This window comes from Stenotrophomonas sp. YJH_SMC_29 (genome assembly GCF_059371235.1).
In genome coordinates, this window is record NZ_JCAFUK010000004.1 from 1 (window position 1) to 57,671 (window position 57,671).

General features: G+C 68.6%; 45 protein-coding genes (1 of these 45 running past the window's edge). 23 read left to right on the forward strand and 22 right to left on the reverse strand.

Translation table 11 applies throughout. The features are described from left to right. On the forward strand, positions 1-307 hold a 307-nt coding region (locus tag AC5P9I_RS05990; RefSeq protein ID WP_429624606.1), incomplete at its 5' end, for an SIS domain-containing protein. A gap of 115 nt (positions 308-422) precedes the next feature. Here the strand turns inward: AC5P9I_RS05990 and AC5P9I_RS05995 are convergent. From AC5P9I_RS05995 to AC5P9I_RS06030, 8 genes are all read right to left on the reverse strand, one after another. Next, the gene (locus AC5P9I_RS05995; protein ID WP_049465337.1) at positions 423-1,826 is read right to left on the reverse strand and encodes a mannose-1-phosphate guanylyltransferase/mannose-6-phosphate isomerase; all 1,404 of its coding nucleotides are present in this window, start codon (positions 1,824-1,826) and stop codon (positions 423-425) included. 11 nt (positions 1,827-1,837) lie between these two features. Further along, positions 1,838-3,184 (reverse strand): phosphohexomutase domain-containing protein, encoded by a 1,347-nt coding sequence (locus AC5P9I_RS06000; RefSeq protein ID WP_049465335.1) that lies wholly within the window; start codon positions 3,182-3,184, stop codon positions 1,838-1,840. An 88-nt stretch (positions 3,185-3,272) separates the two neighbouring features. Next, positions 3,273-3,665, reverse strand: coding sequence for a GtrA family protein (locus AC5P9I_RS06005; RefSeq protein WP_049465333.1), 393 nt, complete (start codon positions 3,663-3,665; stop codon positions 3,273-3,275). Next, a complete protein-coding gene (locus tag AC5P9I_RS06010; protein WP_049465331.1) occupies positions 3,662-4,948 on the reverse strand; it encodes an NAD(P)/FAD-dependent oxidoreductase in 1,287 nt (428 codons plus the stop codon). Before AC5P9I_RS06010 ends, AC5P9I_RS06005 begins: the two co-directional genes overlap by 4 nt. A 2-nt stretch (positions 4,949-4,950) precedes the next feature. Next, entirely contained in the window at positions 4,951-5,898 is a 948-nt protein-coding gene (locus AC5P9I_RS06015; RefSeq protein WP_176422015.1) for an NAD-dependent epimerase/dehydratase family protein, read from the reverse strand. An 8-nt stretch (positions 5,899-5,906) separates the two neighbouring features. Then, positions 5,907-6,644 (reverse strand): SDR family oxidoreductase, encoded by a 738-nt coding sequence (locus AC5P9I_RS06020; protein WP_049465329.1) that lies wholly within the window; start codon positions 6,642-6,644, stop codon positions 5,907-5,909. Positions 6,645-6,646: 2 nt separating this feature from the next. After that, positions 6,647-7,951, reverse strand: coding sequence for an FAD-binding oxidoreductase (locus AC5P9I_RS06025; RefSeq protein ID WP_049465327.1), 1,305 nt, complete (start codon positions 7,949-7,951; stop codon positions 6,647-6,649). Beyond that, on the reverse strand, positions 7,951-9,339 hold the full coding sequence (locus AC5P9I_RS06030; RefSeq protein WP_049465324.1) for a UbiA family prenyltransferase: 1,389 nt from the start codon (positions 9,337-9,339) through the stop codon (positions 7,951-7,953). The genes AC5P9I_RS06025 and AC5P9I_RS06030 overlap by 1 nt, the downstream gene beginning before the upstream one ends. Before the next feature lie 226 nt (positions 9,340-9,565). On the opposite strand from AC5P9I_RS06030, the gene AC5P9I_RS06035 reads away from it, so the two are divergent. Further along, positions 9,566-10,297, forward strand: coding sequence for a CoA transferase subunit A (locus AC5P9I_RS06035; RefSeq protein WP_130768511.1), 732 nt, complete (start codon positions 9,566-9,568; stop codon positions 10,295-10,297). A 1-nt stretch (position 10,298) separates the two neighbouring features. Next, complete coding sequence (locus AC5P9I_RS06040) at positions 10,299-10,931, forward strand: CoA transferase subunit B (protein ID WP_049465320.1); 633 nt, start codon at positions 10,299-10,301, stop codon at positions 10,929-10,931. Between the two features lie 40 nt (positions 10,932-10,971). Here AC5P9I_RS06040 and AC5P9I_RS06045 read toward each other — a convergent pair whose 3' ends face one another. Further along, on the reverse strand, positions 10,972-13,020 hold the full coding sequence (locus AC5P9I_RS06045; protein WP_049465318.1) for a glycoside hydrolase family 99-like domain-containing protein: 2,049 nt from the start codon (positions 13,018-13,020) through the stop codon (positions 10,972-10,974). Between the two features lie 128 nt (positions 13,021-13,148). On the opposite strand from AC5P9I_RS06045, the gene AC5P9I_RS06050 reads away from it, so the two are divergent. Then, positions 13,149-13,736 (forward strand): alpha-ketoglutarate-dependent dioxygenase AlkB family protein, encoded by a 588-nt coding sequence (locus tag AC5P9I_RS06050; RefSeq protein WP_049465316.1) that lies wholly within the window; start codon positions 13,149-13,151, stop codon positions 13,734-13,736. Between the two features lie 57 nt (positions 13,737-13,793). On the opposite strand, the gene AC5P9I_RS06055 is transcribed toward AC5P9I_RS06050, so the two are convergent. From AC5P9I_RS06055 to AC5P9I_RS06070, 4 genes are read right to left on the reverse strand one after another with little or no spacing between them, the layout of a single operon-like run. Then, a complete protein-coding gene (locus tag AC5P9I_RS06055) occupies positions 13,794-14,435 on the reverse strand; it encodes an ABC-type transport auxiliary lipoprotein family protein (RefSeq protein WP_049465314.1) in 642 nt (213 codons plus the stop codon). Continuing rightward, a complete protein-coding gene (locus AC5P9I_RS06060; protein ID WP_049465312.1) occupies positions 14,432-15,358 on the reverse strand; it encodes an MlaD family protein in 927 nt (308 codons plus the stop codon). The genes AC5P9I_RS06055 and AC5P9I_RS06060 overlap by 4 nt, the downstream gene beginning before the upstream one ends. Positions 15,359-15,361: 3 nt before the next feature. Continuing rightward, a complete protein-coding gene (locus AC5P9I_RS06065; protein ID WP_049465310.1) occupies positions 15,362-16,189 on the reverse strand; it encodes an ABC transporter ATP-binding protein in 828 nt (275 codons plus the stop codon). Position 16,190: 1 nt separating this feature from the next. Beyond that, positions 16,191-17,312, reverse strand: a complete 1,122-nt coding sequence (locus tag AC5P9I_RS06070; RefSeq protein WP_049465308.1) for an MlaE family ABC transporter permease — start codon at positions 17,310-17,312, stop codon at positions 16,191-16,193. 92 nt (positions 17,313-17,404) lie between these two features. On the opposite strand from AC5P9I_RS06070, the gene AC5P9I_RS06075 reads away from it, so the two are divergent. Further along, positions 17,405-18,664, forward strand: coding sequence for a threonine/serine exporter family protein (locus tag AC5P9I_RS06075; protein ID WP_046428410.1), 1,260 nt, complete (start codon positions 17,405-17,407; stop codon positions 18,662-18,664). Positions 18,665-18,755: 91 nt separating this feature from the next. On the opposite strand, the gene AC5P9I_RS06080 is transcribed toward AC5P9I_RS06075, so the two are convergent. The 3 genes from AC5P9I_RS06080 to AC5P9I_RS06090 form a co-directional block, all read right to left on the reverse strand. Continuing rightward, positions 18,756-19,139: an H-NS histone family protein gene (locus AC5P9I_RS06080; protein ID WP_049465304.1), complete on the reverse strand. Its 384-nt coding sequence runs from the start codon at positions 19,137-19,139 to the stop codon at positions 18,756-18,758. 223 nt (positions 19,140-19,362) lie between these two features. Beyond that, on the reverse strand, positions 19,363-21,066 hold the full coding sequence (locus AC5P9I_RS06085; protein WP_049465303.1) for a proline--tRNA ligase: 1,704 nt from the start codon (positions 21,064-21,066) through the stop codon (positions 19,363-19,365). A 262-nt stretch (positions 21,067-21,328) separates the two neighbouring features. After that, positions 21,329-21,703, reverse strand: coding sequence for a DUF4124 domain-containing protein (locus AC5P9I_RS06090; RefSeq protein ID WP_049465130.1), 375 nt, complete (start codon positions 21,701-21,703; stop codon positions 21,329-21,331). An 80-nt stretch (positions 21,704-21,783) separates the two neighbouring features. Between AC5P9I_RS06090 and pssA the strand changes: the two genes are divergently transcribed. Genes pssA through rimI form a run of 3 tightly spaced genes read left to right on the forward strand, consistent with a single transcriptional unit; the run spans position 21,784 to position 23,554 of the window. Next, a complete protein-coding gene (pssA, locus tag AC5P9I_RS06095) occupies positions 21,784-22,560 on the forward strand; it encodes a CDP-diacylglycerol--serine O-phosphatidyltransferase (RefSeq protein ID WP_049465105.1) in 777 nt (258 codons plus the stop codon). After that, positions 22,557-23,060, forward strand: a complete 504-nt coding sequence (locus tag AC5P9I_RS06100) for a flagellar biosynthesis protein FlhF (RefSeq protein WP_049465107.1) — start codon at positions 22,557-22,559, stop codon at positions 23,058-23,060. The genes pssA and AC5P9I_RS06100 overlap by 4 nt, the downstream gene beginning before the upstream one ends. After that, positions 23,057-23,554: a ribosomal protein S18-alanine N-acetyltransferase gene (gene rimI, locus AC5P9I_RS06105; RefSeq protein WP_049465109.1), complete on the forward strand. Its 498-nt coding sequence runs from the start codon at positions 23,057-23,059 to the stop codon at positions 23,552-23,554. The genes AC5P9I_RS06100 and rimI overlap by 4 nt, the downstream gene beginning before the upstream one ends. A gap of 45 nt (positions 23,555-23,599) precedes the next feature. Here the strand turns inward: rimI and AC5P9I_RS06110 are convergent, their stop codons facing one another. The 4 genes from AC5P9I_RS06110 to AC5P9I_RS06125 all read right to left on the reverse strand — a co-directional run bounded on the left by AC5P9I_RS06110 (position 23,600) and on the right by AC5P9I_RS06125 (position 29,433). Continuing rightward, positions 23,600-24,421, reverse strand: a complete 822-nt coding sequence (locus AC5P9I_RS06110; protein ID WP_049465111.1) for an EamA family transporter — start codon at positions 24,419-24,421, stop codon at positions 23,600-23,602. A 124-nt stretch (positions 24,422-24,545) separates the two neighbouring features. Then, positions 24,546-27,374, reverse strand: a complete 2,829-nt coding sequence (locus tag AC5P9I_RS06115) for a valine--tRNA ligase (protein WP_049465114.1) — start codon at positions 27,372-27,374, stop codon at positions 24,546-24,548. Between the two features lie 72 nt (positions 27,375-27,446). Continuing rightward, positions 27,447-27,872, reverse strand: coding sequence for a DNA polymerase III subunit chi (locus AC5P9I_RS06120; protein ID WP_049418512.1), 426 nt, complete (start codon positions 27,870-27,872; stop codon positions 27,447-27,449). A gap of 82 nt (positions 27,873-27,954) precedes the next feature. Then, positions 27,955-29,433 carry a leucyl aminopeptidase gene (locus AC5P9I_RS06125; RefSeq protein ID WP_049465117.1) on the reverse strand — a complete coding sequence of 493 codons (1,479 nt, stop codon included), beginning with the start codon at positions 29,431-29,433 and terminating at the stop codon, positions 27,955-27,957. A gap of 104 nt (positions 29,434-29,537) precedes the next feature. On the opposite strand from AC5P9I_RS06125, the gene lptF reads away from it, so the two are divergent. Both lptF and lptG read left to right on the forward strand, forming a co-directional pair. Then, the gene (gene lptF / locus AC5P9I_RS06130; protein WP_049465119.1) at positions 29,538-30,620 is read left to right on the forward strand and encodes an LPS export ABC transporter permease LptF; all 1,083 of its coding nucleotides are present in this window, start codon (positions 29,538-29,540) and stop codon (positions 30,618-30,620) included. Further along, complete coding sequence (gene lptG, locus AC5P9I_RS06135) at positions 30,617-31,723, forward strand: LPS export ABC transporter permease LptG (RefSeq protein WP_049465121.1); 1,107 nt, start codon at positions 30,617-30,619, stop codon at positions 31,721-31,723. The genes lptF and lptG overlap by 4 nt, the downstream gene beginning before the upstream one ends. A 54-nt stretch (positions 31,724-31,777) precedes the next feature. Here the strand turns inward: lptG and AC5P9I_RS06140 are convergent, their stop codons facing one another. Beyond that, positions 31,778-32,269, reverse strand: a complete 492-nt coding sequence (locus AC5P9I_RS06140) for an RDD family protein (RefSeq protein WP_049465123.1) — start codon at positions 32,267-32,269, stop codon at positions 31,778-31,780. A 56-nt stretch (positions 32,270-32,325) separates the two neighbouring features. Between AC5P9I_RS06140 and xerD the strand changes: the two genes are divergently transcribed. Both xerD and AC5P9I_RS06150 read left to right on the forward strand, forming a co-directional pair. Then, positions 32,326-33,303, forward strand: coding sequence for a site-specific tyrosine recombinase XerD (gene xerD, locus AC5P9I_RS06145; protein WP_049465125.1), 978 nt, complete (start codon positions 32,326-32,328; stop codon positions 33,301-33,303). A gap of 100 nt (positions 33,304-33,403) precedes the next feature. After that, positions 33,404-34,186, forward strand: coding sequence for a thioredoxin fold domain-containing protein (locus tag AC5P9I_RS06150; RefSeq protein ID WP_049465127.1), 783 nt, complete (start codon positions 33,404-33,406; stop codon positions 34,184-34,186). A 56-nt stretch (positions 34,187-34,242) separates the two neighbouring features. Here AC5P9I_RS06150 and AC5P9I_RS06155 read toward each other — a convergent pair whose 3' ends face one another. After that, positions 34,243-36,342, reverse strand: a complete 2,100-nt coding sequence (locus AC5P9I_RS06155) for a glycosyl hydrolase family 18 protein (protein WP_049465129.1) — start codon at positions 36,340-36,342, stop codon at positions 34,243-34,245. A gap of 825 nt (positions 36,343-37,167) precedes the next feature. Between AC5P9I_RS06155 and purL the strand changes: the two genes are divergently transcribed. The 11 genes from purL to AC5P9I_RS06210 form a co-directional block, all read left to right on the forward strand. Next, positions 37,168-41,052: a phosphoribosylformylglycinamidine synthase gene (gene purL, locus AC5P9I_RS06160; protein ID WP_088475822.1), complete on the forward strand. Its 3,885-nt coding sequence runs from the start codon at positions 37,168-37,170 to the stop codon at positions 41,050-41,052. A gap of 440 nt (positions 41,053-41,492) precedes the next feature. Continuing rightward, a complete protein-coding gene (locus tag AC5P9I_RS06165; protein WP_049464277.1) occupies positions 41,493-49,025 on the forward strand; it encodes an ESPR-type extended signal peptide-containing protein in 7,533 nt (2,510 codons plus the stop codon). Between the two features lie 157 nt (positions 49,026-49,182). After that, complete coding sequence (locus tag AC5P9I_RS06170) at positions 49,183-51,036, forward strand: S8 family peptidase (protein WP_049464278.1); 1,854 nt, start codon at positions 49,183-49,185, stop codon at positions 51,034-51,036. Between the two features lie 136 nt (positions 51,037-51,172). Then, complete coding sequence (gene gspE, locus AC5P9I_RS06175; protein ID WP_049464280.1) at positions 51,173-52,894, forward strand: type II secretion system ATPase GspE; 1,722 nt, start codon at positions 51,173-51,175, stop codon at positions 52,892-52,894. Between the two features lie 24 nt (positions 52,895-52,918). Then, positions 52,919-54,139 carry a type II secretion system protein XpsF gene (gene xpsF / locus AC5P9I_RS06180; RefSeq protein WP_032956504.1) on the forward strand — a complete coding sequence of 407 codons (1,221 nt, stop codon included), beginning with the start codon at positions 52,919-52,921 and terminating at the stop codon, positions 54,137-54,139. A gap of 49 nt (positions 54,140-54,188) precedes the next feature. After that, a complete protein-coding gene (gene gspG / locus AC5P9I_RS06185; protein WP_049464282.1) occupies positions 54,189-54,632 on the forward strand; it encodes a type II secretion system major pseudopilin GspG in 444 nt (147 codons plus the stop codon). 6 nt (positions 54,633-54,638) lie between these two features. Continuing rightward, positions 54,639-55,133 (forward strand): type II secretion system protein XpsH, encoded by a 495-nt coding sequence (gene xpsH / locus AC5P9I_RS06190; protein WP_049464284.1) that lies wholly within the window; start codon positions 54,639-54,641, stop codon positions 55,131-55,133. Continuing rightward, the gene (gene xpsI / locus AC5P9I_RS06195; RefSeq protein WP_049464286.1) at positions 55,130-55,549 is read left to right on the forward strand and encodes a type II secretion system protein XpsI; all 420 of its coding nucleotides are present in this window, start codon (positions 55,130-55,132) and stop codon (positions 55,547-55,549) included. Before xpsH ends, xpsI begins: the two co-directional genes overlap by 4 nt. Continuing rightward, positions 55,546-56,178: a type II secretion system protein J gene (locus tag AC5P9I_RS06200; protein ID WP_049464288.1), complete on the forward strand. Its 633-nt coding sequence runs from the start codon at positions 55,546-55,548 to the stop codon at positions 56,176-56,178. The genes xpsI and AC5P9I_RS06200 overlap by 4 nt, the downstream gene beginning before the upstream one ends. Continuing rightward, positions 56,175-57,038: a type II secretion system minor pseudopilin gene (locus AC5P9I_RS06205; protein WP_049464290.1), complete on the forward strand. Its 864-nt coding sequence runs from the start codon at positions 56,175-56,177 to the stop codon at positions 57,036-57,038. Before AC5P9I_RS06200 ends, AC5P9I_RS06205 begins: the two co-directional genes overlap by 4 nt. After that, on the forward strand, positions 57,035-57,671 hold the 5' portion of the coding sequence (locus AC5P9I_RS06210; RefSeq protein WP_049464292.1) for a PilN domain-containing protein. Its footprint extends 509 nt past the window's final position; the window shows 637 of its 1,146 coding nt (coding positions 1-637); it begins with the start codon at positions 57,035-57,037; its stop codon lies off the right edge, out of view. The genes AC5P9I_RS06205 and AC5P9I_RS06210 overlap by 4 nt, the downstream gene beginning before the upstream one ends.

Sequence of the window (57,671 nt, forward strand, 5' to 3'; positions counted from 1 at the left end):
GGCGCTGGTGGACGAGGACATGCCGGTGGTGGTGATCGCCCCCAACGACAGCCTGCTGGAGAAGGTGAAGTCGAACATGCAGGAAGTGCGCGCCCGTGGTGGCGAGCTGTTCGTGTTCGCCGACCAGGACAGCAACTTCAACGAATCCGAGGGCGTGCACGTGATCCGCACGCCGCGCCATGCCGGCGTGCTCAGCCCGATCGTGCACACCATCCCGGTGCAGCTGCTGGCGTACCACACCGCACTGGCACGCGGCACCGACGTGGACAAGCCGCGCAACCTGGCCAAGAGCGTGACGGTGGAGTGAGATGAGATGGAAACCAGAGCCGCGCGGGCTCTGGTTTCCGCTCAATTTCGGCGGATGCGGATGCAGATGCAGATGCAGATGCGGATGCCGGGCCGCTGGCCGGGCAACAGGGACATCAGCTGCGCCCGTAGGTATCCTCGAACCGCACGATGTCATCCTCGCCCAGGTAGCTGCCGGACTGCACTTCGATCAGTTCCAGCGGCAGCTTGCCCGGGTTGCGCAGGCGGTGGGTCACGCCCAGCGGAATGTAGGTGCTCTGGTTCTCGCTGAGCAGGATCACTTCATCGCCACGGGTCACCTCGGCGGTGCCGCTGACCACGATCCAGTGCTCGGCGCGATGGTGGTGCATCTGCAGGCTCAGCGTGCCGCCGGGCTTGACCGTGATCCGCTTGACCTGGAAGCGCTCGCCGTTGTCGATCGAATCGTAGGCGCCCCACGGGCGATAGACCTTGCGGTGCCAGGTGGCCTCGCTGCGGCCTTCGGCCTTGAGCTGTGCCACCACGGTCTTGACCTCCTGCATGCGGTCGGCCTTGCCCACCAGCACCGCATCGTCGGTCTCGACCACGATCACGTCATCGAGGCCGACCATGGCCACCAGGCGCTGGCCGTAGGCATAGGTATTGCGGCAGTCGATGGCGATCACGTCGCCCTGGTGGGCATTGCCATCGCCGTCCTGCTGCGAGACATCGCGCAGCGCAGTCCACGAACCGACATCGTTCCAGCCCGCATCCAGTGGAATCACCACCGCATCGGCGGTCTTCTCCATCACCGCGTAGTCGATCGAATCGGACGGAACGGCAGTGAAGGCGTCCTTGTCCAGGCGGGTGAAGTCGGCATCTCGGCGCGCCTGCTGCCAAGCCTGGCGGCTGCCAGCCAGCATCGCGGGCTGGAAGCGTTCAAGTTCCTGCAGGTAGCGCGAGGCCTTGAACAGGAACATGCCACTGTTCCAGTAATACTGGCCGCTGCTGACGTAGCCGGTGGCGGTATCCAGGTCCGGCTTCTCGACGAAGCGCTCGACCGCACGCAGGCCCTGGCCATCGGCGGCCTTGATGTAGCCGTAGCCGGTTTCCGGGCCGGTCGGCACGATGCCGAAGGTCACCAGCTTGCCGGCCTCGGCAGCGCCGGCCGCCGCCTGCACGGCGCTGCGGAACGCGGCCTCGTCGGTGATCACGTGATCGGACGGCAGCACCAGCAGCAGGGCGTCGGCACCGTCGCGGGTGGCCTCCAGCGCGGCCACCGCGATCGCCGGGGCCGTGTTGCGGCCGACCGGCTCCAGGATGATCGCGGCCGGCTCGGCGCCAACCTGCTGCAGCTGCTCGGCGGCGACGAAGCGATGCTCTTCGTTGGCGATCACCAGCGGTCCGCGCGCGGCGATCGGCGCCACGCGCTTCCAGGTCGCCTGCAGCATCGTCAGTTCACCCGCCAGCGGCAGGAACTGCTTCGGGTACGCCTCGCGCGACAGCGGCCACAGGCGGGTACCGGATCCACCGGACAGGATGACGGGCTGGATGCTGCTCATGCGTTCCTCGGTTACTGCTGGATGAGGCGGGAGATGTCGTCGGTGCGCGCCTGCATCAGCGCGGCATCACCACGGGCTTCAACATTCAGGCGCAGCAGTGGCTCGGTGTTGGAGCTGCGCAGGTTGAAGCGCCAGTCGCCGAAGTCGGCACTGATGCCGTCGGTGTGGTCCAGCGTGGGCGACTGCGCCGCGAAGTGCTCCATCACGCGTGCGACGGCCGCCTTGGCATCGCTGACCTTGAAATTGATTTCGCCGCTGCACGGGTAGGCCGCCATGCGGTCTTCGACCCAGTCGGCCAGCGAGCGCCCGCTTTCAGAGACCAGCTGGGCGATCAGCAGCCACGGGATCATGCCCGAGTCGGCATAGGCGAACTCGCGGAAATAGTGGTGGGCGCTCATCTCGCCGCCGTACACCGCGTCTTCGGCGCGCATCTTTTCCTTGATGAAGGCGTGGCCGCTCTTGCACTGCACCGGTACGCCGCCGGCCTGTTCGACCATGTCCACGGTGTTCCAGACCAGGCGCGGGTCGTGCACGACCTTGCCGCCGGGGTTGCGCGCCAGGATTGCCTTGGCCAGCAGGCCGACCAGGTAGTAGCCCTCGATGAAGCGGCCGGTGTGGTCGAAGAAGAAGCAACGGTCGAAGTCACCGTCCCAGGCAATGCCGAAATCGGCACCGTGATCGCGCACGGCGTCGGCGGTGGCGGCGCGGTTCTCCGGCAGCAGCGGGTTGGGAATGCCGTTGGGGAAACGGCCGTCCGGCTCGTGGCAGATGCGGATGAACTCGAACGGCAGGTGTGGTGCCAGCAGATCGACGATGGCACCGGCACCGCCGTTGCCGGCGTTGACCACCAGCTTCAGCGGTCGCAGCTTGCCGGCGTCGACATAGCTCATCAGGTGCTGGATGTACGCGCTCTTGTCGTGCTGGGCGCTCTGCGCGGCACGCGGCGGTTGCGCCGCGGACGTATCGGCGGCAACCGCATCGGAAATCGCGAACAGGCCAGTATCGGAGCTGATCGGCCGTGCGTTCTCCTTGACCAGCTTCATGCCGTTGTAGTCCATCGGGTTGTGGCTGGCGGTGACCATCACGCCGCCGGCCGCGCCCAGGTGGTCGGTCTGGAAATAGACTTCTTCCGTGCCACACAGGCCGATGTCGATCACCTCGCGCCCGGTACCGCGCAGGCCTGCGGCCAGTGCATCCTGCAGCGCGGGGCTGGTCAGGCGCACGTCGTGGCCCAGTACCACCGGGCCCGGTGCAAGCTGCGCCGCCAGCGCCACGCCGATGCGGCGGGCCAGATCTTCGTTCAGTTCTTCCGGCACGCGGCCGCGGATGTCATAGGCCTTGAAGGCGGGCAGGGGCATCGATCGGGATCCTGGGTGAGGTCAGCGCCGTAGTTTACGGCCATGGATGTGTGGGAAGCGTTTTCCGCAAACGGCACCCCGGGAGCAGTCATCGGAACGACAGGTACTTGTGGCCGAAGTAGCTGGACACCACTGGCACCGCCACGCCCACCACGTGGGCGATCTCCAGGCGCAGCACGTCCACGCCCAGCCATGGCAGCAGGTGGTAGGCCAGCACGGTGGAAACCAGCCAGGTCTGGGCCACCGCGAACAGGTTGACCAGCACGAAGTAGAACGCCGAGTGGTGCAGGGGCCGGGTGCTGCCGGAAAACACCAACCAGCGGGTCAGCACGAAGGCGGTGACCATGCCGGTGAGGTAGGCGGCGATGATCGCCGGGGTGAACGGCATCCAGTGGCTGTACAGCATCCGCGACAGGATGTTGGCCAGCGCAGCGATGCCGCCGGCCAGCAGGAACAGCAGGAACGGGCGGGACAGGGTCACGCCACCGCCTCGCGGGCCATGGCACGCCCGAAGCCGATGCTCTCGGAGATGCCGCGGTCTTCGGGGTAGTAGTGCGAGGTATCGGCCACCCACAGTCCTTCCACCGGCAGCCGGCGCGGCGGCAGCCGGTCCAAGAAGCCCGGCTCGCAGATCGGCTGCGCGTGGCGGTAGCGGCTGACCCGCACGTCGATGAAGTCATCCGCGCCCAACTGCGGATTGATCATGCACAGGTATCGACGGACCTTGCCGGCGAACACGTCGTCGCTGTCGCCATAACGCTCGTGCTCGCCGGGCATGTAGAACGGCACGTAGACGATATGGGCATCCATCGGGCGCAGGTTGGTGTACTCGACGATGCCGGGGATGTCCATGTCCGGGTCGTTGGTATTGACCCAGAAGTTGGCCGAGACCGGCCTGCGCAGCTTGGCGATCACGCAGACCACCGCAATGTTGTTCAAGGCGCGGAACTTCGCCAGGATGGACGCCGGCAGGTCCGGCGCCAGGCGTGGCACGAACGGCAGCGGTACCGTGGAAATGACCTTGTCGAAGGTCAGATGCTCGCCGCCGACCTGGACACCGCGTACGCGGCCGTCCTCGATCACGATGCGTTGCACCGGGCTGGACAGCCGCACCTCGCCACCATGGCGCTGGATGTCCGCATGCAGGGCATCGAGCAGGGTGGATGAACCGCCTTCCAGATACCCGAGCTTTTCGCGCATCAGGCTGTAACGGGAGCGCCCGATGCGCCGGATCCGGCTCCAGATCCAGGCCGCGGACAGGTTGCCGGCATAGTCGTAGAACTTGTAGTCGAACAACCGGCGCCACAGCGTTTCGTAGGCTTCGGCGCCAACCCAGCGGCGGATCCAGGAGGAGGCTTCAACGTGGTCCAGCGGGCGCCAGTCGTTGCGACGCGTGCACAGGAAAGCATGCAGGCCGTAACGGATCTTCGCCATCATCCCCAGGCCCCTGAAGCGCAGCAGGGCAATCGGATTGCCCCATGGCTGCAGGCGCTTGCCGAACCAGTAGCCCATGCGGGTCTCGGTCCAGCGTATGCGTTCGCCCAGCCCCAGCTCGTCGAGCATGGTCAGGAAATCGTGATCGGAGGTGCAATGGAAATGGTAGTAGCGTTCGATCGGCATGCCGCCGAAGTCGAAGCTCGCGGTCATTCCGCCAACGCGGTCATCGGCTTCGAATACCACGGGCTGATGGCCGTCGCGGGCCAGCTGGTAGGCCACGGCAAGGCCCATCGGGCCGGCGCCGAGAACGGCGATGCGCTCGCTCATGATCAGAACTCCAGGGCGATGTCGCCGTACTCGGGGTCGTTGAAGGTGGCGTCGATGGCCTGCGCGAAGGGCGTCGGCCGTACGTTGAAGATCGAAGGCCAGTCGATGACTTCGAACTCATCATGGGCCACCAGTGCCTGCAGCTGCGCCGCGGTGAACGGTGGGTCGCGGTCGAACAGCGCCCAGGTCCTCAGCAGCAGGTGGAACAGGCGGTAGGGAATGTGCAGCAGCAGGGTGCGGGCACGCGTGCTGCGCTTGATCTGGCGGATGATGTCGATGTAATCGACCTTCTCCAAGCCGGTGATGTTGTAGCGCTGGCCAGCAATGCGCGAGCGCAGGCAGCTGGCGATGATGGTGGCGAAATCGCCGGCATACAGTGGCTGGCGCATGTAGCGACCATCGCCGGGAATCGGGAATACCGGAACCCTGCGCATGAAGCGCGACAGCCATCCCAGGTGCTTGCGATCGAACCAGCCGAACATCAGGGTCGGGCGCAGGATGACCGATGGAATGCCGCGCGCGGCGACGCGTTGCTCCTGCTCACGCTTGGTGCGGGTGTAGTCGTCATCGGCCACCGAACAGACCACCGAGGAGCTGACGTGCACCGTGTAGGGCACGGCGTGGCGCTCGATGGCATCCAGGATGAGGTCGGTGGCAGTGATGTTGTTGCGCACGAATGGCAGAGGATCGGTGCCGCCGATCTGCGCCTGCAGCATCACCACGGCGTCGGCACCAGCGAAATGGCGCTCCCAGGTGCCCGGCTCTGCCAGGTCGGCGTGTTCGGTCACCACGTCCGGATGCATGCGTGCCAGCACCGCGAGATTGGCAGCGTGCTTGTCGATCACCACCAGCCGGCGGTAGCCCTGACGCCTGAGGATGGCGACCAGGTTCTGGCCGACCAGGCCGGCACCACCGGGAATGATGATCTTCTGCTCCAGCTCGGAGTCCATTGCAGCGCTCACAGCGAGATCCTGTTGAAGAGGGCCTGCGGCAGCAGGCGGATCACCGTCATGATCAACCGCCAGAAGCCCGGGGCATACAGCACCGGGGTGCCGCGCCCGATGCCGGCGACGATGCGGCGCGCGACCTGGTCCGGCGTTGCCCACAATGGGCCCTTGCGCAGGTGGGCCGTCATCGGCGTGTCGACGAAGCCCGGACGGATGTCGACCACCGCCACGCGCTGCTTGGCCAGGCGTTGGCGCAGGCCACTCAGGTAGGTACTGACCGCAGCCTTGGCGGCGCCGTAGACGTAGTTGCTCTGGCGGCCGCGGTCGCCGGCCACCGAAGTGATCACCGCCAGCGTGCCGCTGCCGGCGTCGGCCAGCCGATTGGCCACAGGCCCCAGCAAGGCCAGGGTCGAGCTGCCGTTGGTGGCGAACTCGGCCATGCAGGTTTCCACCGAGGCCTCACACGCTGCCTGATCGGGCAGCGTGCCATGTGCAACCAGCACCACGTCCACCCGCCCCAGCGCCTGCCAGGCCTGCGCCAGCAGCTCGGCGTGGGCGGCCAGATCGTTGATGTCCATCGAAGAAGTGTGCGTGGCGCGTGCACCGCGCACGCGCAGGTCGTCGGCGATGGCGGCGAGCCGTTCGGAACGGCGAGCAACCAGGAACAGCGCCGCGCCGCGTGCGGCATAGCGCCGTCCGACGGCTTCGGCGATCGCCGACGTGGCGCCGATGATGAGGACGTTCTGCATGCTTACTCCGTCACCCGGCGCCAGAAGCCGGACGAGAAACGAGGATCGATGAATCGGCTGAAGTCCTGCCAGCGCGGGTACGCCTGCTGGAATGAGGCGGCGGTCATCCGCGCATCCTTGGCCGGGTACTGGGCACCGTCGGCGGCATCGACGATCTGGTCCAGGCGCCGCAGCAGGGCCCAGAGCGCCTCGCCGGTGTTGGGGAAGTCCAGGGCCAGGGTGGTACCCGGGCGCGGGAAGGACAACATGCCAAGGGACGGCTGCGTGCCGAACTGCTTGAGCACCGCCAGGAACGACCCCTGGCCACTGCGGGCGATTTCCTGCAGCAGGGCGGGAATTCCATCCGCGGCCGCGTGCGGTGGCAGCACGCACTGGTACTGCACGAAGCCAGCCGGACCGTACATCCGGTTCCACTGGCTGATGCCATCAAGCGGATAGAAAAAGGGCAACAGGTGTGAGACGTGGCGCCGGCGTTGCGCGGGCTGGCGCCAGTAATAGAGCGTATTGAACGGGCGCAGGGTGAGCCGGTTGACCAGTGATATCGGTGGCGTCAGCGGCATCGACCACTGCCGCCGGGGCGTGGCCGGACGTTCGTCGGCCGGCTGCACGGCATGGCTGGCACGGGTGAAATGCCCACGGCCGAGGGCGCGGCCATGCGCCAGGCAGTCGATCCAGGCCACACTGTACTCGTGGCTCTCGCTGCTGTCCTGTGACAGTGCGAAGAAGTCGGCCAGGCTGGAGAAACGGATGTTCTCCACCTCAAGGCTGCTGCCCGGCACGCGGCGCAGCTGCAGCTCGGCATGGGTGACCAGTCCGGTCAGGCCAAGCCCACCGACGGTGGCTTCGAACCAACCGTCGCCATCGCCAGGCCTGCACACGCGGCGCTCGCCGTTGCTGCGCAGCAGCTCGAAGGACAGCACGTGGCGGCCGAAGCTGCCGGCCAGATGATGATTCTTGCCATGCACATCATTACCGATCGCGCCGCCCACGGTGACGTGACGCGTGCCTGGGGTAACCGGCAGGAACCAGCCCTGCGGCAGAACGAGCGCGATGATCTCGCCCAAGGTGACGCCAGCTTCGCAATGCAACCGTCCGCTGGCCGGGTCAAAGGCGATGAAGCGGTCCAGACCGCGACAGTCGAGCAGGGTGGCCCCCGGATTCTGGCAACTGTCGCCATAGCTGCGTCCATTGCCATGCGGCAGCGCGCTGCCTGCGAAGGCCGGCAGCGCGGCGAGCCGATCATGCACCCTGACCAGCGACTGTGGCGCGCGCGGATACCGCCCCCAGGAGTACGCGCCGTCCCGCATCAGATCGCCACCAGGGCAAACCCGGCGCACAGCACGGCCACCACCTGGCTGGCCCGGTCCGTGGCAGCGAACACGATCGGGTCATCGTGCATGTTGCCGCGATGCGCGATCACCCAGGCGCGGCTGACCCAGTACAGCAGGATCGGGCAGATGAACCACAGCAGCTTCGGGTTGCGGTACAGCTCCACGCTGTCGGGGCTGTTGATGTACAGCGCCATCACCAGCACGGCGCAGTAGCCGGCGGCCGCGCCCAGCGACTGCAGCAGCGGCAGGTCTTCCACGCCGTAGCCACGGCCGTTGGCGCGGGTCTTGCCACGTGCCAGCACCGCGTGGAGTTCGGTATAGCGCTTGAGCAGAGCCAGCGAGAGGAAAATGAACATGCTGAAGGCCAGCAGCCAGAACGACAGTTCTGCCCCGATGGCCACCGTGCCGCCGATGATGCGCAGGGTGTAGAGGCTGGCCAGCAGTACCACGTCGAGCATGACGATGCGCTTCAGGCGCAACGAGTAGGCAACGGTCAGCGCGTAGTAACCCGCCAGCACGGCCGCGAATGCAGGGCTGCAGGCCAGTGCCACGGCCAGCCCGCACAGTGTCAGCAGCGGGCCTGCAACCAGGCCGTGGAGCAGCGGCAGGCGACCGGCGGCAAAGGGGCGATGGCGCTTGCGCGGATGGCGGCGATCCGCATCGAGGTCGAGCAGGTCATTGAGCAGGTAGACGCCGGAGGCGCACAGGCTGAAGGCCGCGAAGGCGAGCAGGGCATCGGCCACCGCCGGTGCTTCCAGGAAGCGGTGGGCGGTCAACACGGGCACGAACACCAACAGGTTCTTCAGCCACTGGTGTGGCCGCAGCGCCTTCAACCATGCCTGCAGCCTGGATGGGGCGGGCCAGTGCCCCAGCAGCTGGGTGCGTTGCACTGCGGCACCGGCCAGGGCGCTGCGGTTGTTGACCACCCAGGCGCCTGCAGCGCGGGCCCAGACCGCCAGATCGACCGTGCCATTGCCGGCGTAGTCGAAACCACGCTCGCCGAAGGCATCCACCAGGGCCTGTGCCTTGTGCGTGCCGGACAGGTTGTGCTGGCCATCGCTGGCGATCACCTGCTCGAACAGGCCCAGGTGTGCGGCGATCGGCGCGACCAGCAGCTGGTCCGAGGCGGTACACAGCACCCGCGGGCGCTGCGCCGTGTCGCGCAGCAGTTCCAGAACTTTCGGGTTGTAAGGCAGGCGGCGTGGATCGATGGTGACGCGTGCAGCGATCTGCCGCTTCAGTGCGGCCTTGCCCTGCAGCAGCCAGAACGGCAGCAGGAACAGGTACAGCGGATTGCGCGCCAACAGCACCAGCAGCGATTCATACAGGAGGTCCGTGTCCAGCAGCGTGCCATCCAGGTCCACGCACAGGGCGCGGTCGTGGGCTGCAGGAGAGGGGGCAGGAGGCGCTGGGGGCATCGTTCGCGGGCTGACGCGGCGGGATCGTCCATTGTATCCGCGTTGGGGCATGGGCCAGAAAGCGGCATCCCGGCCCCGGGCCGCTGCATCCGTGCGGTTTGCTGCGCCGCAAACCCGTCGGATGCAGGCCTGCGGCTAGAATGCGCTTATCCATTCGCAGGGTACTACAGCAATGCAGCAATCGACTTCCGGCGGAAAGCGCGGCAAGCGCTACGCCAGCGCGGCGGAGGCCCTGCAGGGGGTGGTCGCCGATGGCCAGACCCTGGCCGTGGGTGGCTTTGGCCTGTGTGGCATTCCCGAGGCGCTGATCGCTGCGCTGCGCGACAGCGGCGTCAAGGGCCTGACCGTGATCTCCAACAATGCCGGCGTCGATGGCTTCGGCCTGGGCCAGCTGCTGGAAACGCGGCAGATCAAGAAGATGATTTCGTCCTACGTGGGCGAGAACAAGGAGTTCGAACGGCAGTTCCTGGCCGGTGAGCTGGAGCTGGAGTTCAACCCGCAGGGCACCCTGGCCGAGCGCCTGCGTGCCGGTGGCGCAGGTATTCCGGCGTTCTTCACTGCCACCGGCTACGGCACGGTGGTGGCCGAGGGCAAGGAGACCCGCGAGTTCGACGGCAAGCACTACGTGATGGAAACCGCGCTGCGCGCCGACGTGGCACTGGTCAAGGCCTGGAAGGCCGACGAGGCTGGCAACCTGGTGTTCCGCAAGACCGCGCGCAACTTCAACCCGGCCTGCGCGATGGCCGGCAAGGTGTGCATCGTGGAGGTGGAGGAGGTGGTGCCGGTCGGTGCGATTGATCCGGACCAGGTGCACCTGCCGGGCATCTACGTGCATCGCATCGTGCACAACGCGCATCCAGAGAAGCGAATCGAACAGCGCACCATCCGCGCGGAGGGCAACTGACATGGCGTGGACCCGAGATGAAATGGCCGCACGCGCGGCGCGCGAGCTGACCGATGGTGCCTACGTGAACCTGGGCATCGGCCTGCCGACGCTGGTCGCCAACCATATTCCCGACGGCGTGGATGTATGGCTGCAGTCGGAGAACGGCCTGCTCGGCATTGGCCCGTTCCCGACCGACGCCGAGGTCGACGCCGACCTGATCAACGCCGGCAAGCAGACCGTCACCGCACGTGCGGGCGCCAGCTACTTCGGCAGCCACGACAGCTTCGCGATGATCCGCGGTGGTCACGTCAACCTGGCCATCCTCGGCGCCATGCAGGTCACCGACAAGGGCGACCTGGCCAACTGGATGGTGCCCGGCAAGATGGTCAAGGGCATGGGCGGCGCGATGGACCTGGTGGCCGGCGTGCAGCGCGTGGTGGTGCTGATGGAGCACACCGCCAAGAACGGCGAGCACAAGATCCTGGCCGAATGCACGCTGCCGCTGACCGGCGTGGGCGTGGTCGACCGCATCATCACCGACCTGGCGGTGTTCGACGTGACTGACAAGGGCCTGCTGCTGGTGGAGGCCGCGCCGGGTGTCAGTGATGACGAGCTGAAGGAAAAGACCGGCGTCGCATTCCAGCGCGGCTGATCGATACGGGCAAGGGGGGCGCGTTGTGCCCCCCTCAACGTCAGCCGCGTCGGGCGTAGGCGTACTCGTCGCTGCTGGCATCGGCCTCGCCGAGGCAGGCTGCGGCTGTCGCGACGCGCAGTCCAGCGTGTTCGCAGCAGGCACCCAGTACACGTTCAATGGCGTGGGCCAGCGTTCCATCGATCTGGCCCTGCTCGATGTCGAAAGCGCTGCGATACAGATGCGCGTCCAACAATGGACGCAGGGCCTGCAGCCGCCACCAGCCCATGCTGCCGGCGCCAAACCGGCTGGTGTCCACGGGTACTTCCAACCCAAGCCGTGCCTGCAGTCGAGCCAATGCGAGACCATTGCCGCCCACGAAATCAGCGACGGGCAGCAGATGCCCTTCGGCCACCACCATGCCCAGCCCAGGGTCGGCCTCGAAGGCGGCAAGGATGCGTGCGGCACGCCCGCCCTGTACCAGCCGTTGCAGTAGTTCCTGCCGCCATTGGTCGCCATCTGCGCGATGGGTTGAGCGTTTCGTATGCAGCTTAAGCACCACTTCGTGCCCGGCCTGCAGCAGCCGTTCGGCGACCTCCAGGAACGGCAGGATGTCGCGACCGTGGTTGTCCACGGCCACCACCTCGCCCTCAAGCCCATGTGTCGCCAGGGCCTGCCGAACCTGATCGATCTGCGCAGCCGGGGTGGTCACTACGATTGCCCAGTCCAGTGTTGCCTCGCGCAGAGCTCGCAGCACTTCCGGCAGCGTCTCCAGATACCAGGCGTGGAGATGCACTGCCGGTGCGGGACGCGGCGCCGGCGCCGGCAACAACGCATCACGGGTGGCCTGCAGCCAAGCATGGCCGAGGCGGGCATCCGGTTCCAGCACGGCACCTTCAGCCCACTCGTTCCAAGCGTTTATGAACACCAGTCGCTGCGCCTGCGGTGCTGCGGAGAGGCGTTCATGGATCGTGGTGCGCAACCAGTCACGGTAACCACGTGGTGAGGCGTGCAGGTACACGCGGCCGCGACCGGAACGTCGGGCCTCGTTGTCCCAACCGGGGTTGACCCCGGGATAGAGCGGATAATCGGGCAGGGCACGGGCGGCGATTTCGCCGGCCAATTCGCGCCAATCGCGGACATCGCCATTGAAATCGGGATTGAGCAGCCACTGCTGTGCCGACAGCGAAGAGGGATTGCTCATGTTCGGCGGAAACTCGACCGCAGCGTCAAAGCCGATGTCGCGTGGATCGGGGCGCTCGAAGCCCTGGACGTAGGCCAGATGGATTTCGCCCACGCCGTTGTCGCGGCACCAGCGGCGCCAGCGCTCGGCAGTCGCACGGGCGTCGGGCAGCAGGTTCGGGCGATAGACCAGCAGCATCGGCCGCCCCTCGACCTTCAATGCACGGCGGTCGCGCAGGTAGGGCGCGACATGTGCGATGAAGGCCAGATCGTCCTCAGCGCTGTGCTGCTGGCCGATCAGGATATCGTCGTCGCGGCCGTCCCAGCGTCGCGCCCAGTTTTCATTGGCCCAGCACAGGCAGAACGGCAGGTCGATGCTGTCATCGGCCAGCCATTGCCGCAGCGGGTCCTCCATCAACGTGCGGCCGCTGAACCAGTAGTAATAGAAGCAGAACGCGCCGATGCCGTACTCGGCGGCAAGCTGCGCCTGGTCGCGCATCACCTGCGGGTTGCGCAGGTCATAGAAACCCAGATCGGCCGGAAGCCGCGGTTGGATGTGGCCTTCGAACTGCGGTAGCGCACGGGTGACGTTGCGCCATTCGGTGAAGCCCTTGCCCCACCAGGCGTCATTTTCGGGGAAGGTGTGGAATTGCGGCAGGTAGAACGCGACCAGCGTGGCGGGCATCGGGTCCGGCAGCGTGCCCTTCTGGTGCGGGCGGTGGCCGATCGCGGCCTCGTCCGCGCGCCAGCGGAGCTGCGCGCTGGCCCGCGGCCTACCCGCGTCCTGCTGTCCCTTTGGCGGCGGTGGCACCCAGTCGCCGTGCCGGGCCAGCCAGCGGGTACGCAGGCGGTCGCGCTGCGCCTGCGACAGCGGCAAGACCCGGAATACCGCGCGCAGCAACGGGAACAACGACTGGCGCAGGCTCATCGGGCGTAGCCCCAACCAGTCAGGCAATCGCAGGGTATCGGCATATGGGCAACGGTCATGGGCTCATTTTCAGTGTTGGCGGCCACGACGGCAAACGCCGGCGAATGCCGGCGTGCTAGCGTGTGGCCATGCTGTTCCCCCACGACCTGCCCGACGCCGACGTCCAGCACCTGCCGGGCTGGCTGGCCGCAGCCGACGCCGATCGGCTCATGGGGGCGCTGCTGGCCGACGTGCCGTGGGAGGTCCACCGCATCCGGATGTTCGGCAACTGGGTGGATTCGCCGCGGCTGAGCTGCTGGATCGGCGATCCGCAGGCCCGCTACCGCTATTCCGGTGCCGAGTTCGTGCCGCACCCCTGGCCGCCCGTGTTGCAGGCCGTGCGCGAGCGCCTGCAGGCCGAAGGCCACGGCCGCTTCAACAGCGTGCTGCTGAACCGCTACCGCAGCGGGGGTGACTCCATGGGTTGGCACAGCGATGACGAGCCGGAGCTGGGACCGGCCCCGGTGATCGCGTCGCTGAGCCTGGGCGCCGCGCGCCGTTTCCTGCTGCGCCGACGCGACGATACGGCGCGCAAGGCCGAATTCGTGCTGGGCCACGGTGACCTGCTGCTGATGGCCGGGCAGACCCAGCGCTTCTACCAGCACGCGCTGCCGAAGATGGCGCGGGTGCAGGGCGAGCGGATCAACCTGACCTTCCGCTGGATTACGCCGCGGTGACGAAGAAGGGGTCAGATCCCTTTCCCGTCGGGGAAGGGCTCTGACCCCTGCGACGCGTCAGCGCTTGGCTGCCGTGGCGTCGGCCTGCCCGCTCACCAGCGTCCAGCCCACCACATCCTGTGCCAGCTGCTGCAGGCCGCGCTCGAACGCCGCGGTCACCGCCGGTACGTCGGTACTGCCGACCGGCTGCGCCTGGCGGAAAGTGCGGTCGGCCACCACGCGCTGGTCGGCGACGTGGATCAGCTTGGCGTTGACTTCGATCACCACGGTCGGCGTAGCCTGGCCCTGGTAATCCGATTCGAAGCGGCGCACGTCGGTGGACAGCTTGTAGTCGGCACGGATGCCGGCGGTGCTGCGCGCCACGCCGCGGATGCGGCCGGAGTCTTCAAAGCCACGCAGCAGCGTGTCCTCGATCATGTCGGTGGCCGGCTGCGCCCAGCTGGCGCCCTTGTAGATCTCCAGCTGCGAGGGCGTCGGCCGCACGTTGATGCGCGGGCTGTCGACCAGGCGCGCGGCGCTGGGCTTGGCCAGCACCAGCTGCCAGCTGGCCTGCGGCCACGACGGGTCCGCCTTGACCTGCACGGACGGCGAGTACAGCGTCACTGCGGTTTTCTCGCTGCTGCCGAGGATGGAGCAGCCGCCCAGCAGGCCGACCATCGAAGCGGCCAGCAGCAGGCGCGGAAGGGGGGGCGTGCTCATTGGGGTTCGAACTCCTTCGGTGCGTCGCGGCCCAGCAGGTAGCGCGCGGGGTTGTTCTCGAGACGGTCGCTGACCCGGCGCAGATCGCGGATCAGGCCGCGCAGTTCGGTCAGCGTTGGGCCCAGCTGGCCGAGGCCATCGTTGGCGAAGCTGTTGATCGCGGCGCGGTTCTCGCCAAGGATCGAATCGGCGTTGCCGGCGGCCGAGTCGAGCTTGGCCAGGGTCGCGTCGAGCTTGTCGATGATGCCGGGCAGCTGCTGCACCAGGTTCTTGTCCAGGCGCTCGATGGTGCCGTTGGTGGTCTTCAGCGTGGTGTCCAGGCTGCGGGCGGCATCGCGCGCGCTGAGCAGCAGCGCCTGCGTGCCCTGGTCGCGGTCGGCCAGGCCGCCGCTGATCGTCTCCAGGTTGGCCAGCGTCGCGTTGATCGAGGCCACGTTGCGGTCGCTGAGGATCTGGTCCATGCGCTCGACGATGCGGTTGGCCACATCGGTGATGTTCTGCAGCGCCGAGGGCGTGGTCGGGATGATCGGTGCCGGATCCTTGTTGACCGTGGTCAGCGCCGGCGACTGCGGCGTGCCGCCGCTGAGCTGGATGATCGACGGGCCGGTCAGGCTGGTGATCGCCAGCTTGGCGCGGGTATCGGTCTTGACCGGCGTGTTGGAGTTCAGGCGGATGCGCGCGACCACCTGGCGCGGGTCGTCGGGCACCAGGTTCAGTTCGGTGATCGAGCCCACCGCGATGCCGTTGTATTGCACCGGGCTGCCCACCGACAGGCCGGTCACCGCCTCGCGGAAGACCACGCGGTACTCCTGCCAGGTGCGGTCGGAGGAGTATTTGGCCGCCCACAGTCCGAAGGCCAGCAGGGCCAGGCCGGTGATCAGGGTGAACGCGCCGATCAGCACGTAGTTGGCTTTGGTTTCCATGGCTCAGGCACTCTCGATCTGTTCGCCCCGCGCGGCGCGCGCGCGGGGTCCGTGGAAGTATTCCTGGATCCACGGATGATCCAGTTTCTCGATGTCCGGCAGCGGCGCATTGGCCACCACCCTGCGGTCGGCCAGCACGGCGACGCGATCGCAGATGGCGTACAGCGTGTCCAGGTCGTGGGTGATCAGGAACACGGTCAGCCCCAGCGCTTCCTGCAGGGTCTTGATCAGGCGGTCGAAGGCGGCCGCGCCGATCGGGTCGAGGCCGGCGGTGGGTTCGTCCAGGAACAGCAGCGGCGGATCCAGCGCCAGCGCCCGCGCCAGGCCGGCGCGCTTGCGCATGCCGCCGGACAGCTGCGAGGGCAGCTTGTTGATCGCATCGGCGGGCAGGCCGGCCAGCTTCACCTTCAGCAGCGCCAGTTCGTAGTGCCAGCGCTCGGGCAGTTCGCGGTGGTGTTCCTTCAGCGGCACCTGCACGTTCTCGCCCACGGTCAGCGAGGAGAACAGGGCGCCGTCCTGGAACAGCACGCCGGTGTTGCGTTCGATGTGCAGGCGGCTCTCGGCGTCGTCGGCACGCGCGTCGCGGCCCAGCACTTCGATCTGGCCCTCGTCGGGCGTGCGCAGGCCCAGGATCGAGCGCATCAGCACCGACTTGCCGGTACCGGAGCCACCGACCACGCCCAGGATCTCGCCGCGGCGCACGTCCAGGTCCAGGTCTTCGTGCACGGTCTGGCTGCCGAAGCGGTTGACCAGGCCGCGCACGCGGATGGCCAGCTCGTGGCCGTCGCCATCGCGCATGTCGAGCGTTTCAGGGGAAGAGGAGGTGCTCATGTCACCAGTCCATGTGCATGAACCACAACGCCGCGAAGGCGTCGATGATGATCACCAGCGAGATCGTCTGCACCACGCTGGAGGTGGTGCGCTCGCCGACCGACTGCGCGGTACCTTCGACCTTCAGGCCCTCCAGGCAGCCGATCAGGCCGATCACCAGCGCGAACACCGGCGCCTTCGACAACCCCACCAGCAGGTGCCGCACTTCCATCGTCTCGTGCATGCGCGCGATGTACATCTGCGGCGGGATGTCGAGGTCGAACGCACCGACGGTGATGCCGCCGGCCAGGCCCGCGATCATCGCGATGAAGGTCAGCAAGGGCAGGGTGACCAGCAGCGCCAGCAGTCGCGGCAGCACCAGCAGGTCGACCGGGTCCAGGCCCAGCGTGCGCATCGCATCGATCTCCTCGCGTGCCTTCATCGCGCCGATCTGCGCGGTGAACGCACTGGCGGTACGGCCGGCCAGCACGATCGCGGTCAGCAGTACGGCGAACTCACGCAGGAAGGCGATGTTGACCAGCTCGACCACGTAGATCTCGGCGCCGAAGTCGCGCAGGATGGTCGAGCCGAGGAACGCGATCACCGCGCCCACCAGGTAGGACAGCAACGCCACCAGCGGCACCGCATCCAGCCCCACCTGTTCCATCTGATGCACGGTGGCGGTCAGCCGGAAACGGCGCGGTTCCTTGACCAGCCGGGCCGCCTTGACCAGGTTCTCGCCGAGGAAACTGCACAGGGCCTTGATGTTGTGGCCAGTGGCGTGGACGCTGACACCCAGCCGCTCCAGTGCCGCCAGCACGCCGAAATCGCGCTTGGCCCTGGGCCGGTCATCGGCCACTTCCTCGATGGTGCATACCAGCGCCTGGTGGTCCGGGCGGAACTGCAGCGCGTCTTCGTGGAGATCGGCGCGATGGGCCACGCGCAGCACCTGCAGCACGCCGGCCGAATCCAGCTGCTCGATGCCGGTGGCATCGATGCCGGTCAGCTTGTCGGGAACGCCGTGCAGGACCTCGGCCGCGGCCAGCGCGGTCTTCAAGGTCCAGGTGCCGGACAGGTGGATCAGGCCCGGGTCATGGGCATCCTGTTCGAGCTGGGGGGCGAGGTTCGGGGTGACGTGGGCCATTCGGGTCGCAGCATAACCGTTCTGTCTTGGGCATCGCGTCGAACTCGGATGAATTTCTCCGGTAAGCCCCTGCCTAGGTAATACTACGGCGCATGTCCGCAGATGCTCACACGATCCCCACGCCCCAGGCCACCTACGCGCAGCGCGTGGCCTTCGTTTCCGAGATCGCCGGGCGCCTGCACAGCTATGGCACCACGGCCCAGCGCCTGGAGACGGCGGTGGTGGCACTGGCCCGCCAGCTCGATCTGGATTGTGAACCGTGGTCGAATCCCACCGGTATCATCCTCAGCTTCAGCGACCCGGCGCAGGCCATCGGCTCCAGTGACATCACCCGCGTGATCCGCCTGGCGCCCGGTGAAAACGACCTGCACAAGCTCAGCGTTGCCGACCATATCGCCGAAGAAGTGTCCAACGGGCGGATGAGCATCGCCCAGGGCCACACCGCGCTGCGGCAGCTGGACAAGGATCCGGGCCGGCGCGGCAAGCTGCGCACGATCCTGTCGTTCACCCTGGGCGCGGCTGGCGTGGCCGGCATGTGGAAGCTGCCGTGGCTGGACATCGCCACCGCCGGTGTCATCGGCCTGATGATCGGCCTGCTCGGCATGGTTACCGACCGTCGCCCGGCCACCCGCGAAGCCGCCGAGGCACTGGCCGCGCTGCTGGCCGGCATGGTTGCCACTCTGGTGGCCTCCTTCATCGGCGCGCTCAACCTCAATACGGTGATCATCGCGTCGCTGGTGGTGCTGCTGCCCGGCATGTCGCTGACCAATGCGGTCAACGAACTGGCCAGCCAGCACTGGGTATCGGGCACCGCGCGCTTTGCCGGCGCGCTGACCACCATCATGAAGCTCAGCGTCGGCGCGATGATCGCGGTGACCCTGGCCGACGTGCTCGGACTGGACCCGGTGATACGGGCGGCGCGACCGCAGGGACCGTGGGTGGAGTGGGGTTCGCTGCTGACCGCGGCCTTTGCGTTCGCGATGCTGTTCAAGGCCAACCGCCGCGATTACCCGTGGGTGATCGCCGCCTCGGTGGCCGGCTATGCGATCTCCAAGTTCGGTGGCCACGCCTGGGGCGCGCCGGCCGGCATCTTCCTGTCGGCGATGCTGCTGACTGCCGGCGGCAATCTGTTCGGTCGCCTGGTCGGGCGTCCGGGCGCGATCATCCGCTTGCCCGGCATCATCATGATGGTGCCCGGCAGCACCAGCCTGCGCGGTGTGCTGACCCTGGTCCAGCAACAGGATGTCGGCGCCGGCCAGAGCGTGTTCCTCACCGTGCTCAACGTGGTGATGGCGCTGGTCGCCGGCCTGCTGTTCGGCAACCTGCTGATGCCCGCCCGCAAAACCCTGTGATGATGTCGGTGGGTGTGGACCTCGGTCCACACACCGGAGAATGAAAAACGCCGGCTTTCGCCGGCGTTTTTCATTCCAACCCGATCCGGCCTCAGGCCTTCTTGATCAGGAAATCTTCCGGCTTCTTGTTGCCCTTGGCGGTCAGTTCAGCCATCCAGCGCGGCTGCTTGCCACGGCCGGTCCAGGTTTCCTTCGGATTGGCCGGGTTGCGGTACTTCGGTGCCACCTTGCCCAGCTTGCGGCCGGCGCTCTTCGACGGCGCCTTGGCGGCCGGGGCGGCCTTGCGGGCACGCGTGGCCGGGGCGCTGCCGAACAGTTCTTCGATGGTGTAACCCTCGGTCTTGGCCAGCTTGGTCAGCTGGGCCCGGACCTTGGTGATCGGCCGGCGCTTGGCGACGATGGTCTGCTGCTTCTTGGCGGTACGGATCAGGGCGCCCAGCTCGCGTGCTGACAGGCCGGTCAGGTCAATGCTCATTTACGGTTACTCCGGAAACTAATGTGTGGACGGGACAAGCCAGTCCATGGCGTCGGCGGACAGAATAGAGATGAATTAATCACAGCACAAATGCAGGCGGGTCATGGCGTGGCGGCATGCAGACGCCGTCGCGGTGATTTTGACCGGATTATGTCCGCTGCAATATCGGGGAAGGCCGCGGCAGAAAAAAAAAGACCGGGGCAGGCCCCGGTCTTTTTGCCGATCAGCCCTGCAGGCGCTGCAGCAGGGAGGCCTTGTCCAGGCTTTCCGCTTCGCTGGCGCGGCGCGAGCGGTATTCGTAGGTGCCGGCGGCCAGGCCACGTTCGCTGACCACCACGCGATGCGGAATGCCGATCAGTTCCATGTCGGCGAACATCGCGCCGGGACGCAGGCCACGGTCGTCAAGCGCGGCGTCCAGGCCGGCGTCGCGCAGTTCCTGCAGCAGGCTGGCCGCGGCATCGGCCACGGCGGCGTCGCCCTTCGGATTGATCACGCACACCACCACCTGCCACGGCGCCATCGCGTCCGGCCAGATGATGCCGGCCTCGTCATGGTTCTGTTCGATCGCGGCAGCCACAACCCGCGAGATACCGATGCCGTAGCAGCCCATCGCCATCACCGCTGCCTTGCCGTTCTCGTCCAGCACGGTGGCGTCCAGCGCCTCGGCGTACTTGCGGCCGAGCTGGAACACATGGCCGACCTCGATGCCGCGGGCGATCTTCAGTTCGCCGCCGTCCACGGCACGATCGCCGGCACGCACGTTGCGGATGTCGGCCACTTCCGGCTCCGCCAGGTCGCGGCCCCAGTTGACGCCGGCCAGGTGGAAACCGGCCTCGTTGGCGCCAACGACGAAGTCGGACATCGCCGCCACTTCGCGATCGGCGACCACGCGGATGGCCTTGGCCGGGGCGACCGGGCCGAGGAAGCCCGGTACGCTGCCCAGGTACTCGGCGATCTCCGCTTCGCTGGCGAACCGCTGCTCGTCCAGGCCGGCGACCTTGGCCAGCTTGATCTCGTTGACTTCGTGGTCGCCACGCACCAGCACCAGCACGAACTGCTGGGCCTCGCCTTCGCCGGCGATCAGCGCCACCGACTTCACCGTGCGCTGCAGGTCGATGCCGAGCAGGGCAGCGACGTCCTCGCAGGTCTTCTGGGTGGGGGTATCCACCTTGCGCATCGCTTCGGTGGCGGCGGCACGCGGTGCCGGATCGGCGGCGATCGCCGCCTCCATGTTGGCCGCGTAGTCCGAGCCGGTGGAGAACACCAGCGCGTCCTCGCCCGAATCGGCGATCACGTGGAACTCCTGCGAGGCATCGCCGCCGATCGCGCCGGAGTCTGCCTGCACCATGCGGAAGTCCAGGCCGAGGCGGGTGAAGATGCGGCTGTAGGCCGACTTCATGTTCTCGTATTCGCGCACCAGGCACTCATCGTGCAGGTGGAACGAATAGGCGTCCTTCATCAGGAATTCGCGCGAACGCATCACGCCGAAGCGCGGGCGGATTTCGTCGCGGAACTTGGTCTGTACCTGGTAGAAATTCACCGGCAGCTGCTTGTAGCTGGACAGCTCGCTGCGCGCGAAGTCGCAGGCGGCTTCTTCGGCGGTCGGGCTGTAGCAGAACACCTGGTCCTTGCGGTCCTTGATCTTCAGCAGCTGCGGGCCGAACTTCTGCCAGCGGCCGGTCTGCTCCCACAGTTCCTTCGGCTGGATGGTCGGGATCTGGAATTCCACCGCACCGGCCCGGTCCATTTCCTCGCGCACGATGCGCTCGACCTTGCGCAGCACGCGCAGGCCCAGCGGCGACCAGGTGTACAGGCCCGATGCCAGCTTGCGGATCATGCCCGCGCGCAGCATCAGCCGATGGCTGGTCAGCTCGGCGTCGCTGGGGGTTTCCTTGGTGGTGTGCAGGTGGAACTGGGAGAGGCGCATCGTCGGCTTCGGATAACGGCAGAGACCTCTATTCTGCCAGCCCGGCCGGGGGGAGGGGTATCGGCAGGGCCGCGCCCTGCACCCGCGGTAGTGCCGGCCGCTGGCCGGCAACCTCAGAAGCAACAGCCGAAGCAACAGCGGGTCATGCGGCTCACGCCCCCGCAACCGGACCCGCCCCGCCCAACCCACAGAAAGCCCAGAGCCGGCTGTTGCCCTTGCTGTTGCCTCTGCGGGTGCAGGGCTGCAAGCCCTGCCGATACCCTCATTGTGCCGGGCAGTAAGCCTTGATGGCCGCCTCCGCCAATCCCCTCTGCGCGGTGTGCTGCTCCGGGGTCAACGGGGTATCGGCCTTGCCATCGCCATCGGTGTCCTGCATCACCTGGCCACCGCCGTCCAGCAGGGCCAGGTTGGCCCGGGCCGTGCTGCACTGCTCGGGGACCGGCGCGGCCGGGGCCTCGCTGCTGGCTGCGGCCTGCGGGGTGCGCGCTTGCTCGCGGGTCTCGTACTTCCGGCCCGCCGGCGGGGTCTCCGAGTACTGGGTCACGCCCCGGGCGTCCTTCCATTTGTAGACGGGACCGGCCACGGCGTTGGCACTGGCCAACAGCAGCAGGCATCCAAGGCAGGACAGGGCACGCATGGCAGACTCCACGAAATGGGCGCAGAACATCGATTGCAGCATTGGCGCCGACCGCTGGCAAGTCGATTAAACTGGATTCCATGGACCCGATCACACCGCCGCCGCGCTCGCGCACGATTTACCTGCTGCCCAACCTGTTCACCACCGCCGGCCTGTTCGCCGGCTTCTACGCGATCATCGCCGCGGCCAATGGGGATTTCGTCAACGCCAGCATCGCCGTGTTCGTGGCGGCGGTGATGGATGGCCTGGACGGGCGCGTGGCGCGCCTGACCGGCACCAGCAGCGAATTCGGCGTGCAGTACGACTCGCTGGCCGACCTGGTCAGCTTCGGCATGGCCCCGGCGCTGGTGATGTACCACTGGTCGCTGTCGTGGCTGAAGTTCGACGATCCGCTGCTCGGCCGCGTCGGCTGGGCCGTGGCCTTCCTGTATGCGGCCTGCGCGGCACTGCGCCTGGCCCGCTTCAATACCCAGGTGGCGGTGGTCGACAAACGCTGGTTCGTCGGCCTGGCCAGCCCGGCCGCAGCGGGCCTGATGATGTCCTTCGTCTGGGCCTTTGCCGATGGCAACCTGGGCTGGGATGGCAACCAGCTGCGCTATGTGGCGCTGGCGGTGACGATTATCGCTGCGCTGCTGATGGTCAGCCGCATCCGCTTCTGGAGCTTCAAGGGCGGCGGTGCCAAGGGCACCCGTTCGGACCGCGTGCCGTTCCTGGTGCTGGCACTGGTGCCGGTGGCCATCGCCATTGCGGTCATCGACCTGCCGCGCGTGCTGTTCGCGGTCGGCATCCTGTACGCCTTGTCCGGCCCGGTGATGTGGGCCGTCCAGCGCCTGCGCAAGAAAACCGAGGCGGCGTGAGCCAGGACCTGCCCGTGCTGTGGTCCCCGGCCCAGCAGGCCTGGCTGCAGGCCATGGGCTACACCGTCTATCACGACGGCCAGCTTGCGGCCGAGCTGGACGCCGCGCTGCAGTTGAGCGTGGCCGAAGCCGAGGCCAGCGTTGCCCCGCCACACCCGGTGCCGCCGCTGGAGACGGCGCGCGCACTGCCGGCCAGGCCGGCGCCCGCCACCGGCCAGCAACGCCCGGCACCGCCGCGCCGCGAAACGCCGGTCAGGGCGCCGGACACCGTGCCGGCCGCTGAGCGACCGTTGCCCAGCGGCACCGCGCGGGAACCGGTGGTGCGCCTGCCGGACCGTCTGCAGATCGCGCTGCTGCGCGCGTCCGGCTGCAACCCGAATGACCCGGCCACGCAGGCGCTGATGGACAGCTGGCCGCTGGACCAGCTGCGCCGCGATCCGGCGGCCAAGCGTGCGCTGTGGCCGCAGCTGCGAGCCCTGCGCAAGCGGGGAACGCCATGAGCGCGGTGACCCGGCCGGGTCCGGTCAGCCTGCGCGCGCTGCGCGAGAGCGACCTCAATGCCGTGATGGCGATCGAGCTGCGGGGCTATCCCTTCCCCTGGACCCGCGGCATCTTCATCGACTGCCTGCGCGCCGGCTATCCCGGCCTGGCGATGGAGCGCGATGGCCTGCTGGTCGGCTATGGCGTGCTCAGCATCGCCGCCGATGAAGCGCACGTGCTGAACATCTGCATCGATCCGCTGGCGCAGTCGCGCGGGCTGGGCCGCCAGCTGCTGCGCGCGCTGGTGCAGCTGGCCGCCGATCGCGGCGCACAGCGCGTGTTCCTGGAAGTGCGCCCATCCAATACGCCGGCACTGGCGCTGTACCACAGCGAAGGCTTCAACGAGATCGGCCGCCGCCCGCGCTACTACCCGGCTGCACAGGGCCGCGAGGATGCGGTGGTGATGGCCATCGAGCTGGTCGACGGCGACCTGCAGGCGATGCCGCCGCTGTAAAGGGGAGGGGTTGCCGGCCAGCGGCCGGCACTACCGATGCGTCGCTCACGCCAGGCGCAACGCCAGCACACCGCCGACGATGAGCACCGCTGCCAGCCAGCGCGCGCGGGGTATCCGTTCGCGCAGCAGGAACACCGAGATCAGCAGCGCGAACAGGATCGAGGATTCGCGCAGCGCCGAGACCATCGCCACCGGCACCTGCGTCATGGCCCACAGCGCCATCGCATAGGAGGCGGTGGTGCCGACGCCGCCGGCCAGCCCCAGCGGCCAATGCTGCCGTGCATAGTGCAGCACCGCGCTGCCGCGCGTGTACACCGCCCACAGCGGCAGCGGGATACCCGATAGCAGGAACAACCACAACGTGTAGCTGAGCGCGTTGCCGGACTGGCGTGCGCCGTGCGCGTCGACCAGCGTGTAGGTAGCGATCATCGCTGCGGTCAGCAGCGGCAGTCGCAGCTGGCCGCCCCGTGCACCCAGCGCCATGCACAGGATGCCGGTGCTTACCAGCACCACCCCGAGCCAGGCTGCTGCCGGCAGCGTCTCACCCAGCAGCGTGCCCGCCAGTGCGACCAGGATCGGCGCGCAGCCACGCATCAGCGGATAGGCCAGGCTCATGTCGACCTGCTGGTAACAGCGCGCGACCAATCCGTAGTAGTTCACCTGCAGCAGCACCGACGCGGCCAGCCAGGGCCAGCTGTGCGCGGCCGGGAACGGCAGCAGGGGCAGCGCAGCGGCGGACAGCAGTGCTGCGCTTCCGGTGACCAGCACCGTGCCGAGGAACTTGTCCGGCCCGCGTTTGACGATCGCGTTCCAGCTGGCATGCAGCGCCGCGGCAGCGAGGACCAGCAGGAAGATGGAAATCGGCATCCGGTGATGATGCCATGCGAGAGAAATGCAGAGTCGAGCCATGCTCGACTGCTGTCATGCGTCGAGCACCGCCCGACTCTACAGAAGGAAACGCCGGGCAGTGCCCGGCGTTTCCCTGCGACGGTTACAGCTTCGCGCGCTGCTCGCGCAGGCCGGCCAGCTGGGTGTTCCAGTCGACCAGGCGCACGCGTTCCTGCTCGACCACCGCCGGCGGCACCTTGTCGGTGAACCTGGCCAGCTTGGTCTCGCTCTTTTCCTGTTCGCCTTCCACGCGCTTGATTTCCTTGTCCAGGCGCGCACGCTCGGCATCAAGATCGACCAGGCCTTCCAGCGGTACCAGCAGCTTCAGCTCGCCCACGATCGCGGCCGCGGCCGGCGGCGCGCTTTCGCTCTCGGCCAGCCACTGGATGCTGTCCAGCTTCAGCAGGAACGACAGCGAGGCGCTGAAGCGTTCGATGCGCACGCGGTCCTGCGCCAGGCCGGCCTGCAGGCGCAGCGGCACCTGCCTGGACGGCGCGACGTTCAGTTCGCTGCGCACGCGACGCACCGCACTGATCACCGCCTTCAGCCATTCCACGTCGGCCTCGGCCTGGGCGAAATCGCCCTCGAACTCAGCGGCAGTGGGGTACGGGCGCAACGACAGCGTGGTTTCGGCCAGGCCCAGGCGCGGCGCCAGCTGCTGCCACAGCTGTTCGGTGATGAACGGCGTCAGCGGGTGCAGCAGGCGCAGCAGCGCTTCCAGCACGTACAGCAGGGTGTGGCGGGTGCTCTCGGCATCGGCGGCGTCGGCGCCGTTCAGCGCCGGCTTGCTCAGTTCCAGGAACCAGTCGCAGAACGCGTTCCAGGCGAATTCGTACAGGCACTGCGCCAGCAGGTCGAAACGATAGGCGGCGAAATGGCCCTGCGCTTCGGCGGTGGTGGCGGCCAGGCGCGCGAGGATCCAGCGCTCGGCATCGGTACGCGGCTTGGGAACGCCGGTGAACGCAGCACCTTCGGTGTTCATCAGCGCGAAGCGGCTGGCGTTCCACAGCTTGTTGCAGAAGTTCTTGTAGCCCTCGGCGCGGTTCATGTCGAACTTGATGTCGCGGCCGTGGGTGGCCAGCGCGGCGATGGTGAAGCGCAGCGCATCGGCACCGTGGGCCGCAATGCCGTCCGGGAATTCCCTGCGGGTGGCCTTCTCGATCTTCTCCACCATCTTCGGCTGCATCAGGCCGCCGGTGCGCTTGGCGACCAGGTCGTCGATGCTGATGCCGTCGATGATGTCCAGCGGGTCGAGCACGTTGCCCTTGCTCTTGGACATCTTCTGGCCCTGGCCGTCGCGGATCAGGCCGGTGAAGTAGACGTCCTTGAACGGGATCTTCCCGACCAGGTTGTCGGTGGCCATGATCATGCGCGCCACCCAGAAGAAGATGATGTCAAAGCCGGTGATCAGCACCGACGATGGCAGGTAGCGGTCGAAGCCGCGCTCGGCCATGGCCTGTTCGTTGGGCCAGCCCAGGGTGGAGAACGGCCACAGCTGCGAGGAGAACCAGGTCTCCAGCACGTCGCTTTCCTGGTTCAGCACCACCTCGCTGCCCAGGTTGTGCTTTGCCCGCACCTCCTCTTCACTGCGGCCGACGTAGCAGGTGCCGGTAGCGGCGTCGAACCACGCCGGAATGCGATGGCCCCACCACAGCTGGCGGCTGATGCACCAGTCCTGGATGTTGTTCATCCAGTGGCGGTAGGTGTTGATCCAGTTCGGCGGCACGAAGGCAATGCTTCCGTCCTCGACCAGTTCCAGGCCACGCCTGGCCAGCTCGTCCATCTTCACGAACCACTGGTCGGTCAGGTACGGCTCGATCACCTGGCCGGTACGGTCGCCGCGCGGCACCTGCAGCTTGTGTGCCTTGGTTTCGACCAGGATGCCCAGGTCTTCCAGTTCGGCCAGCACGGCCTTGCGCGCGTCATAACGGTCCAGGCCCCGGAAGCGTTCCGGCGCGTTCTCGTTCAGCGCCGCCACCGGGGTGAACAGGTTGATCATCGGCAGGCTGTGGCGCACGCCGACTTCATAGTCATTGAAATCATGGGCCGGAGTGACCTTGACCACGCCGGTGCCGAACGCGCGGTCCACGTACTCGTCGGCGATCACCGGCACGCGGCGGCCGGTCAGCGGCAGCACCACGCTCTTGCCGATCAGGTGCGCGTAGCGCGCGTCTTCCGGGTGCACCATCACCGCGGTATCGCCCAGCAGGGTTTCCGGGCGGGTGGTGGCGACCACCAGGTAGTCGCGGGTCTCGCGCAGGGTTTCCACGCCGTCGGCATCGCGCTCGACGTGCTCGTAGCTCAGGCCTTCATCGAGCGTGTAGGCGATCGACCACAGGAAGCCGTCTTCCTCGGCGCTCTCCACCTCCAGGTCGGAAATGGCGGTCTTCAGCACCGGGTCCCAGTTGACCAGGCGCTGGCCACGGTAGATCAGGCCCTGCTCGTACCAGCGCACGAACGCTTCATTGACCGCTGCCGACGGCTGCGGGTCCATGGTGAAAGTGCTGCGCGACCAGTCGGCGGAGGTGCCGAGGCGGCGCATCTGGCGCTCGATGGTGTCGCCGGACTGCTGCTTCCACTCCCAGACCTTGCCGATGAAGCCTTCGCGGCCCAGCGAGTCGCGGGTCTCGCCCTTGCCTTCCAGCGCCAGGTTGCGGCTGACCACCATTTCGGTGGCGATGCCGGCGTGGTCGGTACCGACCTGCCACAGCGTGTCGTAGCCGCGCATGCGGTGGTAGCGCACCAGCGCATCCATCAGGGTCTGCTGGAACGCGTGGCCCATGTGCAGCGTGCCGGTCACGTTCGGCGGCGGCAGCAGGATGGTGTACGGCTCGCCCGTGCCGGACGGCTTGAAGTGGCCGGCCTTCTCCCAGGCCTCGTAGAGGTCGGTCTCGAAGGACGTCGGGTCGTAGCTGGAGGCGAGTTGGGTCATGCGGGGGAACCAGGAGGTAATCGTTGAAGGATCAGGGCGCGGCGGCGGCCCATCAAGGGGGCCGGGGCGCGCTTACATGTCGTGCTTGTTCAGGTCGTAACCGGCCGCCTTGTACTGGCGCCAGCGCTCGCGCAGCGGTTCGCGCGCTTCCGGATCGGCCGGAACCACTTCCAGCACGCGCTCGCACTGGCCCAGCCAGGGCGCGTCGCGCAGGTTGATCACCAGCGGACGCGCCGGTGCCTCGGTGCCGGGCACGGCGATCAGCACCAGGGCTTCTTCCTCGTCCATGTCTTCCCCGGCGATCTGGTGCGGGATGTAGGCATCGTTGTCGAAGGCCCACAGCAGCTCGTCCAGCTCCTCGGCCTGGGCCTGGTCGCGGGCCAGCACCAGGGTGAACAGCCCGGCGTCGTTGGCCTTGCGCGCCAGTTCGCAGACCAGGCGCAGGGGCTCGGTCAGGAAGCGGGGCTTGGCGATCAGGTAGAAGTCGGCGCGGGGCATGGCAGGGTCCGGGTCAGGCAGGGGCCCGGCAGTGCCGGGCGAGGCCCCGGCCGGCGTCTGCCGGCCAGGGTCGGGTACGGCATCAGGCGCGGGGGACCTGGTCCAGCAGCCACTGGCTCAGCAGGCCGACCGGGCGGCCGGTGGCCATGCCGCGCTTGCCTTCATCGCTGGCCACGCCGGCGATGTCCAGGTGGGCCCAGCGCTGGCCTTCGGTGAAGCGCGACAGGAAGCAGCCGGCGGTGATCGCGCCGGCCCAGCGGCCGCCGATGTTGTAGACGTCGGCGAAGGTCGAATCCAGCATCGGCTGGTATTCGTCCCACAGCGGCAGGCGCCAGGCGCGGTCGAACACCTGCTCGCCGGCGGCCAGCAGCTCGCTGGCCAGGTCGTCGTGCTTGCTCATCAGGCCGGCGGTCTGGTGGCCCAGGGCGACCATGCAGGCACCGGTCAGGGTGGCGACGTCGACCAGCGCGGCCGGTTCGAAGCGCTGCGCATAGGTCAGTGCGTCGCACAGGATCAGGCGGCCTTCGGCGTCGGTGTTGCCGACTTCGATGGTCTTGCCCGACATCGAGGTGATCACGTCGGACGGACGGTAGGCGTTGCCGTCGATGGCGTTTTCCACCGCCGGCACCACCACCACCAGGTTCAGCGGCAGCTTGGCCTTGACCGCCGCGACGAAGGTGCCGATGACGTTGGCGCCACCGCACATGTCGTACTTCATCTCTTCGATGCCGCCCTGGGTCTTCAGGTTGACGCCACCGGTATCGAAGGTGATGCCCTTGCCGACCAGCACGTAGGGCTTGGCGTCGCCACCATTGTTCCACTTCAGCACGACCAGGCGCGGGCGGTTGGCCGAACCACGGGCTACCGCCAGCAGCGAGCCCATGCCCAGCGCTTCCATCTGGTGCTCGTCGAGGATCTCGGCTTCGGCACCGTCGTGCTCGCCGGCGAAGTTCACGCCGACCTCGGCCAGGTAGGCCGGGGTGCAGTAGTTCGGCGGCAGGTTGCCCAGTTCGCGGGCGAACTCGACACCGGCAGCGATCGCCTGGCCCTGGGCCAGCGCCTGGGCGTCGTCACCGGCAATGGCGAGCTGGGCCAGGCCGGCATCGTCGGCCTTCTTCTTGCCCAGGGTGGCGGTGTAGCGATACGCGGCGTGATCGGCGGCGATCACCGCCTGGCGGATCGCCCAGGCCGCATCGCGGTCCTTCACGGCCACTTCGGACAGGGTGAACAGCGCGCTGCGGGCGGCACCGGCCTTCAGCGCGCGCACCGCATCGCCCACGGCCTTCAGGTACTGCGGCACGCCGAAGCGGGCGGCGTCGCCCAGGCCGACCACCAGCACGCGCGGCGCGGTCACGCCCGGCAGGTCGTGCAGCAGGGTGGTCGCGCCGGTCTTGCCGGACAGGTCGCCACGCTGGGCCAGGGCGGCCAGGCGGCCACCGCTGGCGGCGTCCAGCGCCTGCGCGGCCGGGGTCAGGGTATGGTCGGCATACGCGCCGACCACCAGGCAATCAACGGTGGCGGCGGCCGGAGCAACGTGGTTCAGGGTGAATTCGAGGGCCATTGAGCAGATTCCATTGGCGAGTCCGTACAATCGCAGGCCGTTTACGCCCAGACAGTAGACTGGGCGGCACCGCGAACGAACCCCAGAGTTTAAACCACCGCCCCATGCTGAAGCTCGACCGATACCTGCTGGGCGATTTCGTCCAGAGTTTCCTGGCTACCCTGATCGTCCTGCTGGTGGTCAGCGTGGGCGGCGTGCTGGTGGACATCCTCGGCAACATCGCCGACGGGCGCCTGCCGGCCAAGCTGCTGTTCTCGCAGCTGGGCCTGCAGTTCATCGCCTACCTGCCGCTGATCCTGCCGCTGGCGCTGATGCTGGGCCTGCTGCTGGCCATTGCCCGCCTGTACCGCGACTCGGAGATGGCGGTCATCACCGCGATCGGGGTAGGCCCCAAGCGGCTGCTGCGGCCGCTGCTGATGCTGGTGGTGCCGGTGGTGCTGCTGGTCGGCGCCTGCTCGCTGTGGCTGGGCCCGTGGGCCGGCCGGGTGGCCGAGCAGATGATCATCGAGGCCAACCGCAGCGTGCTGATGGCCGGCCTGGAGCCGGGCCGTTTCACGCCGCTGCCCAACGGCGGCGTGGTCTACCTGTCCTCGATCTCGCCCGACGGCACCCAGCTGGGCAAGGTGTTCCTGCAGCGGCAGAAGGACGACCGCCTGGAAGTGGTGTCGGCCAACAGCGGCCGCATGTACTTCGAGGGCACCCGCCAGCGTTTCCTGGAGCTGGATGATGGCCACCAGGTGGAGGGGCCGGTGGCCGGGGCGCTCGATTACCGGCTGGCGACCTTTGCCCGCAACGACGTGGCCCTGCCCGACGGCGCGCAGACCCGCACCGAGGACGACCCGGAACTGATGCCCACCCTGCAGCTGATCGGCGATGCGCGCCCGCAGGCGCAGGCGCAGCTGCACCGCCGCCTGGCACCGCCGCTGATCGCGCTCGCCTTCGCCCTGCTGACCGTGCCGCTGGGCCGCAGTTCGCCGCGCCAGCAGCGTTATGGCCGCATGATGCTGGCCCTGATGGCCTACATGGTGGGTACCAACCTGATGTTCATCGGCAGTGGCTGGATCGCCAACGGCAAGATTCCGGCCGCGCTTGGTCTGTGGTGGTTGACGGTGCCGCTGCTGGCGCTGGCGATCTGGATGTATGTACGTGATGGCCGCCTGGGCCGCCCGAAGGGAGCCCGCGCATGAGGCTGCGCCCGATGCGTTTCGACCTCTACCTGGGTCGCTCGGTGTTCACCACGGTGCTGCTGACCTGGGCGGTGCTGGTCGGCCTGGACGTGGTGATGGCCTTCTCCGGCGAGTTCAAGGACATCGGCAAGAACGGCTATACGCTGGGCCATGCCGCTGCCTGGGTACTGTACACGGTGCCGCGCCGCGCCTACACGATGTTCCCGACCGCCGCGGTGATCGGTGCACTGATGGGCCTGGGCCAGCTGGCGGCGACCTCGGAGCTGACCGCCCTGCGTGCGCTGGGCCTGTCGCGCAAGCGCCTGAGCGTGTCGGTGGCGATCGCGCTGTCGCTGCTGACCGCGGTGATGGTGCTCAGCGCCGAGACGCTGGGCCCGTGGGGCCAGGACCGCGCCGACGCACTGAAGTCCAGCGCCAAGTGGGGCCGTGACATCTCCACCACCCGGTACTCGGGGCTGTGGGCGCGCGAAGGCGACACCTTCCTCAACGCCCAGAGCGGCGAAGAGCAGCTGGTGGGCGACAAGGGCACGCGGCTGATCCTGCGCGACGTGCGCCTGTACCGGATCGCCGAAGACGGCAACATCGCCTCGCTGACCCATGCGGCCACGGCCGAGCATGACAAGGACGGCTGGCTGCTGACCGGTGTGCGCCGCGATACTTTCGGCGAGCGCTCGGCCACCCGCCAGGAAGTGGCGCGTGAGCCGTGGAACTCGAAGCTGGATGCGGCGGCGCTGGCCACCGGCATCGCCAAGCCGCGCAATCTCAGCGTGGCCGAGCTGAGCACCAGCATCGCCTACCGCCAGCGCAACGGGCTGGATGCGCGTGATTTCGAGGATGTGTACTGGAGCCGCTGGTTCTACCCGGTGAACGTGCTGGCGCTGTGCCTGGCGGCGGTGCCGTTCGCGTTCGGGTCGCTGCGCAGTGGCGGCATGGGCAAGCGCCTGTTCCTGGGCATTCTGTTCGCGCTGGGCTTCTGGCTGCTGCAGCTGTTCTTCGGTCGTATGGCCGGCGCGCTGAAGTTCGATTACCGCATTGCCTATGCGCTGCCGCCGATCGTCATGCTGGCCGTGTCCGGACTGTTGTTCCGGCGCAAGTCGGGCTGACCCTCGTTGGTGTGGCGCCGAGCGCTGCGCTGGATCGGATTGAAGGGTGACGCATCACCGCTTGGGCATGCGCACCAGGCGGGTGCCGCTGGCGCGGTCGTGCCAGGTCAGGCGTTCGCGGTCGAGCCACGCCCACCAGAATCCCAGCCCGCCCAGCAGCAGTGACAGCGTGCCAATGGCGAAGCGCCGCCATAGCTGGCCGCGCCGCAACGGCGTGCCATCGCGCGATTGCACTTTCAGCCGCCACGGGCGCATGCCCAGCGTCTGCCCGCCGCGACGCCAGCTGGCAGTGGCGTACCAGCCGGTGATGACCCAGCAGGTCGCCCACAGCAGCCACTGCCAGGCACTGAAGGGCGCGATGTTCTCGCGCTGCGCGTGGCCGCTGAAGGTGTAGGCCAGGGTGAACAACGTGCCGGCCAGCATCCACAGCGCCAGCACCGGCAACGCGTCGTAGACCATTGCCAGCAGGCGCCACGGCAACAGTGCGCGCGGGCGGGGCAGTTCGCTGGCGGCTGCAGGGGCCGTGTCGGTGGCGGGGCGGGACATGCGCCGAGCATACGCAAAGCTGGCCGTGCCCGCAGTGGCCCTCGTATCCTGCACGCATGGCCCTTGTTTCCACCCCCGCCGAACGCCGCCAGCTGGTCCAGCAACTGCCCGAACTGCGCGCCGACGACAGCGCACGCATCCAGCGCTTCCTCGATGCGATCTGGGCCGAGAACGGCCTGGCCCGCGCCACCCTCGACAGCTACCGCCGCGATCTGGAAGGCCTGGCGCGCTGGATGGATGGACGTGACGGTGGCCTGGCCGGCATCGAGCGCCCGGGGTTGTTCGATTACCTGGCCTGGCGCACCCGCCATGGCTGGTCGCCGCGCAGCAATGCGCGGTTGTTGTCGGCGCTGCGGGCCTTCTTCGCCGATGGCGTGCGCCGTGGCGAACGCAGCGAGGATCCCAGCGCGCTGCTGGATCCGCCCAAGCTGCCACGCTTGCTGCCCAAGGCGCTGGCCGAAAGCCAGATCGATGCGCTGCTGGCGGCGCCGGACATCGACAGCCCGCTGGGGCTGCGCGACCGCGCCATGCTGGAGCTGATGTACGCCGCCGGCCTGCGCGTCAGCGAGCTGGTGCTGCTGCCGGCCACCGCGGTCAACCTGCGCCAGGGCGTGCTGCGGGTCACCGGCAAGGGCAGCAAGGAACGGCTGGTGCCGTTGGGCGAGGAATCGCAGCACTGGCTGGAGCGTTACCTGCAGCAGTCGCGCCCGCAGCTGGTCGGCAAGGGCAAGGTGCAGGCCCTGCCCGATGGGCAGACCCCGTTGTTCATCGAGCCGACCCTGCAGGCGCTGACCCGGCAGGCATTCTGGCACCTGGTCAAGCGCCACGCGCAGGTGGCTGGCATCGACCCGGCACGGATCAGTCCGCATGGGCTGCGGCACAGCTTCGCCACCCATCTGCTCAACCGGGGTGCCGACCTGCGCGCGCTGCAGATGCTGCTCGGGCACAGCTCGCTATCCACCACCCAGATCTACACCCTGGTGGCGCGCGAACACCTGCAGAAGCTGCATGCCCGCCATCATCCACGCGGCTGAGCGCGGGCCTGAATCGCTGCCCGGGCCCGTCCGTGGCAGCGCGGCCCGCTGCCGGCGGCTGTGTCAGAATCCGGGATCTTCTTCTGCTGCGGATCGTTCCATGCTCCGATTTGCCATCGCCGCCGTGTTCGGTGCGCTCAGCCTGACCGCCTGCGCCCAGCCGGCCCCGCCGGCCGCCAAGGCGCCCACCGCTGCGGCCAAGGCCAGCCCGGCCGCGAACGCGCCGGCCGACCAGGCGGTCCGTGCCGCGTTGACCGCGCTCAACCCGGGCTTCCAGGTCGATTACATCGGTGCCGCGCCGTTCCCGGGCTTCCGCGAAGTGGTGGTGTCCGGCCAGCTGCTGTATGTGTCCGATGATGGTCGCTACCTGTTCCAGTCGCAGCCCTACGACACCCGTGCCAAGGGCCCGGCCAACAGCGAAGGCCTGCTCGGCTACCGTCGCGGCCTGCTGGCCAAGGCCAACCACGGTGATCGCATCGTGTTCGCCGCGCCGAACGCGAAATACACCATCAGCGTGTTCACCGACATCGAGTGCGGATACTGCCGCAAGCTGCACCAGGACATCGCCGAGCTCAACCGCAACGGCATCACCGTCGAGTATCTCGCGTTCCCGCGCATGGGGCTGGGCAGCAAGGACTACACCGACATGATTTCGGTCTGGTGCGCAGCGGATCGTCGCCAGGCCCTGACCAACGCCAAGCGCGGTGGCAGCGTGCCGGCCAAGAACTGCACCAACCCGGTGGCGATGCAGTACGCGCTGGGCCAGCAGCTGGGCGTGAATGGCACGCCGGCGATCTTCGCGCCGGATGGCACCCAGCTGGGCGGTTACCTGCCGCCGGCACAGCTGCGTGCGGCGCTGGAAAAGCTGTCGGCCAAGCGCTGATCGGCGCTGCAGGCAGGAGGCCGGGGATGCGTGTATCGCATCCCCGGCTTTTTTTATTACTTCAGGCCATCACTGACCGCCTTGGTCAGCGTGCCCTGCGCATCGTCACCGCTGAACTCCCAGACGAACGCGCCGCCCAGGCCCTGGGTCTTCACGTAACCCATCTTGCGGGTGATGTTGGCCGGGGTGTCGAAGCTCCACAGCGTGCTGCCGTTGTAGATCCAGGTGGCGCCGGCGGTGTTGTCGGTGTAGCCCGGCCACGCCAGGTTCTTCAGCACCTTCCAGTCCTCGATGCCGGCCTCGTAGGTACCCGGAGCGGCGCCGCTCGCGGTCTGGTACAGGCCGTTGTTGGCATTGGCCACACCGGTCCAGCCACGCCCGTAGTAGCCGATGCCCAGGTTGAGCTTGGCGGCGGGCACGCCACGGCTGATGAAGGCCTCGATGGCGTCGTTGCTGTTGTACAGCTTCTGGTCGCCGGTGGACGGATCATTGGGCGAATCGAACAGCGCCGACTGGTGATTGGTCTTCGCATCCCACGCGCCGTGGAAGTCGTAGGTCATCACGTTTATGTAGTCCAGGTACGGGTGGTACGCGGCCGGATCGGTGACGCGGATCTTGTCGATGCCCGCACCCACCGCCACCGTCAGCAACAGGCCCGGACGCACTGCATCAAGCTGGCGGCGGAACTCGGCCATCAGCGCGGTGAAGTTGGCGTTGTCTTCCGGCTTGCCGCATTCGATGCCGCAGGCCACCGGGTATTCCCAGTCGATGTCGATGCCGTCGAACACGCCCAGTGCGGCACCGGCACCACCGGCACCGTCGGTCACCGGCAGGTTGCCCTTGATGTAGGCGTCGATGCACGAGGCGACGAACGCCTGGCGGTTTTCCGGGCGCGCCGCGCTGGAGAAGCCGCGCGACCAGGTCCAGCCGCCCAGCGAGATCAGTACCTTCAGGTTCGGATACTTGGCCTTGAGCTGCTTGAGCTGGTTCCAGTTGCCACGCAGCGGCTGGTCCCAGGTATCGGCACTGCCGCTGACACTCTCGGCGGCACTGAAGGCCTTGGTGTAGTCGGCGAAGGCATCGCCACCGGCACCGCTGTTCGGATCCGACGGCTGGGTGATGCCGACTTCGCAGCGGTTGTTGCGCACGTTGCCGAACGCGTAGTTGATGTGGGTCAGGCGCGCGGCCGAGCCGCTGCTGTCGATGTTCTTGACCCGGTAGTTGCGGCCGTAGATGCCCCACTGGGTGAAGTAGCCGATGACCCGCTTGCCGGTGGTGCCGCCGTCGCCGGCCAGCGTGGTGGCGCTGATCTCGGTGCCCTGCGCCGACGCGTTGCCGGCGTTGTCGCGGGCCCGTACGCGGTAGCGGTAGGTGGTGGATGCAGTCAGCCCGCCATCCACATAGCTGGCACTGGACGGTGAACCGACCAGGCTGCCGTTGCGGTACACGTCATAGCCGGCCAGGCCACTGCCGCCGGTGTTGTCGGTGGACGGACTCCAGCTGAGGGCGATGCTGTTGGCGGTACGGGTGCCGACCGCCAGCCCGCCCGGCACGCTCGGTGCGGTCGTGTCGCCACCGGCGGCGTTGACGGTGATGGTGATCGTCGCGGTGCTGGCGGTGGCGTTGTTGTTGTCGGTGGCGACCGCGCGCAGGGTGTGGCTGCCGGCGCTGGCATTGGCCCAGCTGGCCGCATACGGCGCACTGGTGGCCACGCCGAGCGTGCTGCCATCGCGGAAGAACTCGACCTTGGCGACGCTGCCGTCCGGATCACTGGCGGTGGCGGTCACGTTGACCGTGCTGCCGGCACTGAAAGTGGCACCGTTGGCCGGCGAGGTCAGGCTGACCACCGGCGGCTGGTTGACGCCGCCGCCATCGCAGGCGCCGAGGTTGGTGTAGTAGGGCGCACCGGCCGGATGGTCCGGCGGCGCGTTCCAGATGTCCTGGTTCGCCCGATAGAGGACGCCTCCTTTCTGCAGGGTGTCGCCGGCCCGGTAGATCTTGGCCTGGTCCCACTGCGCCACCCCGGCACAGCTGGCGGCCTGCGCCAGGCCGGGCAGGGCGGCGGTACCGGCGGCCAGGGCAAGCAGCCAGGCCAGGTGGCGGGGACGACAGCTTCGGGTCGAACGTTCGGCACTGCGCACAATCGGGTCGTACATGGGTGAGTCTCCGATCAAAGGGCGCGCGGGCCCCGATGGCGCCGCGCGTGACGCAGGTCCGGGCGTCGCCCGGGAAGGCGACGGAGGGGCCGGACGGAGGCACCTGGGAGGCCGGGGAGAGAGTCCGGCACCAGGTGGGGACAACGTTGTCATCAATTGCGTGGTCAATCCGTGAGCAAGCGCATGGTTCGGCGATTTGGGCGGAAAGCGGCGCTGGCGCGCAGTCGGCGGCCATCGGCGGAGCCCCCTCGTGGCTGGCTTGCCGCGAACAGCGGATTTCTGGGGGTTGGCCGGGCGGGTGGGCTCAGGCGGGGACGCCGTGAACCCGTCCATGGGGGCTTGGCCGCGGCATCCATGCCGCGGACACCCCGCCTGAGCCCACCCGCCCGGCCACGGACAGGTTCCTGCGCGGCCAGCCACGAAAGACAGAACAAAAAATCAAAGCAAAAGCCGGTCGCTGCGCTCTTCAATGCCTGATTTCTGACATTTCCTGGTTGCCGGCCAGCGGCCGGCACTACCGGGGAGCATCCACGCATGGCGTGGATCTACCGCAGATCGCCGAAATCTGTCGAAGGCGGGGTGGGTCCGGTGGCGGGGGTGTCCGCGGCATGGATGCCGCGGCCAAGCCCCCAGGGATGGGTTTACGGCGTCCCCCGCCACCGGACCCACCCCGCCATCCCACGGAAATCCTGCTTTTGCTTTGGCAGCTGCTGTTGCTGTTGCTGTTGCCCTGGCCTCGGCGGGTGCCGGGCGCCGCCCGGCCAAAGCCATCCCCCTGCTTCCGGTACAATGTCGGGCCCGTTTCCCAACTACGGTTCCCCGGACATGATGGTCCTCGAGGGCGCGCCCGCCCTGTCGCCGTTCCGCCGCGAACGTCTTGAATCCCGCCTGCAGTCCATCGCTCCCTCCCTGCGCATCAGCGGTGCCTGGCACGTCTACTTCGTGCAGCCCGAAGGCAGTGCCACCCCCGACCTGGCCACCCTGTGCCGCATCCTCGAAGCAGCGCCGCAGGGCGAGGCCGTGGCCGACGGCGCGGTCAGCCGCATCGTGGTGCCGCGCCTGGGCACGCTGTCACCGTGGTCGAGCAAGGCCACCGAACTGGTGCGCGGTGCCGGCCAGCCAGTGAGCCGGGTCGAGCGCGGCCTGCGCATCGACGTGCAGGGCTGGCCGGCCGATGCCGCCGCCCAGCAGGCGCTGGCCAAGGCGCTGCACGACCCGATGACGCAGTCGGTGCTGGAGACCGTGGAACAGGGTCAGGCGCTGTTCTCCGCGCCGGCGCGGGGTGAGCTGGAACGCGTGCCGGTGGACCAGCTGGAGGCCGCCAACCAGCGCCTCGGCCTGGCCATGGCCCAGGACGAGATCGACTACCTGCGCGAGCGTTTCACCGCGCTGGGCCGGTCGCCGTCGGACGTGGAACTGATGATGTTCGCGCAGGCCAACTCCGAGCACTGCCGGCACAAGATCTTCAACGCCAGCTGGACCATCGACGGCCAGGAACAGGACCGCTCGCTGTTCCGGATGATCAAGAACACCCACCAGCAGACCCCGCAGCACACGCTCAGCGCGTACAGCGACAACGCTGCGGTGATCGAAGGCCATCCGGCCTCGCGCTACCGTCCCGATCCGGCCAGTGGCGAATACCGCCGCGAGCCGCAGGTACCCAGCGCCTTCCAGATCAAGGTGGAAACGCACAACCATCCGACCGCGATCGCGCCGTTCCCCGGTGCCTCGACCGGTGCCGGTGGCGAGATCCGCGACGAGGGCGCGACCGGCCGTGGCGGCAAGCCGAAGGCGGGCCTGACCGGCTTCTCGGTCTCGCACCTGCGCATCCCCGAGCTGCCGCAGCCGTGGGAAGCGCCGCGCGCGCTGAACCCGCGCATGGCGCCGGCGCTGGAAATCATGACCGACGGCCCGCTCGGCGGCGCCGCGTTCAACAACGAGTTCGGCCGCCCCAACCTGCTCGGCTACTTCCGCAGCTTCGAATTGCCCGAAGGCGCCGATCTGGTGCGCGCGTACGACAAGCCGATCATGCTGGCCGGTGGCCTCGGCGCGATCGACCGCATCCAGGTCGACAAGATCCCGCTGCAGGCCGGTGATGCGGTCATCGTGCTCGGCGGGCCGGCGATGCTGATCGGCCTGGGCGGCGGTGCCGCCAGTTCGGTGGCCTCCGGTGAAAGCGCCGAGGACCTGGACTTCGCCAGCGTGCAGCGCGACAACCCGGAAATGGAGCGCCGCTGCCAGGAGGTCATCGACCGCTGCGTGGCGATGGGCGCCAACAACCCGATCAAGTTCTTCCACGACGTCGGCGCCGGTGGCCTGTCCAACGCCATCCCCGAACTGCTGCACGACTCGAACGTCGGCGGTGTCATCGACCTGGGCAAGGTGCCCACCGATGATCCGTCGCTGTCGCCGATGCAGCTGTGGTGCAACGAGTCGCAGGAACGCTACGTGCTGGGCGTGGCCCAGGAACGCCTGGCCGAGTTCGCCGCGCTGTGCGCCCGCGAACGCTGCCCCTTCGCGGCCGTCGGCGTGGCCACCGCTGAAGAGCATCTGGTGGTGGCCTACGGCGCCGTGCCGGGCCACACCCCGGCCGATGCACCGATCGACCTGCCGATGGACGTGCTGTTCGGCAAGCCGCCGAAGATGCATCGCGATACCGTGCATCCGCCGGCACCGCGCTGGCCGGCGCTGAAGACCGGCGGCCTGGACCTGCATGAGGCCGGCCTGCGCGTGCTGGCGCACCCGACCGTGGCCTCGAAGAATTTCCTGGTCACCATCGGTGACCGCAGCGTCGGCGGCCTGACCGCGCGCGAACAGATGGTCGGCCCGTGGCAGCTGCCGGTGGCCGACGTGGCGATCACCCTGGCCGACTTCGACGGCGTGGCCGGTGAGGCGATGTCGATCGGCGAGCGCACCCCGCTGGCCCTGCTCGATGCGGCGGCTTCGGCACGCATGGCGGTGGGCGAAGCGCTGACCAACCTGTGCGCGGCCCCGGTCGATGCGCTGGATGAGATCAAGCTGTCGGCGAACTGGATGGCCGCGGCCGGCCACCCGGGCGAAGACGCGCTGCTGTACGACGCGGTGAAGGCGGTGGGCATGGAACTGTGCCCGCAGCTGGACATCAGCATCCCGGTGGGCAAGGACTCGCTGTCGATGCAGGCGCAGTGGCACGACCAGGGCGAAGCGCACAAGAGCGTGTCGCCGGTGTCGCTGGTGATCTCGGCGTTCGCGCCGGTGTCCGATGTGCGCCAGCAGCTGACCCCGCTGCTCGACCGCGACGTGGAAAGCGAGCTGTGGCTGATCGGCCTGGGGGCCGGCAAGCAGCGCCTGGGCGGCTCGATCCTGGCCCAGGTACACGCCGACCATGGCGACCTGCCGGCCTTCGCCGGTGCCGCCCCGGACCTGGACGACCCGCAGCGCCTGCGGGGTTTCTTCGAGCTGATCCGCGATGCGCGCCAGGCCGGCCTGCTGCTGGCCTACCACGACCGCAGCGACGGTGGTGCCTTCGCCGCGCTGTGCGAAATGGCCTTCACCTCGCGGATGGGCCTGGACATCACCCTCGATGCGTGGGGCGATGATCCGTTCCGCAGCCTGTTCAACGAGGAACTGGGTGCGGTGGTGCAGATCGCACGCGAAGACCGCGCCGCGTTCGCTGACCTGGTCGAGCGCCATGCACTGACCGAATGCGCACAGCGCATCGCCAAACCGACCACCGCACCGGTGGTGCGTGTGTCGCTGGGCGGTGGCAACCTGGCCGAATGGCGCTGGGAAGCGCTGTTCGACGCTTGGTGGTCGGTCACTCACGCGATGCAGAAGCGCCGCGACAATCCGGCCAATGCCGACGCCGAGCGCGAGGTGGCACGTGCCTTCAGCGCACCGGGCCTGAAGCCGAAGCTCAGCTTTGATCTCAACGAAGATGTCGCAGCACCGTTCATCAGCACCGGTGCGCGTCCACGCGTGGCGGTGCTGCGCGAGCAGGGCGTCAACGGCCAGATTGAAATGGCCAACGCCTTCGAACGTGCCGGCTTCCGTGCCTTCGACGTGCACATGAGCGACCTGATCGAAGGCCGCGTGGCGCTGCAGGAGTTCACCGGCCTGGTCGCCTGTGGTGGCTTCAGCTATGGCGATGTGCTCGGTGCCGGCCGTGGCTGGGCCACCTCGATCCTGGAGCGCAGTGCGCTGCGTGATGCCTTCGCCGCGTTCTTCGCGCGCGAAGACAGCTTCGCGCTGGGCGTGTGCAACGGCTGCCAGATGATGAGCCAGCTCAAGGGCATCATTCCGGGTGCCGAGCACTGGCCGCAGTTCCGCCGCAATGCCAGCGAGCAGTTCGAAGCCCGTACCGCGCTGCTGGAAGTGGTGGAGTCGCCGTCGATCCTGCTGCGTGGCATGGCCGGCTCGCGCCTGCCGGTGGCGGTGGCGCATGGTGAAGGCCAGGCGGTGTTCGACACGGCCGTCGACCAGGCCGCGGCCCGCGTCTCGCTGCGCTACATCGATGGCCATGGCAACGTTGCCAGCCAGTATCCGCTGAATCCGAACGGTTCGCCGGACGGCATCACCGGCCTCACCAGCAGCGACGGTCGCGTCACCATCATGATGCCGCACCCGGAGCGCACCCCGCGCGCGCTCAACCTGAGCTGGGCGCCCGCCGAATGGCAGGGGGATTCGCCGTGGATGCGCATGTTCCGCAATGCACGGGTGTGGTGCGGCTGATCGCTTCATTCCGCGCAGGGCGCAATGCCATCGCGTATGGAAAAACCCGCTGCATTGCCAGCGGGTTTTTCTTTGCGTGTGTGAAACTCCAGTCGCGCCCGCTAGTTACATCGATTTTCAGGCGCCAGCCGTTCGTCACGTCTGCATAACGAAATCCTTTTATAAACCCGTGAAATAGTGAACTGCTTCACGGCAATAGGATTTGTCGTGTCAAAGTCTTGACGTTCTCCAAAGTTGCCGTTAACACTTGAAGCCCGTTTCAGAATCATTCATTTCGCAGTAACCGCTTGGCGCACGCGCTCGGGTTTCTGTCGCTGCGCGCCGTTCGGCAATACCCGCACTAAATCACGCGAATAGACGCCCCCAGGGGGGACGTTGGGCCGCACGGCCCGGCGGTGGCGTTGCTTTGCCCAAAACCAGTCCAATCAGGAGCCGTACCGATGAATCGGATTTATCGCAAGGTCTGGAACAAAGCATTGGGTCAGTTGGTCGTGGCCTCGGAATTGGCCTCTTCCGACAGCAGCGGTGGTGTGGTCGACCAGCGCCGCGACACGACGCAGGCAACGCCAGCCGCGCTGGCCGTGGCACTGGGGCTGGTATTGGGATTGGGCATGAGCAGTGCCGCCGTTGCGCAGTCGGTGCAGATCGGCGGCAGCGCTACCTGCGTGGCGTTCAGTGGCAAGCTGCTGGAAAAGTGCCTGGTTGAAGGCACGGCCAGCGCCAAGGGCAGCAACGCGGTGGCGATCGGCGGCAACAGCAGCGCGAGCGCGGCCAACAGCGTGGCGCTGGGCGCCGGTTCCAAGGCCGCGCGCGCCAACACCGTGTCCGTCGGCGATGCCGGCAAGGAACGGCAGATCACCAACGTGGCCGCCGGCACCCAGGCCACCGATGCGGTGAACAAGGCGCAGCTGGATGCGCAGGCGCGCGCCACGCAGGCGGCGCTGGCAGACGTGGCCGCCGATGGCGAGCGCTACTTCAAGGCCGATGGCGCCGGTGATGACAGCGACGCAGCGAAGATCGACGGGCAGGGCGCGGTGGCCGCCGGTGCCGGTGCACAGGCGTTGGCCAACGCCACGACTGCCATCGGCACCCAGGCCATTGCCGCCGGCCTGGGCGCCAGCGCGTTCGGCCAGGGCGCCCTGGCCATCGGCGACGCCAGCGTGGTGGTCGGGCAGAGTGCGGCCGCGTTCGGGCTTGGCGATACGGCCGTCGGCGCCAGCGCCTATGCCGCCAGCGAGAACGGCGCGGCTACCGCACTGGGTGCCTTGTCCGAAGCAAGCGCCGACGGCGCCACTGCCGTCGGTGGCGGTGCCGTGGCGATGGGCCCGGGCAGTACCGCTCTGGGCCGTGGCGCCACCGCCGCCAATGAAGCATCGATCGCGGTGGGTGCGTTCAGCACCGCCGTGGGTGAGTACAGCACCGCGCTGGGCTCCAATTCGGCGGCGGTCGCCACCGGCAGCGTGGCGCTGGGTGCCGGCTCGCTGGCCGACCGCGTCGATACGGTGTCCGTCGGTGCGGCCGAGTACGGCCTGACCCGCCAGATCACCAGCGTCGCGGCCGGTACCGAAGACACCGATGCGGTCAATGTCGGCCAGTTGAAGGACGTGGCCGCCGTCGCCGATGCCACCGCCAGGCACTTCCAGGCCACGGGCAGCCGCAACAGCGATGCGGGCGCGCTGGCCGAAGGCGACGAGGCACTGGCGGCCGGCGAGGCGGCCAATGCGATCGGCAACGGCGCGACCGCTGTGGGCGCGGGCGCCAATGCCGTCGCACAGAACGCGACTGCGGTGGGCAACAACGCACTGGCCTCAGGTCAGAACAGCGCCGCGTTCGGCAACAACGCGCAGGCGAACGGCCCGGGCAGCGTCGCTGTCGGTGGTGCTGCGGTGGATGCCGATGGCAATCCGCTGATCACCAGTGGTGGCGTGCCGGTCGAAACCGGCGCCACCAGCGCCGGTGTCGGTGGCACCGCAGTCGGCGCCAGTGCCGAAGCCAGCGGCTTTGCGGCGTCGTCCTACGGCGTCGGTGCCTATGCCGCCGGTGCCCAGGCCTCCGCGTTCGGTGCGGTCGCCAATGCCATCGGTGATTACTCCACTGCGCTGGGTACGCAGAGCAACGCCACCGGCACCAGCAGCGTGGCCATCGGTGGCCCGGCCGACTTGATTCCGGGCCTGGGTTTCTTCGTGCAGACCCAGGCCAGCGGCGAAGCGGCGACGGCCGTCGGCGCCGGTGCCATCGCAAGCGGTGACCGCGCGGTGGCCAACGGCAGCCTGACCGAAGCCTCCGGCGCGGAATCCACCGCCGTCGGCTACTTCGCTTACGCCCCGGGTGAGAATGCCAGCGCACTCGGCGCGCAGACCTGGGCCAGCGGCGCACAGAGCACGGCCGTCGGGTACTACGCCACCGCGCGTGGCGCCAACAGCGTCGCGCTTGGCGCGAATTCCGAAGCGGTGCGCGCCAACAGCGTGGCCGTGGGCAGTGCCGGCAACGAACGGCAGATCACCAGCGTGGCCGCGGGCAGCGAAGCCACCGACGCAGTGAACAAGGCGCAGCTGGACGCCGTGGCCAGTACCGCGGACAACACCGCGCGCTTCTTCCAGGCCCAGCCGGAAGCGGGCAGTGATGCCGGTGCGCTCGCCGAGGGCGAAGGCGCGGTGGCGGCCGGTTCGTCGAGCAATGCGATCGGCGCCGGCGCGGTTGCACATGGCGCGGCCGCTTCGGCCATCGGTGACGACGCCGTGGCGGTCGGTCGCAACAGCAACGCCACCGGCAACGGCGGTGTTGCCATCGGTGGCCTCGGCCAGGCCTACGACGAGTACAACCAGCCGATCATCGGTGCCGACGGCACGGCGCAGCAGGTAGGCACCACCGCCGTCGCCAACGCCACCGCAGTGGGCAGCGGCGCACAGGCCACCGGCGCCGCCAGCAGCGCGTTCGGCAATGCGGCCAAGGCCAGCGGGGACAACAGCTTCGCTGCTGGCGGCACGTCGCGTGCAACCGGCGGCTACGCGGTTGCGGTTGGCGACAGTGCCTTCGCCAGCAGTGACGACAGCACCGCAATCGGTGGCTACAGCTGGGCCACGGCCAGTGGCACCAGTGCCTTCGGTTCCGGTGCGTGGGCCACGGCCACCAATGCCTCTGCGTTCGGCAATGCGGCGTGGGCCAGTGGCAGCGGCGCAACGTCCATCGGTTACAACAGCTGGGCCAACGGTGCCAGCGCCACGGCGGTCGGCCGGGGCGCCTTCGGCTATGGCGACAACAGCGTGGCGCTGGGCTTCCAGGCGCTCGGCAACAGCGTCAACAGCATCGCCATCGGCACCAACACGGTCGCCGGTGGTGAAAGCGCGATCGCGCTCGGCGCCGGCAGCAACGCCAGTGCCAGCAACGCCGTCGCGCTGGGCGCCGGCTCGGTTGCCAACCGCGCCCGCAGCGTTTCGGTCGGCAGCGCCGGCAACGAGCGCCAGCTGACCAACGTCGCTGCCGGTACCCAGGCCACCGACGCGGTGAACAAGGCACAGCTCGACGCGGTTGCGACCACCGCCACCACCACCAGCCGCTTCTTCCAGGCCAGCGGCAACGGCGACGACGTGACGGGTGCCCTGGTGGACGGTGACAACGCATTGGCTGCCGGTGATGCGGCCAATGCCATCGGCAACGGTGCCACCGCGCTCGGCAGCGGTGCCAATGCGCTGGCCACCAACGCGCAGGCACTGGGCTTCAACGCCCTGGCCAGTGCCGCCAACGCCAGCGCCGTCGGCGCCAACGCGCAGGCGACCGGCGAGTACGCCACCGCACAGGGTGCGGAGAGCGAGGCCAGCGGCGAGCAGAGTGCGGCGTTCGGCGCCGCCAGCATCGCCAGCGGCGCCGGCAGCACCGCCAATGGCGTGCTGTCCGAAGCTTCCGGCGAGGAAGCCGTGGCGGTGGGCTACTTCAGCAACGCCAGTGGCAGCGGCGCCACCGCGGTCGGCAGCGAAAGCGTCGCCAGTGGCACTGCGTCGGCCGCGTTCGGCATCGGCGCCGAAGCGACCGGCGGCTACAGCACCGCCATCGGTGGCTACGCGCAGGCCTCGGCGTTCAACGCCACTGCCTTCGGCAACTTCGCCAATGCCTCCGGTTCCAACAGCGTGGCGCTGGGCGGCGACGCCGAAGCCTCGGGTGCCTACAGCACGGCCACCGGCCAGGGCAGCCTGGCGACCGGCACCAACAGCGTCGCCGTCGGCGGATCGCTGTTCGGCGTGCTGGCCACCGAAGCATCGGGCAACTACTCCACCGCCGTCGGTGGCGGCGCCTGGTCGGCTGGCATCAACAGCACCGCGCTGGGCAACGCCGCCGAATCGCGCGCGGCCAACAGCGTGGCGCTGGGCGCCGACTCGATCGCCGACCGTGACAACACCGTGTCGGTCGGCGGCGGTGGCAATACCCGCCAGATCACCAACGTGGCCGCTGGCACGCAGGGCACCGATGCGGTCAACAAGAACCAGCTTGATGCCGTCGCCGCCGCAGCGGAAAAGACCAGCAGGCAATTCCAGGCCAGTGGCAACGCCGACGGTGAAACCGGCGCACTGGTCGAGGGCGACAACGCGCTGGCGGCCGGTGATGCGGCCAACGCGATCGGCAACGGTGCCACCGCGCTCGGTAGCGGTGCCAATGCACTGGCGGCCAACGCCACCGCCGTCGGCATCGACGCGCTGGCCACCGGCAACAACGCTGCGGCGCTGGGCAGCACCGCACAGGCCACCGGCGAGGACAGCCTCGCGCTCGGGACCGGCGCCAGCGCCAGCGAGCTGGGGGCCAGTGCCGTGGGTGCGCGGGCCCAGGCCAGCGGTGCGTACAGCACCGCAACCGGCACCGAATCCAATGCCAGCGGCACGCAGGCACTGGCCAGTGGTTTCCGCAGTGCCGCCTCCGCCGATGGCACCACCGCCGTCGGTGGCTATGCCGAAGCCAGCGGTCGCCTCGGCACCGCGCTGGGCTACGGTTCGGCCGCCAGTGGCGCCAACACCACGGCGGTCGGCTTCGGTGCCGCGGCGGCCGGTAGCGGCGCCGTTGCGGTCGGCCAGTCCAGCGAAGCCAGTGGCGCCGAGAGCGTGGCCATCGGTGGCAGCACCTTCTTCGGCCTGATCCCGTCGCGCGCCAGCGGCACCGGCGCGGCGGCCTTCGGTGCCGGCGCCTGGGCGACCGAAGATTACGCCACCGCGATCGGCTGGAATTCGTGGGCGGATGCGGCAGATGCCACGGCACTGGGCGCCAGTGCCACCGCCAGTGGGTTGAACAGCGTGGCGCTGGGCGCCGGCTCCAAGGCCGAGCGCGACAATACCGTGGCCGTGGGCACCGTCGGCGGCGAGCGCCAGGTGACGCATGTGGCGGCGGGCACCGAGGCCACCGACGCGGTGAACAAGGGCCAGCTGGACGCGGTTGCCAGCGTTGCCGACAGGACCGGCCGGCAGCTCCAGGCCAGCGGCAACGCCGATGGCGAAGCCGGTGCACGGGTGGAGGGCGACGATGCGCTCGCCGCTGGCAACGCGGCCAATGCGATTGGCAACGGCGCCACCGCAGTGGGCAGCGGCGCAACGGTGGTCGCGGCCAATGCCACGGCGGTCGGCGTCGACGCGCTGGCCACGGCCGAGCAGGGTGTGGCGATCGGCAGCGGTGCCAGCAGCACCGCAGGCGGTGCCGTCGCACTGGGTGCACAGAGCAGCAGCGGCGGCGCCGCCAGCATTGCGATCGGCGCGCAGTCGCAGTCGCAGGGCATCGGGGCGACCGCTGTCGGCGGCATGGCCGAGGCCGCCGGCCTGGCGGCCACCGCAGTGGGCTACGGCGCGATCGCCGATGGTCGCGAAACCACGGCAGTCGGCAACTTCGCACAGGCCAGTGGCTGGCGCGCCACGGCGTTGGGTGCAGGCGCCAGCGCCGGCTTCTTCGGCACCGCGATCGGCAGTGCCGCGCAGGCCGCTGACGTGTCCACGGCGGTGGGCCAGGGCACCATCGCGGAGATCGCCGGCGCCGGCTTCGGCGTGCAGGTCAAGGCGGGCGAGTACGGCACCGCTCTGGGCAACAACGCCGCGACCGGATTGAACGGCGTGGCGGTCGGCTTCAATGCACTGGCCGGACAGGATGCCGCCAGCGTCAGCGCTGGCCGGTTCACCACCGCCATCGGCAGCGAGGCGTGGGCCACCGAAGACGGCGCCACCGTGGTCGGCTACAACAGCTACGCGCAGGCCAGCAACGCGACGGTGCTCGGCAGCAACACCTGGACCACCAAGGACGCCGGCAACAGCGTCGCGTTGGGTGCGGGCTCGCTGGCCGACCGTGCCAACACGGTGTCGGTGGGTGCCGCGCAGGAGTGGGTCGATGCTGCCGGCGTGACCCACAGCGCGATCAACCGCCAGCTGACCAATGTCGCGGCCGGTACGCAGGCCACCGATGCGGTGAACAAGGGCCAGCTGGATGCAGTGGCCGCCACCGCCGATGCGGTCGGGCAACGCTTCAAGGCCAATGGTTCGGGTACCGCCAGTGCCACCGGCACCGATGCCGTGGCCATCGGCGGCAACGCCAACGCCAGTGGCAGCCGCAGCAATGCGCTGGGCAGCGGCGCCACGGCCATCGGCAACGCGGCGCTGGCACTGGGCGCCAACAGCGGCGCCAGCGGCAACAACTCGGTGGCATTGGGTGCCGGTTCGCGTGCGCTGGAGGCCAATGTGGTCTCGGTCGGCGGTGGCAACGGCACCGCCGGTCCGGCCACGCGGCGCATCGTCAACGTGGCCGACGGCCGCATCGCTGCCGGCAGTACCGATGCGGTCACCGGTTCCCAGCTCAATGTCACCAACCAGCGCGTCGGCGCCGTGGAAACCCGGGTCGGTGATTTCGACGCGCGCATCGCCACGGTCGAGACCACGGCGGCCAGTGCGGTCGGCTATGACGATGCCAGCCGTGAGCGCCTGACCCTGTCCGGCATCCAGGGCACCACCATCGACAATGTCGGCGCCGGCAGCATTGCCGCCGGCAGCCGCCAGGCGATCAATGGCGGGCAGTTGTTCCAGTCGCTCAGTGACGCCGCCAGCTTCCTCGGCGGTGGCGCCAGCGTCGGCATGCAAGGCGTGTTCGTGGCACCGAACTATGTGATCCAGGGCGCTACCTACAGCAACGTCGGCGATGCGCTGGGTGCGTTGGACCGCAAGGTGAGCGAGATCGACCGCCGCACCGCCGGTGGCACCCGCGCCGGCACGGCCAGCCTGCGCGCAATGAGTGCGTCGCTGGATGACGGTTCGGCCAACCTTGGGGATGCCGCCGCGGCAGCCGATGCCGCACCGGCCGCGTCGACCGCAGGCAGCGCGCGCGTGCAGGGCACGCCGACCGTGGCCGCAGCGGGCGCCGGGATTCCGGTCGGAACCCCGGCGACCGGCGCCAACGCGGTGGCCATGGGCGAGGGGGCTGTCGCCAGCGGCGCGTCGTCCACGGCCATTGGCCAGGGTGCGAACGCCACGGCCGCAAATGCCGTGGCACTGGGCCAGGGTTCGGTCGCCGACCGTGCCAACACCGTGTCGGTCGGCAGCGAAGGCAACGAACGCCAGGTCACCAACGTCGCCGCCGGCACCACCGCCACCGACGCCGTCAACAAGGGCCAGCTGGATCGTGGCGTGGCCACGGCGAACAGCTACACCGACAGTCGCGTGCAGGCCGTCGCCGACAGCTTCGATGTGTTCAAGGGCGAAATCGATGGACGCCTGCGCCACATGGACCGCCGCATCGACCGCCAGGGTGCGATGAGCGCGGCGATGCTCAACATGGCCACCAGTGCCGCCGGCATCCGCACCCAGAACCGGGTCGGCGTCGGCATCGGTTTCCAGGGCGGCGAATCGGCGTTGTCACTGGGTTACCAGCGCGCGATCAGCGATCGCGCCACGGTCACCTTCGGCGGCGCCTTCAGCAGCGATGACAGCTCGGTCGGCGTGGGCGCCGGCTTCGGCTGGTAAGCCCGTCCATCGCGACGGCGGCCACCCACGCCGGCGCATCACCTGCAACGAGGGCCTGGGGGGAGGTCACGGCAATCCCGGCTGGGCCGGCCGGGAGTCGTCAAGGAATGATGGCCGCAGTGTTGGTTCGATCCATGACCCAGAAGAGGAATTCGACGTGATCAAGAAGCAGAACCTTCGCATCAATGTGCTTGCCGCCGCCGTGCTGTCGATGACCGCGGTGGGTGCCGTCCACGCCGCCGGGTTGCCGACCCGTGAACCGGTGCGCCAGGCCAGCACCGCCGAGCCGGGCGCCGAGCGCATCATCGTCAAGTACCGTGCCGGTACCGCTGCGGCGGGCGACCGTTCGGCCAAGCTGTCCACCGTGCAGTCCGCGCTGACCCGCGCCAGCCTGTCCGGTGGCACCGCCCGCGCCAGCACGCTTGGCCCGCAGGTCGTGCGCAGGCTCGGCGTCGGTGCCGACCTGATCCGCCTGCAGGGGCGCCTGGCGCCTGCGGAACTGCAGCGCGTGCTGAAGGAACTGAAGGCCGACCCGGCCGTGCAGTACGCCGAAGCCGACGTGAAGCTGCGCCGCACCGAGCTGCGTGCCGGTGACGTGCAGCCGGCGCTGGCACCGAACGATCCGTACTACCAGCAGTACCAGTGGCACCTGCACAACGCCACCGGTGGCATCAACGCACCGTCCGCATGGGATGTATCGCAGGGCGAGGGCGTGGTGGTGGCCGTGCTCGACACCGGCATCCTGCCGCAGCACCCGGACCTGGTCGGCAACCTGCTGGAAGGCTACGACTTCATCAGTGATGCCGAGACGTCGCGCCGTGCCACCAACGATCGCGTGCCGGGCGCGCAGGACTATGGCGACTGGGTCGAGAACGACAACGAGTGCTACACCGGCTCCGTCGCCGAGGACAGTTCCTGGCACGGTACCCATGTGGCCGGCACCGTGGCCGAGCAGACCAACAACGGCGTCGGCATGGCCGGTGTCGCGCACAAGGCCAAGGTGCTGCCGGTCCGCGTGCTCGGCAAGTGCGGTGGCTACCTCTCCGATATCGCCGACGCCATCACCTGGGCGTCCGGCGGCACCGTGGCGGGCGTGCCCGCCAATGCCAACCCGGCCGAGATCATCAACATGAGCCTCGGCGGCAGCGGCAGCTGTGACGGGACCTACCAGGACGCCATCAACGGCGCGATCTCGCGCGGCACCACCGTGGTGGTGGCCGCCGGCAACGAAACCGACAACGCATCCAAGTACCGTCCGGCCAGCTGCGATGGCGTGGTGACCGTGGGCGCCACCCGTATCACCGGCGGCATCACCTACTACTCCAACTACGGCACGCGCGTGGACCTGTCCGGCCCCGGCGGCGGTGGCAGCGTGGACGGCAACCCGGGCGGCTACATCTGGCAGTCCGGTTCGGATGCGGCCACCACCCCGCAGTCGGGCAGCTACAGCTACATGGGCATGGGCGGCACGTCGATGGCGTCGCCGCACGTGGCAGCGGTCGCTGCGCTGGTGCAGAGCGCGCTGATCGCCAAGGGCAAGGATCCGCTGGCCCCGGCGGCGATGCGCACGCTGCTGAAGGAGACCGCGCGTCCCTTCCCGGTCAGCATCCCGGCTGCCACCCCGATCGGTACCGGCATCGTTGATGCCAAGGCGGCGCTGGCCAAGGCGCTGGAAGAGCCGTGCACCGAGAACTGCGGGCCGGTGGCGACGCCGCTGACCAACAAGGCCGCCGTGGGGGGCCTGAACGGTGCGGCCGGCAGCAGCCGCCTGTACAGCTTCGAGGCGGCCGCCGGCAAGCAGCTCAGCGTGATCACCTACGGCGGTACCGGCAACGTCTCGGTCTACATCGCCCAGGGACGCGAGCCGAGTGCCAGCGACAACGACGCCAAGTCGACCCGCCCTGGCACCTCCGAAACGGTGCGGGTGAACAAGCCGGTCGCGGGCACCTACTACATCAAGGTGGTGGGCGAAGCGGCATACAACGGCGTGAGCATTCTCGCCACGCAGTAAGCACCCGTTGTCGTAGTTGAACGGCCGACGCCCGTCACCCTGTGTGACGGGCTTCGTCTTTTTACGAAAGGTGGCCGCGGGGCAGCGGAAATCACGGCTTAACTGCTAAAGTCGGGCCGATTGACAGGAGAGTCATGTGAACGCGCTCGCTGCACCCGTTACCGACGACGCCGAAGGCCGCATCCTCGATGCGCTGCTGGCACGCGGCCGGCTCAAGGAAGGCGACCTGGCGCGCGCGCGGCCGCTGCATGCCGAGGCCGGCGGCAGCCTGCTGGGCCTGCTGGTGCGGCTGGGCCTGGTGTCTGAACGCGACCAGGCGCTGGCCAGCGCCGAAGTGCTGGGCCTGCCGCTGCTGGAGGGCAAGCAGGTGCCCGAAGCGCCGCCGCAGGCGCTGGCCGAAGGGCTGCCGCTGTCGCTGCGTTTCCTCAAGCAGTTCCACGTGTGCCCGCTGGAACTGGATGAACACGGGGTGCGGCTGTGGCTGGCCGATGCCCATGACGCCTATCCGCAGCAGGCCGTGCAGCTGGCGCTTGGGATCCCGGTGACGCCGGTGCTGGGCATGCGCGCGGAGATCGATGATCTGGTCGAGCGCTGGTTTGGCCAGGGCCGCAGCGCGATGGGGGCGATCGTGGAAACCGCCGATGGCGAGGGCGGTGCCGTCGACGATATCGAGCACCTGCGCGATCTTGCGTCGGAAGCGCCGGTGATCCGCCTGGTCAACCTGGTGATCCAGCGTGCGGTGGAGCTGCGCGCCTCGGACATCCATGTCGAACCGTTCGAGAGCCGGCTGAAGGTCCGCTACCGCGTCGATGGCGTGCTGGTGGAGGGCGAAAGCCCGCCGGCCAACCTCACTGCCGCGGTGATCAGCCGCATCAAGATCATGGCCCGGCTCAACATCGCCGAACGGCGCCTGCCGCAGGACGGCCGCATCATGCTGCGCGTGCAGGGCAAGGAACTGGACCTGCGCGTGAGCACCGTGCCGACCGCGCACGGCGAAAGCGTGGTGATGCGACTGCTCGACCGCGAGACAGTGGTGTTCGATTTCCATCGGCTGGGTTTCACCGACGCCTTCCTGCCGCAGTTCCGCAAAGTGCTGGAACAGCCGCATGGCATCCTGCTGGTGACCGGCCCGACCGGTTCGGGCAAGACCACCACGCTGTACACCGCGCTGAGCCAGCTCAACACCGCCGACGTCAAGATCATCACGGTCGAAGACCCGGTCGAGTACCAGATCGAGGGCATCAACCAGATCCAGGCCAAGCCGCAGATCGGCCTGGACTTCGCCAATGCGCTGCGCAGCATCGTCCGCCAGGATCCGGACATCATCATGATCGGTGAAATGCGCGACCTGGAAACCGCGCGCATTGCGATCCAGTCGGCGCTGACCGGCCACCTGGTGCTGTCCACCTTGCACACCAACAATGCGGCCGGTGGCATCACCCGGCTGCTCGACATGGGCGTGGAAGACTACCTGCTCACCTCCACCATCAACGGCATCCTGGCCCAGCGCCTGGTACGCCGGCTGGAGCCGACCCACGCCGAGCGCTACGCAGCCTCGCCGGAGGAGATCGAACGGTTCGAACTGCGCCGCCTGCAGCCGCAAGGGCCGATCCATCTGTACCGCCCCAAGCCGTCTGCGCTGGCGCCGACCGGCTATCTGGGGCGTACCACCATCATGGAATTCCTGGTGATGAACGATGCGCTTCGCCGTGCGGTGATGCGTCGCGATGGCATGGGCGAGATCGAACGCATCGCCCGCGAGGCCGGCATGCGCACGATGTACGAGGATGGCCTGTCCAAGGCGCTGAGCGGGCAGACCACCATCGAGGAAGTGCTGCGCGTGACCGAGGAAAGCTGATGCGCGCAGGACGCCGGGGCTGACATGCCGAACTATCGCTACAAGGCGCTCAACCCGCATGGCGAGGTCTTCGACGGGCAGATGGAAGCGGCCAGCGAGGCCGAGCTGATCGCGCGCCTGCAGGACCAGGGCCACCTGCCGATGGAGACGCAGCTGGCCGACGCCGGCGCGATCGGCGGCAGCAGCTGGCGCAACCTGCTGCAGCAGCGCCCGCTGCAGGGTGCTGCATTGCTGCAGTTCACCCAGCAGTTGGCGACCCTGCTCGGTGCCGGCCAGCCGCTGGATCGCGCGCTGTCGATCCTGCTGGGCTTGCCCGAGGACGAACGGTCACGCCGCGCGATCACCGACATCCGCGACGTAGTGCGCGGCGGTGCGCCCCTGTCCACCGCGCTGGAACGCCAGCATGGGCTGTTCTCGCGCCTGTACGTGAACATGGTGCGTGCCGGCGAGGCCGGTGGCAGCCTGCATGAAACCCTGCAGCGCCTGGCCGACTACCTCGAGCGCAGCCGTGCGCTGCAGGGCAAGGTCATCAACGCACTGGTCTACCCGGCGATCCTGCTGGTGGTGGTCGGTGGCGCGCTGTTGTTCCTGCTCGGCTACGTGGTGCCGCAGTTCGCGCAGATGTACGAAAGCCTGGACGTGGCGCTGCCGTGGTTCACCAACGCAGTGCTGCAGCTGGGCCTGTTCGTGCGCGACTGGTGGGTGCTGCTGCTGGTGGTGCCCGGCGTGCTGGTGCTGTTCTTCGAGCGCAAGGCGCGGCAACCGGCGTTCCGTCTGGCGCTGGATGGCTGGCTGCTGCAGCGGCGTGGCATCGGCCGCCTCATCGGCGAGCTGGAAACCGCCCGGCTGGCGCGCACGCTGGGCACACTGCTGCGCAATGGCGTGCCGCTGCTGGGCGCACTGGGCATCGCGCGCAACGTGCTGGGCAACCGTGCCCTGGCCGCCGATGTCGAAACCGCCGCCGATGAAGTGAAGAACGGTGCCGGCCTGTCGCTGGCGCTGTCGCGCGGCAAGCGGTTCCCGCGCCTGGCGCTGCAGATGATCCAGGTCGGCGAGGAATCCGGCGCGCTCGATACCATGCTGCTGAAAGCGGCCGATACCTTCGAACAGGACAGCGCCCGGCGCATCGACCGCATGCTGGCGGCGATGGTGCCGGCGATCACCCTGGTGCTGGCCTCGGTGGTCGGTGCGGTGATCGTGGCCGTGCTGGTGCCGCTGTACGACCTGACCAATGCCATCGGTTGACGATGGCACGCTCCGCAACCCTGACACTCCGCAACTGAAAGGACCGTCCATGATTGCCAGTCGCCGACCGATCCGCCTTTCCTTCGCCGCCGCGCGCAACCAGTCGGGCATGAGCCTGCTGGAGATCATCATCGTCATCGTGCTGATCGGCGCGGTGCTGACCCTGGTCGCCAGCCGCGTGCTGGGCGGTGCCGACCGTGGCAAGGCCAACATCGCCAAGGCGCAGGTGCAGACCGTCGCCTCCAAGATCGACAACTACCAGATCGACACCGGCAAGCTGCCGGGCACGCTCAATGACCTGGTGACCGCGCCGGCCGGCGTCGGCGGCTGGCTCGGCCCGTACGCCAAGCCGGCCGACCTGAATGATCCGTGGGGCCACGCGCTGGAATACCGCGCGCCCGGCGAAGGCCAGCCGTACGAGCTGGTCAGCCTGGGCAAGGATGGCAAGGCCGGTGGCAGCAGCGTCGACGCCGATATCCGCTATCAGCCGTAACCGCGCATGACGCCTTTCCTGCCGCGCCGGGTGCCGCACCCGCGCCTGCCCGGCAGGCGCGCGGCGGGCCTGTCGCTGCTGGAGATGCTGCTGGTGATCGCGCTGATCGCGGCGATCGGCCTGATCACCGCTGCCGGCCTGTCACGAGGGTTCGCCGGCATGCAGCTGCGCGGCGCCGGGAAGGACATCGCCAACCAGCTGCGCATGGTGCGCGCGCAGGCGATTTCCCGTGGTGAGCCGCAGCGCTTCGTGATCGAGCCGGCGCGGCGGCGCTGGGAAGGAGCCAACCAGCGCCAGGGCGAGGTGCCGGCACAACTGCAGGTGCAGTTCGAAGGCGCCGCGCAGCTGGCCACCGCACCGGGGCAGGGCGTGATCGAGTTCCATCCCGATGGCGGCTCCAGCGGCGGCCGCATCCGGTTGCAGCGCGACGGCGCCGAGTGGCGCATCGACGTCGGCTGGCTCACCGGCGAGGTCCGCTCCGGGCCCTGGCGGGCGCCATGAAGCGGCGCGCGCGCGGCTTCACCCTGCTGGAAGTGATCATCGCCTTCGCCCTGCTGGGCCTGGCGCTGACCCTGCTCCTGGGCAGCCTGTCCGGTGGCGCGAAACAGGTGCGTGACGCCGAACTGCGCACGCGCGCGGTGCTGCATGCACAGTCACTGCTGGCCCAGGCCGGCGTCGACACGCCGTTGCAGGTGGGCAGCCAGCAGGGTGACTGGGAACAGGGACGCTATCACTGGGAGCTGCAGGTCCAGCCGTGGGTCGAACCACGCGCCGGCAACGTCGTGCAGGCCACGTCACCGGGGACCCCATGGCTGGCCGAGCTGCAGCTGCAGGTGCGCTGGGGCGACAGCGAGCGCGAACAACTGCACTGGCGCAGCCTGCGCCTGTTGCCGCCCGACCTGGAGAACGCGCGATGAAGCGGCGCGCCGCGGGCTTCACCCTGGTCGAAGTGATGCTGGCGACGGTGCTGCTGGCTGGCGGCCTGGCGTTGGCCTTTGCCAGCGTGCGCTCGGCGATGGCGGTCAGCCAGCGCGGCGAGCAGATCGCTGCCGAAAGCGAACGCATGCGCGCGGTGGAATCGTTGCTGCGCAGGCAGCTGGCGGGTGCACTGCGCACCCCGCTGGAGGCCCCGGACCCCACCCGCGAGCCGGTCTTCTTCCAAGGTGAGGAGCAGCGCATGTTGTTCGCCGCCGACCTGCCCGGTTACCTCGGCCGTGGCGGACCCTACCTGCACGCGCTGCAGGTGGACGGACGCGGTGGCCAACAGCGCCTGCTGCTGGACCTGGTGCTGCTGCAGGAAGGCGAACGCATCGCCGAGAATCCGCCGCGCCCGCCGGAGGTGCTGGTGGAGAACCTGAAGTCGGTGCAGCTGCGCTACCGCGGCATCGATGCCAGCACCGGGCAGGTGACCGACTGGCTGCCGCGCTGGGATGACACCCGCCGCCTGCCGATGCTGGTGGAAATCCAGATCGTGCCGAACCGCGGCACGCCGTGGCCGCCGCTGGTGGTGGCGCTGCGTGCCGGTGGCAGTGGAGGCGCACGATGAGCCGGCAGGGCGGGGCGGCACTGGTGCTGGTGCTGTGGCTGATCGCGTTGATGACGGCGCTGGTCGGTGCATTCGCGCTGAGCGCACGGGTCGAGCACCTGCAGCAGCGCGTGCTGGATGACGATGCACGCGGGCAGGAACGTGCGCGCGCCGGCCTTGAATATGCCCTGCTGCGGCTGTCGGCCGATCCGCAACGCGCGCCCTGGCGTGCCGATGGCCGTACCTACCGCTGGCAGTTCGACGACGCCAGCATCGAGATCAAGGTGCTGGACGAGAACGGCAAGATCAACCTGAATCTGGCCGATGCGGCGCTGCTGACGGCCTTCCTCAAGGCGCTGGGCGAAGACGATGCACAGGCCCGGCAGCTGGCCGGGGCGATCATCGACTGGCGCGACGAGGACAGCCTGCTGCAGCCGGGAGGGGGCGCCGAAGCGCAGGACTACGCCGAAGCCGGATTGCCCTACGGTCCCCGCAACAAGCGCTTCGAGACCCTGGGCGAGCTGCAGCGGGTGCTGGGCATGCGCGGCCCGCTGTACCGGGCGATGCTGCCGCACCTGACCCTGTACAGCCGCCAGGCACGCCCGGATCCGCAGTTCGCCAGCGCACCGGTGCTGACCGCGCTGGGCCTGGATGCGGACAGTGTGATGGCGCAGCGCGCACAGCAGGAGCGTGATGCAGATTCCGCTGGCGGTACGACAACGCTTGCCAGCAGCAGCGGCACCTATAGTATCGAGTCCGGTGCCATCGACAGCAGTGGACGCAGGTCGGTGGTGCAGGCAGTGGTACGCAGTGGCTCGGGCGGGGTTCCCGGGCGGACTTACACAGTGCTTCGCTGGGAGCAGGGAATGACAGCAAGATGACGGCGTGGCAGGACAGTCTGCGGCAGGTGCAGGGCCGGATCGGCCCGGGCGCGGGCCGTTTCCTGCGCTGGTGGCGTCAGTCGCTGCTGGCCTGGGTGCCGGTGCGCTGGCAATGGGCGCTGGGCTGGGGTCAGGCACGCCTGCTGTTGCAGCAGCAGGGGGGCGAGCTGCAGGTCTGGCGCGAGGCCGGTGAGCGCCGCGAAGCGGTGGCGCGCCTGCCGTGGCCGCTGTCGCCGGCGGACCTGGACCGCGTGCTGGAGCCCCGCCTGCGTACTCTGCCGCGGGTGTGGCTGCTGCCGGCGACGGACGTCCTGCGGCGTACCCTGCGCCTGCCCGCCGCCGCGGCCGATCGCCTGCGCGCGGTGGTCGGTTTCGAGATCGACCGGCAGACGCCGTTCGAAGCGTCCCAGGTCAGCTATGACGTGCGTGAACTGGGCGCGGCCGGCGAAGGCCAGCTGCAGGTCGAACTGGTGGCGTGGCCGTTGCGGCAGCTGGACGCGTGGCGCAGTGGGGTAGGCCCGTGGGCCGACGCACTGGCCGGTGTCGATGCCATCGATGTGCAGGGCAACGTGCTGCAGGTGAACCTGCTGCCGCCCGCGCAGCGCCAGGTGCGTCCGGACCCGATGCGGCGCT

Excerpts from the sequence above, each read along its gene's own strand:
- AC5P9I_RS05995 (WP_049465337.1), bottom strand. The coding sequence starts at position 1,826 with ATGAGCAGCATCCAGCCCGTCATCCTGTCCGGTGGATCCGGTACCCGC.
- AC5P9I_RS06000 (WP_049465335.1), bottom strand. The coding sequence starts at position 3,184 with ATGCCCCTGCCCGCCTTCAAGGCCTATGACATCCGCGGCCGCGTGCCG.
- AC5P9I_RS06010 (WP_049465331.1), bottom strand. The coding sequence starts at position 4,948 with ATGAGCGAGCGCATCGCCGTTCTCGGCGCCGGCCCGATGGGCCTTGCC.
- AC5P9I_RS06015 (WP_176422015.1), bottom strand. The coding sequence starts at position 5,898 with ATGGACTCCGAGCTGGAGCAGAAGATCATCATTCCCGGTGGTGCCGGC.
- AC5P9I_RS06020 (WP_049465329.1), bottom strand. The coding sequence starts at position 6,644 with ATGCAGAACGTCCTCATCATCGGCGCCACGTCGGCGATCGCCGAAGCC.
- AC5P9I_RS06025 (WP_049465327.1), bottom strand. The coding sequence starts at position 7,951 with ATGCGGGACGGCGCGTACTCCTGGGGGCGGTATCCGCGCGCGCCACAG.
- AC5P9I_RS06035 (WP_130768511.1), top strand. The coding sequence starts at position 9,566 with ATGCAGCAATCGACTTCCGGCGGAAAGCGCGGCAAGCGCTACGCCAGC.
- AC5P9I_RS06040 (WP_049465320.1), top strand. The coding sequence starts at position 10,299 with ATGGCGTGGACCCGAGATGAAATGGCCGCACGCGCGGCGCGCGAGCTG.
- AC5P9I_RS06045 (WP_049465318.1), bottom strand. The coding sequence starts at position 13,020 with ATGAGCCTGCGCCAGTCGTTGTTCCCGTTGCTGCGCGCGGTATTCCGG.
- AC5P9I_RS06050 (WP_049465316.1), top strand. The coding sequence starts at position 13,149 with ATGCTGTTCCCCCACGACCTGCCCGACGCCGACGTCCAGCACCTGCCG.
- AC5P9I_RS06055 (WP_049465314.1), bottom strand. The coding sequence starts at position 14,435 with ATGAGCACGCCCCCCCTTCCGCGCCTGCTGCTGGCCGCTTCGATGGTC.
- AC5P9I_RS06060 (WP_049465312.1), bottom strand. The coding sequence starts at position 15,358 with ATGGAAACCAAAGCCAACTACGTGCTGATCGGCGCGTTCACCCTGATC.
- AC5P9I_RS06065 (WP_049465310.1), bottom strand. The coding sequence starts at position 16,189 with ATGAGCACCTCCTCTTCCCCTGAAACGCTCGACATGCGCGATGGCGAC.
- AC5P9I_RS06070 (WP_049465308.1), bottom strand. The coding sequence starts at position 17,312 with ATGGCCCACGTCACCCCGAACCTCGCCCCCCAGCTCGAACAGGATGCC.
- AC5P9I_RS06075 (WP_046428410.1), top strand. The coding sequence starts at position 17,405 with ATGTCCGCAGATGCTCACACGATCCCCACGCCCCAGGCCACCTACGCG.
- AC5P9I_RS06080 (WP_049465304.1), bottom strand. The coding sequence starts at position 19,139 with ATGAGCATTGACCTGACCGGCCTGTCAGCACGCGAGCTGGGCGCCCTG.
- AC5P9I_RS06085 (WP_049465303.1), bottom strand. The coding sequence starts at position 21,066 with ATGCGCCTCTCCCAGTTCCACCTGCACACCACCAAGGAAACCCCCAGC.
- AC5P9I_RS06090 (WP_049465130.1), bottom strand. The coding sequence starts at position 21,703 with ATGCGTGCCCTGTCCTGCCTTGGATGCCTGCTGCTGTTGGCCAGTGCC.
- pssA (WP_049465105.1), top strand. The coding sequence starts at position 21,784 with ATGGACCCGATCACACCGCCGCCGCGCTCGCGCACGATTTACCTGCTG.
- rimI (WP_049465109.1), top strand. The coding sequence starts at position 23,057 with ATGAGCGCGGTGACCCGGCCGGGTCCGGTCAGCCTGCGCGCGCTGCGC.
- AC5P9I_RS06110 (WP_049465111.1), bottom strand. The coding sequence starts at position 24,421 with ATGCCGATTTCCATCTTCCTGCTGGTCCTCGCTGCCGCGGCGCTGCAT.
- AC5P9I_RS06115 (WP_049465114.1), bottom strand. The coding sequence starts at position 27,374 with ATGACCCAACTCGCCTCCAGCTACGACCCGACGTCCTTCGAGACCGAC.
- AC5P9I_RS06120 (WP_049418512.1), bottom strand. The coding sequence starts at position 27,872 with ATGCCCCGCGCCGACTTCTACCTGATCGCCAAGCCCCGCTTCCTGACC.
- AC5P9I_RS06125 (WP_049465117.1), bottom strand. The coding sequence starts at position 29,433 with ATGGCCCTCGAATTCACCCTGAACCACGTTGCTCCGGCCGCCGCCACC.
- lptF (WP_049465119.1), top strand. The coding sequence starts at position 29,538 with ATGCTGAAGCTCGACCGATACCTGCTGGGCGATTTCGTCCAGAGTTTC.
- lptG (WP_049465121.1), top strand. The coding sequence starts at position 30,617 with ATGAGGCTGCGCCCGATGCGTTTCGACCTCTACCTGGGTCGCTCGGTG.
- AC5P9I_RS06140 (WP_049465123.1), bottom strand. The coding sequence starts at position 32,269 with ATGTCCCGCCCCGCCACCGACACGGCCCCTGCAGCCGCCAGCGAACTG.
- xerD (WP_049465125.1), top strand. The coding sequence starts at position 32,326 with ATGGCCCTTGTTTCCACCCCCGCCGAACGCCGCCAGCTGGTCCAGCAA.
- AC5P9I_RS06150 (WP_049465127.1), top strand. The coding sequence starts at position 33,404 with ATGCTCCGATTTGCCATCGCCGCCGTGTTCGGTGCGCTCAGCCTGACC.
- AC5P9I_RS06155 (WP_049465129.1), bottom strand. The coding sequence starts at position 36,342 with ATGTACGACCCGATTGTGCGCAGTGCCGAACGTTCGACCCGAAGCTGT.
- purL (WP_088475822.1), top strand. The coding sequence starts at position 37,168 with ATGATGGTCCTCGAGGGCGCGCCCGCCCTGTCGCCGTTCCGCCGCGAA.
- AC5P9I_RS06165 (WP_049464277.1), top strand. The coding sequence starts at position 41,493 with ATGAATCGGATTTATCGCAAGGTCTGGAACAAAGCATTGGGTCAGTTG.
- xpsF (WP_032956504.1), top strand. The coding sequence starts at position 52,919 with ATGCCGAACTATCGCTACAAGGCGCTCAACCCGCATGGCGAGGTCTTC.
- gspG (WP_049464282.1), top strand. The coding sequence starts at position 54,189 with ATGATTGCCAGTCGCCGACCGATCCGCCTTTCCTTCGCCGCCGCGCGC.
- xpsH (WP_049464284.1), top strand. The coding sequence starts at position 54,639 with ATGACGCCTTTCCTGCCGCGCCGGGTGCCGCACCCGCGCCTGCCCGGC.
- xpsI (WP_049464286.1), top strand. The coding sequence starts at position 55,130 with ATGAAGCGGCGCGCGCGCGGCTTCACCCTGCTGGAAGTGATCATCGCC.
- AC5P9I_RS06200 (WP_049464288.1), top strand. The coding sequence starts at position 55,546 with ATGAAGCGGCGCGCCGCGGGCTTCACCCTGGTCGAAGTGATGCTGGCG.
- AC5P9I_RS06205 (WP_049464290.1), top strand. The coding sequence starts at position 56,175 with ATGAGCCGGCAGGGCGGGGCGGCACTGGTGCTGGTGCTGTGGCTGATC.